Below are 55,270 nucleotides of genomic sequence, written 5' to 3'. Positions count from 1 at the left end.
ACCGGGTTGCCGATGCTAACAAACGTGATCCAGCCGGACAGCGACCCGCTGCTTTACAATGACAACGCCGATGTGAACGCGGCCATCATGGCCGGACAGATCGACGCCGCGCTGTATGACCTGCCAACCGCGCTGTACCTGTCTGCCGTTATCGTGGAAAACGGTGCGCTTTTGGGGCAGTTCCCGGCTGAGCTGTCCGAGACACCGGACCAGTTCGGCCTGTTGATGGAAGAGGGCAGCGCGTTGAAGGAATGCGTGGATGCGGCCATCACCGCGCTGACTGACAGCGGCGCGCTTGCAGCGATCGAGGCGCAGTGGCTGGCCGAGGCAACGGGTGTGCCGGTCGTCCAGTAGATGAGCGACATGTCGACACAGGATCGCCCGGCGGCATCCCCTGCCGCCGGGCCAACGCGCCGCGAGGTCTACGAGGCCGGGGTGCGACGCCGGGCAAACCGGATCGCGCTGGCCTCGACCATCGCGGTGGTTCTGGCGCTGGTGATCCTCATCCCTCTTGCGCCGGGGTGGGAGGACGTGAAACGCGCCTTCTTCAACGGTCGTGTTTTCGCAGCCACTTTTCCGGGTCTGGTCGAAGCCTTTGTGCTGAACGTGATGATTTTTGCGTGGTCTGCACCGCTGATCGCGTTGACGGGGTTGGGCATTGCGCTGTGTCGCGACACGCGGTCGCCCGCCTTGTTTCCGCTGCGGCTGTTTGGTGTTGCCTATACCGACATATTTCGCGGTCTTCCCGTGGTTCTGGTGATCTATATCATCGGTTTCGGCGTGCCGGGGCTGGGCCTGCCGCGCCCGTGGAACAGCCCGTATATCTGGGGTACGTTGGCGCTGGTGCTGGTTTATTCGGCCTATGTGGCCGAGGTTCTGCGATCGGGCATCGACTCGATCCACCAATCGCAGCGTGCTGCCGCGGCCTCGCTTGGGCTGAGTGAACGGGACACGATGCGCTACGTGGTGTTGCCGCAGGCCATTCGCAACGTGGTGCCGGCCAATATGAACCTGTTCATCGCCCTGCAAAAGGATGTGGCGCTGCTGTCGTTTATTGGTCCGGTCGAGATCTTTCGCCAAGCAGGCGTATACAAGTCGCTTTATGCAAATTTCACTCCTTACGTTGGCGCGGCGCTGATCTTTCTGGCGTTGACGATCCCGGCAACGCGATACGCGGATTACCTGATGAACAAGCAAAACCGGGAACGGTCATGACCGCAAAACTGTCCCTGCGCGGGGTGCGCAAGCGGTTCGGCGAGGTTGAGGTGTGCAAGGGCATCGACCTGGACGTCGACGAAGGCGAGATGGTTTGCCTGATCGGCGCTTCGGGCTCGGGCAAATCCACCCTGCTGCGGTGCATGAACCTGCTGGAGCCGGTGGATGACGGCGTGATCCTGTTGGACGGCCAGGACATCTCGGAACCCGGTTTGGACCCACAGCCCGTGCGGCAGAAAATCGGGATCGTCTTTCAAAGCTATAACCTGTTTCCGCATATGAGCGCGGCCGAGAACGTCATGCTGGCCCCGCGCCGCGTTTACGGGCAAAGCCGCGAAGAACTGCGCCCCAAACTGGCCGAGATGTTCGGACGCTTCGGTCTGGGCGACCGGATGGATCACTATCCGGATCAGCTGTCAGGTGGTCAGCAGCAGCGTGTGGCCATCATTCGCGCCTTGGCGATGGCCCCGCAGATCATGTTGTTTGACGAGATCACAAGCGCGCTGGACCCCGAACTGGTGGGGGAGGTGCTGGACGTGCTGCGCGACCTGCGCGGGCAGGGGATGACCATGGTGCTGGCCACGCACGAGATGGGTTTTGCACGCGAACTGGCCGACAAGGTCTGCTTTCTGGATGCGGGACGCATTCTGGAACAAGGCCCCCCGGACGCCTTGTTCAACGCCCCGCGCGAGGACCGTACAAAGGCGTTTTTAGCGCGCGTTTTGTGACCCGCAAGACGCGCTGCCCGGCATCGCCGCGGCGCTGAAACGGGTTTTCGATTGCCAGAAAGGCAGTCCTCTATTGACCTCATTTTGGCGGTGACATAGTAAGCAAAAACTCTGAGCGGGTATGGTGAAATGGTATCATAAGAGCCTTCCAAGCTTAAGGTGCGGGTTCGATTCCCGCTACCCGCTCCAACTTCTCTGACAAAGTGAACTTGCCCCCCGTGGCGCGGCCCATTAGACAGACCGCGATCCAAAGGAGGCCGCCATGGCAGATACCTCGGTACGTGCCGACGAACCACGCGCAAAATCAAAGCGTATTGGTGCCCTGTCCGGGCTGTGGCCCTTTATTCGGCCTTACCGCGCCTTGCTGGCGTTGGCTGGTCTGGCGCTGGTGCTGACGGCGGGCGTGTCGCTGGTGCTGCCGCTTGCGGTGCGCCGTGTTGTCGACGGGTTTGGCGCCGCGCCTGAGCTTTTGGACAGCTATTTCGGCTCGGCCATCGGCATTGCGGCGCTTTTGGCAGTGGGTACCGGGGCGCGCTACTATCTGGTGACCCGGCTGGGCGAGCGCATCGTGGCCGATATCCGCAAGGCGGTGTTTGACCGTGTGATCGGCATGAGCCCCGCGTTTTACGAGAACATCCTGACCGGTGAGGTGCTGAGCCGGATCACAACGGATACCACGTTGATTCTGTCGGTGATCGGCTCGTCGGTATCGGTGGCGTTGCGCAACGTTCTGATCTTTATCGGCGGGCTGGTGCTGATGCTGCTGACCTCGGTCAAGCTGGCGCTGCTGGTGCTGCTATTGGTGCCGGTGGTGGTGGTGCCCATCGTGGTGCTGGGCCGCCGGCTGCGGGCGCTGGGCCGCGAGAACCAGGATTGGATCGCGGCCTCGTCCGGCTCGGCCTCGGAATCGCTGGGCGCGGTGCAGACCGTGCAGGCCTTCACGCATGAGGCCCCCAGCCGCCGCAAGTTTGGCGACGTCACCGAGCTCGCGTTTGGATCGGCCAGGAAACGCATCGGTACACGCGCGGTGATGACCGTGATCGTCATCTTTCTGGTCTTTTCGGGCGTGGTCGGCATCCTGTGGATCGGCGCGCGCGACATGCAAGCCGGCGCGATGAGCGTGGGCGAGCTCCTGCAATTCGTGATCTACGCGATCATGGTGGCGGGCTCGGTCGGGGCGCTTTCGGAAATCTGGGGTGAATTGCAACGCGCGGCGGGCGCGACCGAGCGGCTGGTGGAATTGCTGCAAGCCGAGGATGACATCTACGACCCTGCGTCACCGGTGGCCTTGCCAAACCCGGTCAGGGGGGCAATTCGGTTCGAGGATGTCTCGTTCCACTACCCGTCGCGGCCCAATCAGGCCGCGCTGAACGGCATTTCTCTGAACATCGCGCCGGGCGAGACGGTGGCCTTGGTCGGCCCGTCGGGGGCGGGCAAATCGACCATCCTGCAACTGCTGATGCGGTTCTATGACCCGCAATCGGGTCACGTAACGCTGGATGGTGTGTCGTTAACCGATCTGAACCGCGTGGCGTTTCGCGGTGCCATGGCGCTGGTGCCGCAAGACCCGGTGATCTTTGCTGACACTGCGCGTGAAAACATACGGTTTGGTCGCCCAGAGGCAAGCGATGCCGAGGTCGAGGCCGCTGCCAAGGCCGCCGCGGCCCACGATTTTCTGACCAAACTGCCCGACGGCTATGACAGCCAGGTCGGCGAACGCGGCGTGATGCTGTCGGGTGGCCAGAAACAGCGTATCGCCATCGCGCGCGCCATCCTGCGCGACGCACCGGTGTTGTTGCTGGACGAGGCAACCTCGGCGCTGGATGCCGAAAGCGAACGCGCGGTGCAGGGCGCGGTGGACCAGCTTTCGGCTGATCGTACCACTTTGGTTGTCGCGCATCGCCTTGCCACGGTAAAGCGCGCGGACCGTATCGTGGTATTTGACGAAGGCAGGATTGTCGCCCAGGGCAGCCATGACGAATTGGTTGCCCAGGGGGGGCTTTACGCCCGTCTGGCGCGGCTGCAATTCACCGAGGGTGTCGCAGCGGAATGATCCGTTTGGCCGTAGCGTCATTCTTGCGCTAGGCTTCTTAAGGTTACACGTTTACGCAAACGTGAAGCGGGCGCAGACCCGCGTTCACTTTAGGAGGGGAGATTAGAGTTGGGCGAATTCACTTGCCGCGATGACGTTCTGAAGATCGAACAGGAAATGACGTGGGAGCAACGGGGGCTGCCCAGTTCGGTGTATCGCCAGCTGCAGCAGACCGCCGCGACCTACGGCGCCAACAAGGCGGTTACCTATCAGATCACGTCGAAACCGGGCGACAAGGCTGAAACGCTGAACTGGTCCGAAATGCTGGCGCAGACCACGCAAGCCGCCAACATGTTCCGTGCGCTGGGCGTGGGGGATCAGGACGTCGTGGCCTATATCCTGCCCAACGCCTTGGAAACGGTTGTCACTTTGATTGGCGGTATGACGGCAGGCATTGTGTGCCCGATCAACCCGCTGCTTGAGCCTGAACAGATCGGCGCCATCCTGCGCGAGGTCGGGGCCAAGGTGGTGGTGACACTGCGGGCCTTCCCCAAAACCGACGTGGCCCAGAAAGTGGCCGAGGCGGTGGTGCTGGCGCCTAATGTGGGCACCGTGCTGGAAGTGGACCTGCTGCATTACCTGAACCCACCCAAAAGCTGGATCGTGCCGTTGATCCGCCCCAAGGCGCCCAACTACGGCGCCACCGATGTGCGCAGCTTTACCGCCGAACTGGCCAAACACCCGTCCGACGCGCTGACCTTTGCCGAACCCGACGAAGACCGCGTCGGCGCTTATTTCCACACCGGCGGCACCACCGGCATGCCCAAGGTTGCGCAGCACAAGCATTCGGGCATGATCTATAACGGCTGGATCGGCGACACGCTGCTGTTTGAACCCGATCACAACATCATCTGCCCGCTGCCGCTGTTCCATGTTTTTGCCTGCCATGTGGTGTTCATGGCAATGATCGCCTCGGGCGCGCATGTGGTGTTCCCCACCCCGCAGGGGTATCGCGGCGACGGGGTGTTCGACAATTTCTGGAAGCTGCTGGAGCATTACAAGATCACCTTCGTGATCACCGTGCCCACCGCCATTGCGGCGCTGATGCAGCGTCCGGTCAATGCCGATGTCTCAACTTTGCAGGTGGCGTTCTCGGGCTCTGCCCCGCTGCCGCTTGAGCTTTACAAGCGTTTCGAAGAGGCCACCGACGTGACCATCGTCGAAGGTTACGGCCTGACCGAGGCAACCTGTCTGGTGTCGTGCAACCCGACCGAAGGGCAAAAGAAAATTGGTTCGGTTGGGGTGCCGTTCCCCTATACCGACGTGCGCATTCTGCATTGCGACGGGCAGGGCAATATTGACCGGGAATGCGGCGTGGACGAGGTGGGCGAGATCTGTATCTCAAGCCCCGGCGTTTTTGATGGGTCCACCTATACCGAAGACGCCAAGAACCTGGGCCTGTTTGCCGAGGGCCGGTATCTGCGCACCGGCGATCTGGGGCGGCTGGACGACGAGGGGTACCTGTATATCACCGGCCGCGCCAAGGATCTGATCATCCGCGGCGGCCACAATATCGACCCCGCCGAGATCGAAGAGGCGTTGGCCGGCCACCCCGCCGTGGCCTTTGTTGGGGCAATCGGGCAGCCGGACAGTTTCGCCGGCGAACTGCCTTGCGCGTATGTCGAACTTGTCGAAGGGGCCGAGGTGACCATCGACGCGCTGATGGCGCACGCCAAAGAGCATATCCACGAACGCGCCGCCATCCCGAAGCATATCGAGGTGATGGACGAACTGCCCAAAACCGCCGTGGGCAAAGTGTTCAAACCCGACCTGCGCAAAAGCGCGATCACGCGTATCTACAACGCCGCCATCGAAAAGGCGGGCCTGTCTGCGCGCGTGGTGGAGGTTGTCGAGGACAAGAAACGTGGTCTGGTTGCGAAGATCGCCCGCGAGGGCGAGACCGATGACGACAAGCTGGGCCATGTGCTGGGCGAGTTCACGCGGCCCTGGGACTGGGCCGACGAAAGCTGACTTCGCCGCGGCCGAAAACCAAAAGCCCGCCGATTATGGCGGGCTTTTTTGTGGGCCTAGTCCTTTTCCTGCGGTTCGCCCTCGGGGGCTGGTGCGGGCGCACCGGGGCGTCGGGCACATTCCTCGAAGATGCGCCGCGTGCAAACCGCGCAAGCGCTTTCGGGGGTTTTGCTGACGGCGTGGGCAATTGCATCGCGTTTGGAGTGGAATAGGTTGAACTCTCCCAGCTCCTCCAGTGTTCCGAAGCGGCTGAGCGCCGCGATCAGACCGGGGTAGATACCCACGATATAGAAATCGCCGCCGCGCCGCCGCGCGCGCCTGATCTGCTGTGTCAGGAAATCGGCACCGGCAAGGTCGACGGTATCAACACCCTGCAAGATCAGGATGATCAGAGTCTGTTCGGGCTCGCGCTTGCTGATCAGGTCAAAGTTCCGCTCCAGCTCTTCGATGGAGCCAAAGAAGATCTGGCCCTGCAGGCGGCGGATCGAAATCTTTGGACATTGTGGCAGACCGCTGCGATAGGCATTTCGCAGGCGGCTGACACCATCCACCATCATCGGTGCCCCAACGCCCACAAAGGGGCGCGAGCTGGTGTAAAGGTAGAACACCAGCGACAGCATGACGCCGACAACAATGGCGTATTCCAGCTCGATAAAGATACCGGCAAGAAACGTTGCAATCAGGATCGTGGTCTCGCGGCCTGAATGGCGAATGTGCCGGATCTCGGCGAAATTGATCAGCCGCCAGGCAACGAACAGGATGATCCCGGCCATCGCGGGCACAGGGATGTAAATCACAAAGGGCGCCAGCAAAAGCAGAAGGATGAACAGCCAACCCGCGGCGAAAATGGCCGACAGGGGGGATCGCGCGCCGCTTTCTGCGTTCAGGCCAGATCGGGTAAACGAGCCGGACCCGGCATAGCAGCTGAAGAACCCGCCCACCACGTTTGACAGGCCCTGTCCGACGATTTCCTGGTTCGAGTCATAGGTCTCTTCCCGGCGGGTGGCGAAGGTGCGCCCGATGGAGATCGCCTCGAGAAGGCCCACCACCGCGATGGCAAATGCCCCCGGGATCAGTTCGGAAATCTGGGACAGCGTTGGCGTCGGAATTGAAACCGCTGGCCAAACCGAGGGCAAGGCCGAGAAAAAGGCGATGCCGGCGTCTTTTGCGTTCAGCAATTGACCCGACAACGCCCCGACGGCCAGAGCCACAAGATAGGCCGGGATGCGGCGCGAGATGCGCTGGCTGATGACGATGCTGGCCAAGGTCGCGGCGGCAATGATCAGGGCGGTGAGGTTAATGTCACCGATATGCTCGAGCACGCGCAGCACGCGCTCTACCACGCCGCCGCCGCGCTCGGTCGTGATGCCCAACGCCGGGCCCAGCTGAGACGCGGCAATCAGCAGCGCCGCAGCCGCGGTAAAGCCCACGATGACCGAATGCGAAATAAACGAGATCAACCCGCCCAGTCGCGCCATGCCTGCCGCGATTTGCAAGACGCCGATCATAATTGTCAGCGTCAGGGCCAACATGACATAGGCGTGGCTTTCGGGTTCGGCGAAGGGGGCCAGGGTGGCAAACAGAACGGCCGAAATCGCCGTTGTCGGCCCCGACACCATGATCATGGACGATCCCCAGAACCCGGCAATCGCCGCCGTGATCATCGCGGTGTAAAGGCCGTATTCCGGCGGCAGACCCGCAATGATGGCAAAGGCAACGCCCTGTGGCATCACGATGGCGGCGTTTGTCAGCGCCGCCATCAGGTCCGCCTGGATCGAGCCGCGCGTCACATTCTTCATCCACGGTCGCACCGGTGAAAACAGATATGCCTGTCGCTTGGCAAAATCTTTGAGTTTCAGGGTGTTTTGGCCGTTGCGAAAGATGCTCAAATTCGTGGACTCATTGGTGGTGGGGCGATTGGGATGCCTTCGACAACCACATTCCGCGCGGGAATGCAATAATTGTGTGGGATCAATTGTGTAACAATTGGCGTCTATGGCACAGCTTTGCGTGGGTAAAGCGGCGTTTTGGGCAGCCCGTGAAAACGGGCGGCAATTGCGTTACGCTGTGTGCTGTGGCACCACGGATCAAAGCCGATGTTCTGGGGAGGACAAGGATGGAAGGAACACCAGCAGTAGAACCGCCGGTATTGGTGGAAACCGATGCAGGCATCGCCACGGTGACGCTGAACCGGGCGCGTTCGATCAATGCCTTGTCTGAAGAGATGCTGGCCGGATTGCAGGCGGTTTGGGATGAGATTTCGCAACGGCGCGATGTGAAGGTCGTGATCTTGCGGGGGGCAGGGGATCATTTTTGTGCCGGCCATAACCTGAAAGAAATGACGGCGCGGCGCGCAGATGCCGATGGCGGGCATCAATATTTCAACGATCTCTTTGCCACCTGCTCGAAAATGATGATGTCGATCGTGAATTTGCCGCAGCCGGTGATCGCCGAGGTGACGGGCATTGCCACTGCCGCCGGGTGCCAATTGGTGGCGACCTGTGATCTGGCCGTGGCGGCCGAGGATGCGCGGTTTGCAACCTCGGGCGTGAATATCGGCCTTTTCTGCTCTACCCCGATGGTGGCGCTCAGCCGCGCTGTGCCGCGCAAGGCGGCGATGGAGATGTTACTGACCGGTGACTTTATCCCGGCCGACAGGGCGGTGCAGCTGGGTCTGATCAACAAGGCTGTGCCGCGCGACCAGGTGGCCGATGCCACACGGCAGATCGCCGACAAGATCGTGGCCAAGTCGCCCGTCGCCGTGAAGATCGGCAAGGGTGCCTTTTACAGCCAGGCCGAGATGGACCTGGCCCAGGCTTATGAATTTGCTGGCCGCACCATGGCCGAGAACATGATGGCCCGCGATGCCGAAGCAGGGATTGGCGCCTTTGTGACCAAGCAACCCATGCCCGAATGGACCGGAGAATAAATGTCGATCTTTGAGGGGCCGGAACTGGCCAAGACTCCGGCCAATCATGTGGCACTGTCGCCGGTTTCGGCGCTGACCCGCACGGCGCGGGTGCATCCCGAACGGCTGGCCATGATCTATGGCGATCTGCGTCGGACGTGGGGCGAGGTTGATGCGCGGTGTCGTCGATTGGCCTCGGCGCTCGCTGGCCGGGGGGTGGTCAAGGGCGACACGGTGGCCCTGCTTGCCCCAAACATTCCCGAGGCGCTGGAATGTGCGCTGGCGGTACCGATGATCGGCGCCGTATTGAACGCGAACAACACTCGGCTGGATGCAAGCACAATCGGGTACATTCTGGACCATGGGGCGGCCAGGGTTCTGCTGGTCGATACCGAACTTTCGGAAATCGCGGCCGAGGCTGTGGCGGGTTTGAAGAACCCGCCGTTGATCATCGATATCTGCGATCCAGCCGCGCCCGGTACGCCCATCGGCGCACTGGATTACGAGACGCTTCTGGCCGAAGGTGACCCGGATTTCCAGTATACCCTGCCGGCGGACGAGTGGGACGCGCTGTCGCTGAACTATACTTCCGGCACAACGGGCCGGCCCAAAGGCGTGGTCTATTCGCACCGTGGGGCCTATCTGAACGCGGTCAACAACACGATCACCTGGGCGATGCCGCATTTCCCGGTCTATCTGTGGACGCTGCCGATGTTTCACTGCAATGGCTGGTGTTTCCCGTGGACGATCACCTTGCTGGCGGGCACGCATGTGTTCATGCGCGCACCCCGTGCGGGTCCAATCTTTGACGCCATCGCCGATCACGGGGTTACTCATCTGTGCGGCGCGCCGATCATCATGTCGCTGATCGCCGATGCCCCGGCAGGCGAGGCACGCAGTTTCCCGCAGACGGTCGAAATGATGACCGCCGCCGCTCCGCCACCGGCAAGCGTGATCGCGGGGATCGAGGCAAGGGGGTTTCATGTCACCCATGTCTATGGTCTGACCGAGGTTTACGGCCCCGCTGTTGTCTGCGCATGGAAACCGGCCTGGGACGATCTGCCCGCCGACGAACGCGCCCGGCTGAAAGCGCGACAGGGCGTGGCCTATGAGCTGGAAGAAGAAGTTCGTGTCGTGGATCCCGAAACCGGCGCTCCGGTGCCGTGGGATGGCAAGACGCAGGGCGAGATCGTCTTTCGCGGCAATATCTGCATGAAGGGTTACCTCAAGTCGCCCGAACAAACCGAAAAGGCCTTTAAGGACGGCTGGTTCTGGTCCGGCGATCTGGCTGTGCAACACCCTGATGGCTATGTGGAAATTCGCGATAGAGCGAAAGATATCATCATTTCCGGCGGCGAAAATATCAGCTCGATCGAGGTGGAAAACGCCATTGTCGACCACCCCGCAGTGGCTTTCGCCGCCGTGGTGGCGCGGCCCGATGACAAATGGGGCGAGGTGCCATGTGCCTTTGTAGAACCCAAACCCGGGGCCGATCTGACCGCGGACGAGGTCATCACCCATGCCCGCGGCAAGCTTGCCGGCTATATGCGCCCGAAACGGGTTGTGTTCGGTGAACTTCCCAAGACCTCGACGGGCAAGATCCTGAAACACGTGCTGCGCGATATCGCCAAGTCGGACGACCCAGCACTTTAACCCCGTTTTCTAAGGGGCCGCGGGCTTGTCACGCAACAGCATGCTGATGCCAACCGCGATGAACCATGCAATGGCGCCAAGCCCAAACACGGCCCCGGCAGCGTCGCCGATGGACGGGATCAGCGTGGCAATGCCCCCTAGGCCTGTCACAAGACCAAGGAACACCGCGATTTTGCCTAGGCTGCGGCCCGTGTTAGCCGCAAGGCTGACCGCACCAATCCAGACCGCCCCGGCGATTTCGTTGCCGCCACCCAGGCCCAGTTCAACCGCGTGCAGAACTTGCCACAGGCGAACTGCGGCCTCGGGATCTGACGCGCCGAGTTGCGCAGCGCGCTCGACCCCGACATTGGCGATCATTCCGGCCCCCAGCACCAGTGTCGACCACATAATGCCGATGGCCCGCGTCACCGCAGCCCAACCGGGTGTCGTTGGCTTAAGGTGGTCGGCCAGGGCCACAACCAAAAGCGCCAGAACCAAGGCATTGGCGATGTAGATGACGCTGTTCCAGAGTATGAGCAAACCAGACTGTGCCACCGCGAAATCCACGACGGCGCGGGCGTCAACCTGTGACCCGCCGAAGCCCAGCGGTGCCAGTACCGTTAAAAGAAATACAAATCCGAACAGGTAAGTCGCGGCACATCCGAGGCTGGCGAACGCGCCAACACGTTGAAGGGTCATGGGAAAAATCCGGTATTAAAAAACTATTCTTGTTCGAAAGCGACTTGAGCAAAGATTGGTTCGCCCAAAACGGTGAGATCGGAATGATCATTGGCGTTCAGGCTGACCGTGACGACATTATGGCCTTTGGGAACGTTGGACAAGTGGAATGCAGGCCCGTAAAGACGCGCAACCTTGGCACCGTTCAGGTAGAGATGTGCGTGCCCTTCATTTGCGATATTGGCTTGGTTCACATTCTGCGGTGCAAAGGTAAAATTCTGCGCGTCCACGTAAACGTTCCAGCCTGACAGAGCGTCGGCCTCAACCCGCAAAGCCACCTTGGGTGGGTTGTCTGGGTCAGCTTCAACCTTGCCATGCAACGTGGCGTGATGCGCCTGCATGTCGGGTTGCGTGCCGCCAAAGGGTTGGTTCACAACCGGGGCCGCAACCACGCCGATCATTGCGGAAAACAATGCCACGTACAGGATGGTACTTGGTCTTACGGATACAGGATTGCGAAAGCTCATTGGTTTGCTCCTTCACGCGTTGGTCAGACCCGTCACGGCACGCTGCGCGCGCGACGAAAAGACCGTCGTAACCTTCAACCGTTGGCCATATCCCAGCAAAAGCAGGATAAGCGCCGTAGCGATGATCGGTAGGTGTCCAATGAACTCCATCAGCGCGGCGTCTTTGTTTTGCTGAAGGATGAAAACAAGGTTCGAACACAGCATAAGCCCGGCCACGGCCAGAATGTTCAGTCGCGTGACAACGCCAAGAACAAGGATCAGGCCAAACACGATTTCCATGACCCCAGCAGACAGAACAAACAGGCGGTCGTCGAACCAGTCAAACCCGACCAGCGGCATGAAATTCCAGGAAAAATCCGCGATAAAGACCTGCCCCAAAGCAGCCGGGTGCAGCTTCTCAAAATAGCCCAGGATCATCAGAGACAGACCCGTGAAAATCCGCAGCACATCAACCGAATATGGTTTCAGCCGGGTGCGCAGGTCTTCGTTCGGAAAGTAGTTGAACAGCGTGAACAGCGCGATGCCGACGAAATTGATGTATTCGATCGTGCGCACCACGCCGAATTGGGTCAAAAGGCCAACATACATCAGCAACATCAGCAGGGCTGCGTGATGCAGGAAGTGATTGCTGAGCAACAGGATGCCGATACCGGCCTGCAGGAACAGCAGTGATCCCCCCAGGTATCCCGTTGCCTGCAAGTGCGGAGCGATCAACCCACCGTCATAGGCCGTCAGCAACAGGGACATGCCGGTAAGGATGCGCATCAATTCCATGACGTCATGCCGGATCTTGGTTGGCGCGATTGGGGGCGTCGGCAGTTTGAGATCAAGCACTATGGCAATGGCCACAAGAACCGCCGCAATTGCGATCCAGATCAGGACAGCGGGCTCGAACAGGCGAAAGGGTTCGATCACATGTTGCTGCAGCGCATCGTTTGCCACAAACCAACGGACATGGGCGTGGGAAGGGGATGCCAAAATGACACCCAGCATGGCGGTCAATCCTACCCATGCCACGCAACGTGTGTTCCGCGGCAAACCTGTTTGGTTGGACGAAAAATCAAGCATTGAAGCCACCGGTTTTCTGGCAAGTGAAACGGACATCATCTGGTTGGCACCTTTTGAATATGGCCCTCGCAGGCCTGAAGGCTGTGCAACAGATCCTGTGGAAACCGCGCACGAAGTGATTGTGGCGCCATGCTCTGGGCCTTGGGCGCAAATGCTCTTTGCGCAACGCGTTCGCCGGTTTCGCAAAGGACACCCGTCAGAAGTTCGTGCAAGGCAACGAAGCGGCAGGCTCTATTGTTTATTAGATCGTGCATTATGTCCTCCGGTTCAATAAAGGGGCGGCAGCGCGCCGCAGGGCGGTTTATGGTGTGGCTTGCTGGGGCTGTAAGTCATTGCATTCAAAGTCGTTTCCCCGCGTTTTGGCAAAGAGCTATCGCGCTCGAAAAGCTGTCTCAGGCGTTGGGCTGAAAAAAATGTTTGGTCAAATGTTGGGTTGCAGTTCTAGGCGGGGCCGTCGCGAATGTTGTCGGCTTCGACCAACGTTTTTTGGAAACGCTCGCGATACTCTGACGCCGAAACACCCACATGGCGTTGAAAGGCCCGTCGCATTCGTTCGGCATTCTGAAAACCGGCTTGCAGGGCAATCTGTTCAATGCCGTCAGAGGTCGTTTCCAAGTGAACACGCGCCGCCTGAACACGCGAGGTTTCGACATAGGCGGCGGGTGTCAGGCCGGTTTCTTCCTTAAATCGGCGGGCAAAGGTGCGTTCAGACAACCCCGCGCGGGCCGCCAGAGCGGTGACAGTCAACGGGTCCGACGGTGTTTTCAGGATGTACTGCATCACGTCGTGGATTGCGGGATCTTCGGCTTTCTCGGCAACCAGATGCGCACTGAACTGCGACTGCCCACCGGGGCGGATCATGTACATGACATTCAGGCGGGCTACGTTCAGGGCGATATCGTGCCCCCAATCCTCTTCCACCAGGGCAAGGGCAAGATCCATCCCTGCCGTAATACCGGCCGAGGTCCAGATATTTCCGTCCTGGACGTAGATGGCGTCGCTTTCGATTTTCACCTGAGGATATCGTTTCTCAAGGATCGGGCTCCAGAACCAGTGGGTGCTGGCGCGTTTGCCCTCCAATAGCCCGACCTCGGCCAGGATAAGTGCGCCGGTACAAATCGATACAATCCGCCGGGAACGCGCCGCGGCCTTTTGAACAAAGGCCAAAAGCTCGTTGTCTTTGAGGGCTGCCATCGTGCCCACGCCACCACTGACGATCAACGTGTCGATCGGCTCGGGATCGGCCAGTGCGTCGGCATAGGACTGATCCGCGATCAGGGCCAGGGAGGACGTGGTTTTCACGCTGCCGGCTTTGGCTGCGACAACGGAAACGGAATAGGGCTTGGTTTCGTCTGGCAGGAAGAATGCCGCGCCGTTCATCACTTCCAGCGGGCCGACAACGTCAAGAACATGGGCGTCATCGTAGACAACCATCAGAACGCGGCGGCCTTTTTGGTTTGGCTGATATGTGGGTACTTTGATCATAGTCAGAAATTAGCGGCAATCAGCGCTGACCGTTAGGACAAATACCCCTCGGATTCCGCCAATTTCCGGCAGCCCCATAAAACGCCGCGTATCCTACACGGTTGTGCGGCGCGAAAATGCGTGCAGCAGATGGGGGGACGGCTGCGATCCCGCTGTCCTTCGTCCTCTTTACGAGCATAAGCCGCGCCAACCATCGGCAACCTTCGCCATTGCCTCCGCGACGCGGCGCGGTATGTTTGGGCCATGGAGTTTCGGCAGCTAAAGTATTTCGTGGCAGTGGCCGAGGAGGGCAATATCGGCCGCGCGGCGATACGCCTGAATGTCTCGCAACCTCCGGTCAGTCGGCAGATACAGGCACTGGAGCAGGAGCTTGGCACCAAGCTGTTTCGCCGGACGCCTTTCGGCGTGACCCTGACGGATGCGGGCGAAGTGTTCCTGCGTGACGCGCAAACCGTGTTGGCCAATACTCGCAACGCAGTTGATCGCGTTCAGGCCGCTGACCGCGGCGAAATTGGGCGGTTGGACATCGGGTATTTTGGTGCGACCATCTATCAAATTGTACCATGGGCGCTGCAACGCCTGAAGGCAATGAACCCACAGATTTCCTTGTCACTGACCCAGATGAACAAGGCCGAACAGGCCAACGCCATTCGTGAGGGGCGCATCCATATCGGGTTCGGGCGCTACTTTGCCGAAACGCCGGGGATCACGATTCAGCACCTGACCGGTGAACGGCTTGTGGCCGCGGTGCCTGTCAACAACCCGATCGCGGATCAGGCCACCGTTCGGCTGGCCGACCTGGCGAATAACGCCATCGTGGCCTACCCGTCGGGCGACCGGCCCAATCTGACCGACGAGATCATGTCGATCTTCCGCTCTGCCGGGTACGAGATCGATGTGGCCGATTTTGTGGGCGACTCGATTGCGGCCCTTTGCATGGTGTCCAGCGGCGGTTTTTGTACCTTGGTGCCCAACTCGATCACCAACGTGAACTATCCCGGCCTGCGCTATATTCCCATTGAAGACGACGATACGGTCATTGGGACCAGTTGCATTTACTCGGCGGGCTACGTGGCCCCGGTGTTGCGTGTGTTTCTGGACGCTCTGGCACCGGACTAACCGGATTGCTGGATGTCGTTCCATGGCCTGCGCCTCTATGCCAAACCGGTATGAAGGGCGGGGTTATAAAGTATTGGAAGGTATTTTGCACCCTGCGCTAGCTTTCCGCCTGACGCGCTAGCTAGGAGAGGAGAGCCCATGTCAGCAAGAGTTCAGCAGGTGGTCCCGGATCTGGTCGAGGCCATCCGTGACGTCATGAAGAAACACGATGTGACGTTTCAGGACTATGGCGCAGCAATGCAATTCCTGATCAACGTTCAGGAAACCGGCGAGCTGCCGGTATTGGTCGACGCCTTCTTTAATGCCACCGTGGTGGACATCGAAAACGCCACCCGCAAGGGCACAAAGGCCGATATCCAGGGACCGTATTACCTGGGTGCAGATGCGTACAACGTGGTCACAGACAAATTGCCCCATCGTCCCGAAGATGCCGGCGCACCCGATATGATCATTCGCGGACGCATTACCGATCTGGATGGCAATCCAATTGCCGGTGCAACGCTGGACATGTGGCATTCCACGCCTGATGGCTTGTATTCGGGCATTCACGATAACATCGATCCCAAGTTCTATCGCGGGCGCGTCATCACTGGCGCCGACGGGTCCTACAGTGTTTCGTCAAAATTGCCGGTGCCTTACCAAATTCCGAACAGCGGCCCGACCGGCCTGTTGCTTGAGAAATACCTGGAACGCCATTCCTGGCGCCCGGCGCATATCCATTTCTGGGCGCGCGCCGACGGTCAGCGTGACGTTGTAAACCAGGCCTATTTCGAAGGCGGTGACTGGGTGGGTGACGATTGCTGCGATACCGACCACCTGGATCTTGTCGTCCCCGAGCTGATCGAGAACGGCGTTCGGGTGATGGAGGTCAACTTCGCCCTTGAACCCGCAGTGGCCATGGCCGCCGAGTAAGGCCATTTCAGCACGAAAAAAAAGAGCCGCCGCGAACCGTTCGCGGCGGCTTTTGTTATGCCGAATGTCTGGTTCAGGGCCGGTCGCCGCGTGGGGGATAGTTGCGCGCCTTTGCAGCGTCCAACCCTTCCAGCCAATCGGGCCAATGTGATCTGGCGAACGGCGTTGTGCCCAGCGAGGCCGCAAACAACACCCCGTCGGGCCGAACAAAGAAGGTTCCCGGTTCTGCGAAGGGGCGGGGTTCATTGGGCGTGATCGGATTGGACATGAACAATCCCCACCGCCGCGCCTGGTCTTCGGTCAGGCCGAAACCAAGGTTCAACTGTCCCAACCCCCATTTTTCATGTGCCGCCCGGGCACGGTCTTCGGGGTCGGTGGAAACGGCAACAACCTCGATCCCGCGATCGGCGAAACGGGGCAAAAGGCCGGCCAAAGCCAGCAGGTGCCGGTGACAACGAGGGCAGTGCAGGCCGCGGTACACCTCAATCAGCGTCAGGTAACCGGCGTTCGACTTCGACAGGTCAAACCCGTTTCCATCCAACGTGGAAAAGACAAGATCGGGAACCGGTTGGCCGGGGACAAGCGTCTGTGGCACGGTATTATCCTTCTGATGGTGGTGTTCAAGTGAGGTCGACGCCCAGGGCATCGATTGTGGATTGCATCGCGGCAAAGCTGGCCGGAAAGCCACCATACGGTGCGGTCTGAATCACGATCTCGGCGACTTCTGAGCCTTCGAACCCGTGATCGCGCGCTGTTTTGCAGAATTTTTGTAGCGAGGCAGAGGCCGACGGCAGACAAGACAGCGACGCAACCGCGCAAACCAGCCGATCACGCAGGGAAAGCCCCGGGCGGGGCCAGATCACGCCGTAACCAAAGGACGACGCGATCTGGTACAGTTCATTCATGTGTTCGAGGGCGGGATCAGAATAGCCCTCGTTGCGTCGCTGTCCGTGCAGCGTTTGCCGCATCTGTTCAGATCGTTGGGTGATGTCGGTGCTGCGGTCAGTGTCTTCCAGATGCACATTGGCCACCCCGGCTGCTGCCAAGGCCGCCTGCGCCTTGGCAAACCCCGCGTAAAGGCTGCATTGCAAGAACACCTCGGCGATTTCTTGGACGTTCAGGTTGCCGTCTTTTGCACCCTCGGCCAACCACGCAACCCGGTCTGTCGCGCCATGGACACAGGCCGCGGCCAGCCAGATGATAAACCGCTGACGCGGTGGCAACACATCGCGTGACATCACCAACCCGATTTCAAACTCCGACACCATCGTATGTGCGCCGTCCGGCGCGCTGTCGCTGTCGCCGCGGCTCAGGCCAAGTGTTTTCAACGTAGCGTTGGCGCGCGCTTGCAGATCACGACGGCACAACGTGCCGGTTGCGCGGGGGCGCGCGTTTGGGGCCTTAACGGTGTCGGGCATGGGTTGTGGTCCTTGATGGCACAATGGGTGCAGGCATTGCCGGTTTTCGGAAGCGTGTTGGAATGCCAAAAGAAAACAGAGTTCTACACCGTTTTGGTTTGATGGTTTCGCACGGTCACTTCACTGGTTGGAACCGGTATCCGGACCCCTTGGGCAGCGCCAATCCGGCGCTTTCACCGGGAAAGTGGTTGCAGAACATCAAAGTTTCGTCTGCGGCGTATTGTGCCAGCTTGGCGCGGCGCGTTGCGATTGCCGCATCCGTATCAAAGCAGAAAACCGTTGCGCATTGCGGCGCGGCCATCTGGATCGGGTGGTGCATCAGGTCGGCGACAAAACTGGCCAGAACGCGCGTTCCGTCACGGAGTTCCAACCCCATCATTCCCGGCGAATGGCCGGCCAGATCCGTCACAAACAACCCCGGTGCCAGCTCGGTTTCAGGGTCAACGGTTTTAACCAAACCGCCATCGATCACCGGCATCACACTGTCGGGCAGCGATGTGGACATAAAGCCGAACTCGGCATGGCGGTTGGGCCAATAGTCCAGTTCGGCCGCGTGTGTCAGGTGTTGCGCATTGGGAAAGGTTGGGACCCAACCATCGGCGGTTTTGCGCGTCAGCCAACCGGTGTGGTCCACGTGCAGATGCGTGAGGAACACGATGTCGATGTCCTCGGGTGCAAGACCTGCCTGCCCCAGATGGTTCAGCCAATTGGATTTGCCCAGATGCCAGTCCGACCGCGTGGGATAGTTGCCATCCTCGCCCACTGCGCAATCCACCAGGATGGTCATTTCGCCCAAGATGATCAGATACGAGGTATAGGCCATCACCATCAGCCCGGTGTCCGGTGTTACATAGTCAGGCACCAACCAATCGCGGTTGGCTTGCACCGTGTCTGGGGGCAAATCCTTTAACAGGTCGCCCGGGCGTCGCGTTGGCCCCACGGAATCCAACAAGGCATATACACGCATGTCGGCAATGGTTTTGGGCGTCATGCGGGGCAACAGGCCGAGTGTCACGTGAGTCCTCCTATCGAATGCTCTCCCGACAGGTCTGACGTGCTCACGCCATACTTTCCAATACTGTTTTACCATGAAATTGATACCGTTTAGGCATCTTGCCGGGCTGCACGCCCTCGGGCTTGATACCGTAGTGGTATCAAGGCGGCGAGGCATCGATATTGGACAGTAATGCTTCGTGCCGGGATAACGTCTGGAGAGCGACGAAAATCCGTGAGGACTCATGCACCCATTCACTTATACCGGTTTGCCTGCGCGTGTGGTTTTTGGCCAAGGCACCATCTCACAATTACCAGATGAGGTTGCGGCACTGGGGATCTCCCGGGCGCTGGTGCTGACAACACCGGGACAGGCCAAGCAGGGCCATCAGGTTTCAGACCTTTTGGCCGGGGTTTCGGCCGGTGTTTTTTCCGAGGCGGCCATGCACACCCCATCCGACGTGACCGACGCCGCCATGGCCGCGTTTGCGGACAGGAATGCGGACGGGATCGTTTCCATCGGCGGTGGGTCAACCATCGGGTTGGGCAAGGCCATCGCCCTGCGCAACGATGCGCCGCAGGTGGTGGTTCCGACAAGCTATGCCGGGTCAGAAATGACACCAATCCTCGGGCAAACCGAAAACGGTAAGAAAACGACGCAGCGCACGCTGCGCGTTTTGCCCGAAACCGTGATCTACGATGTCGACTTCACTTTGACGCTGCCTGCGCAAATGACCTTCACCAGCGGTATGAACGCCATCGCCCACGCGGTTGAGGCGCTTTATGCCGAGCAGACGAACCCGGTTCTGTCGATGATGGCCGAAGACGGCATTGCCAAGATGGTGGACGCGCTGAACCGCGTTCAGGCTGCGCCGCAGGATATCGGCGTGCGGTCTGATGCGCTTTACGGGGCGTGGCTGTGTGCGGTTTGTCTGGGTTCGGGTGGAATCGCGCTGCATCACAAGCTTTGCCATGTTCTGGGTGGGTCTTTCGGGCTGCCCCATGCCGAAACCCACACGATCGTGTTGCCGCATGCGCTGGCCTACAACGCCCCAGTCATTCCACAGGCAATGGACGCATTGAAGCGGGCAACGGGCACGGCCACGCCGGCGGGCGCGCTGTACGACATTGCCAGAAATGGGGGCGTTCCCACCGCATTACGCGACATCGGCATGCCACAAGACGGTATTGACCGGGCAATCGCCTTTACGTTGGAAAACCCCTATTTCAACCCGCGCGCGCTGGAACGGAACGCGTTGACCGAACTGTTAACCAACGCGTGGCACGGAACCCGGCCAGAGGGATGACCCGAAAACGGGGGAGGGGCTGCGAGCCCGCGCTTCGCTTACCCTCAAGTATCTGTCATTTCAAAAACTATGCTCTGCTCGGTTGTCTCGAGCAGGGCACGGCATGGCATTCATTGAGCCACTCAAATTCCCTCTGAAAACCGGATCGCAACCCATCGAAGCTGCGCTTCCATCTAGGACTTGGGCAGTCTTGCAGAGCCTGGGTTGAGAAATGGTGCGCTAGAAAAAGGAGATGGTTTGAACTCCCAGTTCGATTCCGTAATCGGCACGTCTGACGCGCTGCAAGCAAATGCCTTTCTAGGCCATTGCCTTAAGCCACTATAGGCGAAGGAGGCCAGCAACGCCCCCCCGCGGGCATTGACGAGCAAGCTGTCATGCACTCATTTAGCTAGCAAGGCAGAGAAACGGCGGGCAAATCGTTGATATAAACGTTTCCAGATGATTGGGCGTTTCCTACATTTGTGCGGAATGGTTGAAAACCTGCATACCCACCCACTCGGTTTCTGCCGTTAACTTCACCACACACCACATATCCGCCACCCGGCCCAGAGAACGAAAACCCTCGTATATTCCGAAACTGTGCACTGTCAGGATCGTTCAGTGAGTACTTAACCTGCTGGCGCGCTGTTTCAGAGATGTGGGAGGGCAAACTTACAGGGGTAAAGTCATCGGAGGTGGCTGAATAACAGGCTGAAAGCGTCAATATGGCCATAGCCCCGGGTAATAGCTTAGAGGATTTCATGTGAATCTCCTTTTCAATTCATAGGGTGATTCTTGGCACTTGAAAGAAATTAGACCCAGGAAGGCAAGGCGGATCTGATTCCGACAATGATAATTTCGATGATCTCTACCAAAACCACTTTCGAGGCGTCATTTGCACCGGTCTTTGATCTTCAATCAACCGTTCGGCCCAATGCAGGCTTTTGCGTACATCGTAAACTGTGTCGTGTTCGAGCTGTTTCCGGAGCATCTTGGCCTGTCGGGGCCTGATGCGGTGCAGATCGCGTTGACGAATGGGCTGACAAGAAAGCAGGTGTTGTCAGAATTGGGCGCCGGACTGCCGACGTTGAACAAGTGGGTCACAACGCATCCCGACACCGAGGTGGTGGCCGGAAAAACAAGTCGATCCCACACGCGCGCCTAAAAGACGGTTTCGAGGATCTCCGAAAAGCCCTTAGCCGCCCACTCCGTTGGTCGACATGATTGTTTGCGATGTTTAAGATTGCCTGGAATGGTCGATTGGATATGGCCAAAGCAGATCGAGAAAGCTGGGCTCAAAAAGCCAAAGCTGTTGATGAGAATACCTTGGAACTCTTAGTCCGACTGGTTGAGACCCCAAACCCCACTACCCTTCAAAGGGTTAGGGGGAATTCCCACCAAAGAAATTTGAAATGGTGCTGCTGGAGAGAATTGAACTCTCGACCTCTCCCTTACCAAGGGAGTGCTCTACCTCTGAGCTACAGCAGCGTACCGTGGGCGGCTGATTAGACCCAATTGGCAATCAGCGCAACCCGGTTTGATCGGTTTTTTCGGCAAAATTTTCACCCGCCCTGTGCGATGGCGGTGGTGGCCAAAGGAAGGGTTTGACCGGCCTCGCCGCGCAGTGTGTCGGCCAAGCCACGTGACCGCACGGCCAGAAAATCAGACAGCACCCGAAGCCTTGCGTTGTTGCGCGTGTCGGGGTGGCGCAACAGCCACAGGGACTGGAATGCTGGGAAATCGGGTTCGGTCAGGCGGCGCAGCCCCGGTGCATTGTCGCCAAGGAAACAGGGCAACGAGGCCAGCCCCGCCCCCATGCGGCACGCCTGCAGCTGTGCCGGCATATGGGACATGTAACAAACGTCACGGGCATTCGGGAATGGGGTGGAGCGTTTCCAAAGGGCAGGGGTCCCGCGCGGTGTAAAGCAGATCCAGCCGGGGACGGCGCCGTTTTCTAGCCGGGTGGCGTAATCTGCCGCACAATATACCGCGCGGGCGGTTTCTGTCAGGCGGCGGCCGATCAGGTGTGGGCGTTGTTTTTCCCCAAACCGAAGGGCCAGGTCGGCTTGTCCGCGATCCAGGTCTGACAGGTTGTTTCCAACGCGGATGTCCAGGGTAATCAGCGGGTGGGCCTCGGCGAATTCCACCAGCGCCTGCATGAACGGGCTGACGGCCAGCGCGTCCAGCAGGCTGATCGACACCGGACCTTCCAGCGCGCGTTCCTGTCCAAAGGTGCGGCGTTGCAGGGCCAGCACCTGTTCCTCGATCTCTTCAGCGGTCGAAAGGACGTCTTCGCCTGCTTGCGTCAGGTGGTACCGGGATCGCGATCTTTGAAACAGGGCAACGCCCGCTGCACCTTCCAACGCGTCAACCCGGCGACCGACGGTCGAGTAACTGACCCCCGCGATATCCGCTGCTTCGCGCAAGGTCCCGGCACGTACCAAGGCCAGAAAAAGTTTCAGATCGTCCCAGTCCATTTGTTTCATTTTTGCAATCCGCGTCCGCAATTGTGTTCATTGATGTACAAAATGGGGTGCGTACATTGCCGTTGCAAGCCGACAAACGGCGAAGCGCGTTGAATGGAGACAAAAATGAAATTCACCAAATTCCTGGCCAATCTTGCCGGAGCAGCCACTTTGGCCATCACTGCAGCCACCGGTGCCCTTGCAGGCGACACAGACAGCAAGGCCTTTATGGTGCTGGACATCCTGCCGCTGAAAGAAGGTGCAACACTGGAACAGGCCTATGCCTATTTCAAAGGGGTCGAGCCGATCTTTGCCAAATACGACTTTCAGCGCAGCGACAGCGCGTTGGAAGTGGGTGCCGTAGTGCGCGGTGACGTGACGGCCAACGTTGTGAACCTGTGGGTTACTGACAACCCCGACGCGGCCTTCAAGGGTATCTTTTCGGACGAGACCTATCTGGCAGAATGGGTGCCCGATCGCGACGCAATTTTCGATCTGGAAAAGGCTACGATCATCGTGACCCAGCGTGGCCAGACGATCACCACCCCGAACGGAAAGATCAATCACCCATGAGCACGTTTCTGATTCTGGATATCCTGAAGCTGAAACCGGGCAAAACCCCGGCCGAGGCCGTTGCATATTTCGACTCGGTCAAGCCCGTGTTTGACCGTCACGGGCTGGTGCGCAGCGATGTACCGCTGACCGCGATGAAAGCCTTGCGTGGTACGGTCGAAGCGGATGTCGTGAACTTCTGGGAGACCGAGAACCCCGAAGTGTCGATGAAAGGCATGGCTGGCGATCCTGAGTATCAGGCCCAGGTTCCTGTGCGCGACACCATTTTTGACCTCGATGCATCGACGATCCTGCTGACCAAGCGGGGCTGATGACGCATCTGGCTTTCGGCTGGCCCTCTGCTGGCCGGAAGCCGTCTGATGGCTGGACCATGCCCAAAGCCTGCGTTATGAAACCGCATGGCAGAAAAACCCGAAAAAACCAAAGCGCCAAAGGCCAAAGACGGCCGCGAGGACCGTTTGAAAGCGGCCCTGAAGGCCAACCTTGCGCGACGCAAGGCACAGGCCAAGGCGCGGGCAAACTCGGATAACGAATAAAAGGCGGGCAGATGGATTCGATTCTGGTGCGGGGCAATGGCCCTCTGAACGGTGAAATTCCGATTGCGGGGGCCAAGAACGCGTGTCTGGCGTTGATGCCAGCAACGTTGTTGAGCGAAGAACCGCTGACCCTGACCAACGCGCCACGCCTGTCCGATATCCGCACCATGACGCAGTTGCTGCAATCGCTGGGGGCCGAGGCCACAGAGATGCAAGAGGGCAAGGTGCTGGCCTTGTCTTCGCACGGGGCGGACAATCACATCGCCGATTACGAAATCGTGCGCAAAATGCGCGCCTCGAACCTGGTGTTGGGACCGTTGTTGGCGCGGCACGGGCACGCGGTTGTGTCTCTGCCCGGCGGCTGCGCCATTGGTGCGCGCCCGATGGACCTGCATATTTCGGCGCTGGAGGCCATGGGGGCCGAGATCGAGCTGAAAGACGGATATCTGCACGCGGTGGCCAAAGGCGGGCTGAAAGGTGCGGTGCACGAGCTGCGCTTTGCCTCGGTCGGCGCGACCGAGAACACGGTAATGGCCGCAACGCTTGCCAAGGGCACCACGGTTCTGAAAAATGCGGCGCGCGAGCCCGAGATTGTCGATCTGGTCAAATGTCTGCGGGCCATGGGTGCGCAGATCGACGGTGAAGGAACGTCGACGATCACCATTGAGGGCGTCGACCGCCTGCATGGGGCTACGCACCAGGTGGTCGCCGACCGGATCGAGCTGGGCACCTATATGCTGGCCCCGGCGATCGCAGGCGGCGCGGTCGAATGCATCGGCGGCCGTTTGGATCTGGTGGGTGCATTTGTCGAGAAACTGGACGCTGCCGGCGTTGCCGTTGAAGAGACTGCGCGCGGCCTGAAGGTCAGCCGCAAAAACGGCCGGGTGAACGCCGTGGACGTTGTGACCGAACCTTTCCCCGGCTTTCCCACCGACCTGCAGGCGCAGATGATGGCGCTGATGTGCACCGCCGAGGGTACCAGCGTTCTGGAAGAAAAGATATTTGAAAACCGTTTCATGCACGCGCCCGAACTGACGCGCATGGGCGCACGGATCGACGTGCAGGGTGGCACGGCAACGGTACATGGTGTGGAACGCCTGAAAGGTGCGCCCGTGATGGCAACGGACCTGCGTGCCTCGGTCTCGCTGATCCTTGCGGCCATGGCCGCCGAAGGAGAAACCATCGTCAGCCGCGTTTATCATCTTGATCGCGGCTATGAACGTGTGGAAGAAAAGCTGGGCGCGATTGGTGCGCATATCGAACGGATCAAGGACTGACATGGTCGAAGACGCGCGGTTTGAAGATGGGGGCGAGGCCCCGTTGGCATTACGAGCGGTGGCAGCCGACGATCTGGAGGTTATTTCGACCCTTTGCCAGGACGCGGTTTTCCCGATTTCCGAGATGACCTATCAGCGTGACACACGGCAGTTTGCGCTGTTGCTCAACCGGTTCCGCTGGGAAGATCAGAACGCCGCCGAGCGCCGCAATCGCCCTTATGAGCGGGTGCAATCGCTTTTGGTATTTCACGATGTTCTAACCGCTCAAACTGCAGGTTTGGACCTGTCCGAAAAGGAAATGGTCCTGTCACTGTTGTCGATCAATTTCGACGAACAGAATGATTGCGGTGGCCGGGTTGAGCTGGTGTTGTCGGGCGATGGCGGCGTTGCGTTGCAGGTGGATTGCCTGGAGGTCACCCTGAAGGACGTGACGCGCCCCTATTTGGCCCCGTCGCGCAAATTGCCCAACCATCCGGGCTGAGCGTCGATCCGTCACGCGCCGCGCGGCTTTTCCTTCGGCGTGCAAGCCGCTATGCAGCGGTAACAAGTACTGCCGAGGCCCGATATGCCCCAATTCCTGAACACAGCCGATTCTGATTTCGAGGCGCGTTTTACCGACCTGCTTGGCGCCAAGCGCGAAGACAGCCCCGAAGTGGACGACGTGGTTGCGGGGATCATTGCTGATGTGCGGGCTCGTGGCGATGCGGCCGTGTTAGAGTTGACGGCGAAGTTCGACCGGCTGCAGCTGACAGCCGAGACCCTGGCCTTTTCACCCGAACAAATCGCCGCTGAATGCGCCAAGGTTTCATCCGCAGATCGCGCCGCTCTGGAACTGGCCGCCGACCGCATTCGCGCCTATCACACCCGCCAATTGCCCACCGACGAAAGCTGGACAGACGATACCGGCGCCACTCTGGGCTGGCGTTGGACACCGGTCTCGGCGGCGGGGCTCTATGTGCCTGGCGGGCTGGCCTCGTACCCGTCCTCGGTCCTGATGAACGCGATCCCGGCCAAGGTGGCGGGGGTCGCGCGGCTGGCGATTGCCGTGCCTACACCCGACGGCGTGGCGAACCCGCTTGTTCTGCTGGCCGCGCAGCTGTCGGGGGTCGACACGATCTATCGTATCGGCGGCGCGCAGGCGATTGCCGCGCTGGCCTATGGCACCGAAACCGTCGCGCCCGTGGACAAGATCACCGGCCCCGGCAACGCCTTTGTCGCCGCCGCCAAGCGCCGCGTGTTCGGCAAGGTGGGCATCGACATGATCGCCGGCCCGTCCGAGATCCTGGTGATTGCCGATGCCGACAACGACCCTGAGTTTCTGGCGCTGGACCTGCTCAGCCAGGCCGAGCATGACGAAAGCGCGCAGTCGCTGCTGATCACCACCGATGCCGCGTTCGGCAAAGCCGTGGCCGCAGAGGTCGACGCACAATTGCAAGTGTTGGAGCGGCGCGCCATCGCCGGGGCCAGCTGGCGCGACAATGGCGCGGTGATCACCGTGCGCGACCTGGACGAGGCCGCCGCCCTGTCCAACCGCATCGCACCTGAGCATCTGGAGCTTTGCGTGGCCGACCCCGACGCGCTGGCTGCGAAATGCACCCATGCGGGCGCGATCTTCCTGGGCCAATACACGCCCGAAGCCGTGGGCGATTATGTCGGCGGCCCCAACCACGTGCTGCCCACCGCGCGCTCGGCCCGGTTCAGCTCGGGCCTGTCGGTGCTGGACTTCATGAAGCGCACCACGATGGCCCGCATGACCCCCGGCGCGCTCAAGGCTATCGGCCCGGCGGTGGAAACGCTGGCTGCATCCGAAAGCCTGCAGGCGCACGGGCTGTCTGTCACCGCGCGCCTGCGCAAACTGAACGCGGAGTAGGCTATGTCCAAACTGATCGATGTCCAGATTGACGACAGCGCGCTGCCCGCCCCAACGCCCGAGATCGAACAGGAGCGGCGGGTGGCGATCTTTGATCTGCTGGAAGAAAACAGCTTTGCCCTGCCAGACCGCACCGATGCGGCGGTGCCGCCCGGCCCTTACCGGTTGTTGCTGGCGATCCGAGAAAAGCGGCTGGTCTTCGTGATCCGGCAAGAAGACGAGGATCTGGTGGGCGAGTTTCACCTGTCGCTGGGCCCGTTTCGGCAGGTGGTGAAGGATTATTTCCAGATCTGCGAAAGCTATTTCGAGGCGGTCAAAAAGCTGCCACCCTCCAAGATCGAAGCGATCGACATGGCGCGGCGCGGCATTCACAACGAAGGCGCGCGGGTGTTGCAGGAACGGCTGGAGGGTAAGGCCGAGGTGGATTACGACACCGCGCGGCGCCTCTTCACCCTGATCTGCGTGCTGCATTTCGGGGGCTAGGGCAGTGGGCGCGGATCAGCCATCCTCGGTTCTGTTCTGCTGCGATCACAATTCTGTTCGCTCGCCCATGGCCGAGGGGATGGCCAAGAAATTCTATGGCACCCGCTTTTATGTTCAATCGGTCGGTGTGCATAACGATCTGGAAATAAATGGCTTTTCCATTTCTGTTTGCGATGAGATTGGCGTGGCGCTGGAACGTCACCGCACCCGGTCCTTCGAAGAAATGCAGGAATGGGGCGACGATCTTTCGGGTTTTGATCTGGTCATTGCCTTGTCCCCGGCCAGCCAGCGCCATGCGCTGGAATTGACGCGCCTGTTTCACCTTGAGGTCGAATACTGGCCTGTTCTGGATCCCACGGGACTGGGCGAAAGCCGCGAGGCACGGTTGGACGCGTTTCGACAGACCCGGGACCAAATTGCCGAACGCCTGCTGGCCCGTTTCGGACCACCTGACGAAGAGTGATCACCCCAACCGCCATTTTGCCCTTGAAAATCGGCGCTGTGCGGCGCATTTAAGGCCACGCCCCAAAAAGGGGCATGCTGACTTAGGAGAGACCATGGCCAAGGAAGAACTGCTCGAATTTCCCGGTGTCGTAAAGGAACTCCTGCCGAACGCGACATTCAGGGTCGAGCTGGAAAACGGCCATGAGATCATCGCACATACGGCAGGCAAGATGCGCAAGAACCGCATCCGTGTTCTGGCTGGCGACAAGGTGCAAGTTGAAATGTCGCCCTATGATCTGAGCAAAGGCCGGATCAACTATCGCTTCAAGTAAACCCGCCATGCGGCTGGTCCTTGGTTCCGCCAGCCCGCGCCGTCGCGACCTGTTGGCGCAAATCGGCGTGGTGCCGGATGATGTGCGCCCTGCGGATATCGACGAAACCCCGATGAAGGGGGAACTGCCACGCCCCTATTGCCGTCGGATGGCGGTTGAAAAGGTGCGCGCGGTGCAAGCGACGGCGGATGAACTTGTGCTGTGCGGGGATACCACCGTTGCCGTCGGGCGGCGCATCCTTGGCAAACCCGAAGACGCAGCCGAGGCGGCCGCTTTTCTGCGGCTTATGAGCGGTCGACGTCACAATGTGATCACTGCCATTGCCACCCGTCAAGGCGACACGATCCGCGAGCGTGACGTTGTCACATCGGTGCGCATGAAGCGCCTGTCCGAAGATGACATTGCCGCCTACATCGCCTCGGACGAGTGGAAGGGCAAAGCGGGCGCCTATGGAATCCAAGGTCTTGCGGGTGCGTTTATTCCGTGGATCAGCGGCTCTTTCTCCGCTGTGGTTGGCCTGCCACTTGCAGAATGCGCCCAACTGCTGACAGGTGCGGGTTATCCCGTCTTGCGAAAGGTAGCGGCATGAAAGGGCGTCAGGTTGTACTTGACCACATAGATGGACGCCCGGCGGCAGCTTTACGCGTAGATGGTCGTCTCGAAGACCTGTTGATTGACCCCGAGGGCCACGAAGCCGGACCCGGTGCGATCTTCCGGGCACGCGCCGATCGTCCAATGAAAGGGCAGGGAGGGATGTTTGTGACCCTGCCAGACGGGCAGGGGTTTCTGCGCGCTCCCAAAGGTGTTTCGCAAGGGCAAACGCTGTTGGTTCAGGTTACGGGCCATGCGGAACCCGGTAAGGCGCCCCCCCTGACCACGAAGGTCCTGTTCAAAAGCCGCCACGTGATCCTTACGCCCGGTGCACCGGGCCTGAATGTCTCCCGGTCCATCCGCGATGACGATCTGCGCGACGCGTTGCTGGCCCTCTTGCATGACGGCATGCAGGGCGCTGATCCAAGCTTTGGCGCGATCCTGCGGTCCGCCAGCGCCCAGGCCGATCCAGACGAAATTGCCGACGATATCGCCGAAACCCGCGCGTTGGCCGAGGCCGTCACCGCCGACACTGAAGGCGGTCCAGAACTGCTGGTTGAAGCAGCTGACGCCCACCTGGTCGCATGGCGCGAATGGGCACAGCCTGCGCCGGATCAGATCCTGGATGCAGACGGAGCGTTTGAGGACAGCGGCGTTGCCGACGATATCGAAGATTTGCAGGGGCCGGTTGCATCGCTTCCCGGCGGCGGATCGATCATCGTCGAGCCCACCCGTGCCATGATCGCAGTAGATGTGAATACAGGCGCCGACACGTCGCTTGCCGCAGGTCTCAAAGCCAATATCGCCGCCGCGCGTGAACTGCCCCGGCAACTGCGCCTTCGGGGTCTCGGCGGCCAGATCACCGTCGATTTCGCCCCGATGCCGAAGAAAGAGCGCCGGCAGTTGGAGCAAGTCCTGCGCGCCGCGTTCCGTGCCGATTCCGTGGATACAACCCTGGCCGGATGGACCCCCCTTGGCAATTTTGAGCTGCAGCGAAAACGCGAACGCCTGCCGCTGTTTGCGGGCCGCAAATGACCTGTCCGATTTGTCAGAAACCCACTGACCCCGCCTTTCGCCCATTCTGTTCCGCACGCTGTGCCGACATTGATCTGGGGCGCTGGTTCAACGAAGACTACGCCATCCCAGCGCGCGAGGAAGACCCCGACGAAACCCCGGATTTGCCAACTTCAGAAAATCCGCGAAAGGGGTGAAAATTTTGCCCGCGGCCTCTGGACACCGCCCCGAACCGCGTCTAGAACACCGCAACCCGAAGGAAGCCTCCTTCACCCGTGCCCGGGTAGCTCAGGGGTAGAGCAGTGGATTGAAAATCCTCGTGTCGGTGGTTCGATTCCGCCCCCGGGCACCATTTAACTCTCTAATATAATTGAGTTTATCACTCATATTTCATCCTCACTTTGGTCAGGTTTGACGCTTTCCGGTGAAGGTTTGACAATCTTCGCGCGCCTTTCGTTTTCTTTTTCCAGTGTCGCCATGGTCTCGCGGTTCTTTTCGGCAAGGTTTGCAGACCGGGAATAGTGCCGCGCCATGGACGGTGTTTTCTGCCCCAGAAGGTCCGCGATGCGGCGTTCATCCAGCCCCGCCTCGCGCAAAGTCGTGGCGACCGTGTGCCGCAGACCCTTGAGGGTCAGGCCTTTTTCGATAAGGCCTTCATTCTCAAGGGCGGATTTGAAACGGTGCCAAACAGTTGAGAAGCCGTTGTAGGTCCAAGCTTCGCCGCGCGAATTGGAAAGCACAGTCTCGGCGTTATGGTCCGGCATGCGGTCAAGGGCGGCTAGCAGCGTCGGGCTGACCGGAATCGCAACCTCTTCGCCTGTCTTGCCGCGTACGCCCCAGATGGTGCCGCCATCGACCTGATCCTTCCGCAAGCGAAGCGCGTCGGACGGATCGAGGCCAGTGTTCATCATCAAAGCAAGCGCAACACGCACATGAGGCTTGGCTTTGCCCAAGGCAATATCCCGTTCTTCTATTGTCCAGGGGCGGTTAGCATAGGCGCGGTCGCGCGGGCGGCGTTTCGGAATGACGTCCTTCGCGAAGTTGGCGGAGATCAGACCCTTCGGGATGTTGTAGCGAAACACCTCGCTCAGTAGCGTCCTGACCATGTTCGCCCGCCGCCAGCCGATCTTCTTCGCGGCCTTGTCGTGGACGCCTGCAATCAACGGGGTGTCTATCACATGAATCGGTGTGCCTTTGATCGGCTCAAGGAAGTCAGCGCATTTGCGGTAGTCGCGCCGGGTGGCTTCGGCGAGGTTCTGGAAGTGCTCGGTCGCAAAGTAGGAATGGATCAGCCCGCCAAGGGTTCCGGCCTTTGGGGCTTTCGCCTTTTGAGCCTCGGCTATTGAACGAATTGTCTCGCATTCCGCAAAAAACTCGGCGGAGCCGATGGGCGACTGGGCTAGATCAATCTTATGCCCTGTTTCGCGGTGGTAGCATCTGGGTTTTCCATGCCGATCCTTGAAAATCTTGAACCCTTTGACACGAATTTGGGTCATCCTAGTCGATCCAGGATGGTTTCGCGGGTATCTGTGACCAACCCGGATTTCACATCATCAATCCAAAGATCGATATCGCGGCGATCCCAAAGAAGCGTCCCTTGCTTAAGTTCAACGGGTCGCACAGGGCATGCAGTCTTGAAGTGCTTTATTGGCAGGCCCGTATAGCTGGCCGCTTCTGATTGTTTGAGCATCCGCTTGTCGATCACGCTGATGTTGAGATTGGTCGTACCCATGTCACTTCCTTTCCCCGCACCCATGATTCGACATCAAGTCATCAGTCGATTTGACCTTTGTGGCCTTCTTCCGAAACCTTTCCCATCCGCTCATAGTAAGCATTTTGGTTTTTGCCGAGATTTCAACGAACTCCAACCTGCCATCATTCATCAGAGCGCGAATTTGCGCCGCGCTCAACCCGACCATGCTTCCAAGTTGCTTTGGAGAGAGTAGACGTTCTTGGTTCAATTTCAGCCTCGTACACTAAATATGAATGGAATCGCTTGTTCCGCACCTTCTGACGTGTTCAGATAGCATTATCTAACTTTTACTGTCATTTTGTGCAGTTTCGCTCAAATTGACAGTCGGGTCAATGGGAACCTTGCATGGTGCGGGATTTAAAGGCTGTCTTCTCGGCAATGGGTGCTCGACTTGCGATCGCGCGCAACGAAGTCGGCTTGACACAAACCGCCATGGCGGACGCGATCGGCGTCTCACACCGCGCCTATCACAGCTACGAAAAGGGCCAACGCGGAATGCCTGTAGAAGCCTTGGTCGCGATTGCCGATAAATTCGATGTAGACGCAGCATGGATACTATTGGGCACAAAATCTGTCAGAGCAGCTCATGACTTTGACGCGCTAAAGAGGATCGAGATTTCGCTCGATCAACACCTCACAGACGAAAACATCAAAATTAAGAGCGAGAAACGCGGAGCAATCGTAGCTCGCTGGTATCAGTCACACGTCGAAGGCCGTGAAGTCAGTGACGATGACGTGCACACATGGATCGAGTTGGTAAGGGAGTAATCTGGTGAACAAGGCAAGCAAACGCTGGAACATGTTGCGGCATTCGGTCTTGGAGCGCACTCGCCGCGAGGTGATTGAACCCTTTGGGCTGCTTTACCTGATCTTCCTGGGAACCAGCGTGTTCTACTTGATTGGTTTGGGCCAACTATCGTTGGCACAACAGTCTGCCGAATACTCGGTTTTTGCTGCCATCCTGATTTTTGCGATCGCCGCAGCTGGCTTGGCGCTTCCATTTTTGACAGGTGCGGTACTGACCCTACGCGCGGCCGATCGAAAACTGGAACGTCTTCAACGCGGGTGATCCGATGGCCTTCGGTATCTTCATCCATCGCAGCGACTCGATCTACGAAGACATTCCCTCGGAGCGGTATCAGTTTCCAAAGCAATACCTCTCGCGTGCCCAACAGTGCGAAGGGGACTGGATCGTCTACCTGGAGCCAAGCAAGGTCAAAGAGACCAAAGGGTACTTTGCTGTCGCTAAGGTCCAGGAGATCATTCCGGATCCAAGGAGGCCAGACATGTTCTTGGCGGTGATAGAGCCAGGAACGTATCTTGATTTCGGGGACCCAGTTTCATTCCGAGACGAGAATTCAATCATCGAAAGAGGATTGCTGAACGATCAAGGCAAGATATCCGGACGCGCGCAAGCCGCAGTAAGAACTTTATCCGCTGAAGACTTTACCCGAATAGTCGAGCGTGGCCTTGGACGGGATGAGGACATCCTGCCACGCGTTGGTGACTCGATGCAGCTGCCAGGTTTTCAGGACGCGCAAACATCTTTCCAACACATGCCCGCACGGGAACGCGTCAACCAACTGACCAACCGCGCGGTTCGCGACCGTAATTTCAGGAAAAATGTCCTGCGTACCTACGGTGAACGATGCGCCATCACTGGCTTACGTCTGATCAATGGCGGTGGCCGCGCTGAAGTGGAAGCCGCCCATATCAGACCGGTGGAGCATGACGGCCCGGACATCGTCAGCAACGGGCTCGCCCTGTCCGGAACCGCGCACTGGATGTTTGATCGCGGCCTCGTTGGGTTGGCTGACGACCTGACAATTCTGGTTTCCCGTCAGAGCAACGACATCGAAGCCGTGACGTCGATGTTTAACTCGTCCGGCAAGATCTTGGTGCCGGACCGCCTCGCCAACCGGCCAAGGACCGAGTTTGTCACCTGGCACAGAGAGAATTGTTTTAAGCATTAACGATACTGAGTACGGACATTGGCGGAAAACGCAGCTAACGGCCGGAAAGAGCCCGACTCAGTCATTGTGATTTTGTGCTGCGTGCGCTCGCAGCGCAATGAATGCTGCATATGCGAGAGCTTTGGTCTTGCCGAGCAGCGAGAAAACCAGTCCTTCACACAAGAGGTAGCATGTTTCGTAGGCTGTAATTTGGAGTTTATGCGGTGGTGCTTCACAATTGCGCGGACTGTTTGGATTCAGCAGGTTTTGGACCAGTTCAGCCGGCCCGTGAAGGTGAGTATTTTAGTAGAAAGAATCTTGCCTTCAATCAAAGCATTGGCACATTTTTTCTCGCTTTCTGGTTCATCGTTTTTGGGTCGACCGGGTTTGGACGAACCGGAAAGCGAGTGTTGTGCGGTTCCGTTAAGCCGCGTCTGGTAAGCTACGATCCGGGAGGATTAGATCGCAGCCAACTCCTGCTCCAGATCGCCCATTTCAGCGCCACCGGACATTAGGCGGCGCATCTCTTCGTCCCCGATTTCGGCATTTGTGCCTGCACCAATCGTTTGGCCAAGCGCTAGGAATGTAAAGCGATCCCCCACAAGCCGAGAGTGGATTTCGTTGTGGGTGATAAAGATGATCGCGATGTCACCGCGTGCGCGGACTTTCTTGATTGTCTTCAAGACACCCATTTGCTGCTTTTGACCCAAGGCTGAAGTCGGCTCGTCAAGGATCAGAACCTTAGCCCCAAAGTAGATGGCACGTGCAATCGCCAGGGTTTGGCGTTGACCACCAGACATCGTTCCTACGGCCTGTGTTGGGTCCGAGAAGTCGATTCCGATCTTGAGCATTTCATCATGGGCGATCTTGTTCATTTCGTCCATGCGCAAGGTCCCCAGGGGGCCCTTAAGCTCGCGCCCCATAAAGAAGTTGCGGGTCACGCTGAGGAGCTGGTTGATGGCCAAATCCTGATACACTGTGCCAATCCCGGCATCAGAGGCATCACGTGGCGAACGGAACTCGACCGATTTGCCTTCGATGTAGATCTTGCCCTCGGTCGGTTCATGAACGCCGGCAAGGGTTTTGATCAGGGTGGATTTGCCAGCGCCGTTATCACCAAGCAGGCAGTGGACTTCGCCAGGAAAAACCTCGAGATCTACCCCACCAAGTGCAGTGAACGGACCGAACCGTTTGACCAGTCCTTCGACGCGCAGATACGGATCAGCCATATCAGATACCTCCTGTTATACGTTTCCGGATGCGTTCGTTCGCAAACACAGCCGCCAAAAGAATTCCACCAAGGAAGACACGGAACCATGCACCATCGATTGCCGGGATAAAGAACACCGCGTTCGCGACGAGGCCAACTGTGATCGCGCCAAAGACAACGCCGATGACCGACCCAAAACCGCCGGTCATTAACGTCCCGCCGACAACCGCAATGGCAATCGCGAAAAGCTCCATCAGATTGCCTTTGGCGGCGTCCGATGTGTTGGTGTCAAACACCTGGCAGGCTGCAAACATGGTCGCGCAGAAGGCTGTGAACATGAAGAGGCCAATCTTAACGCGATTGACGGGAACACCGTTTGCACGGGCGGCTTCTTTGTTGTCGCCGGTAGCGTAAATCCAGTTGCCGATCTGCGTGCGGCTCAAGACAAAATACGCGACGCCAGCAATGACAAGCCACCAAAGGAAACGTGCATCAAACCCCTCGACCCATTGTTCGCCACGGCGATTCAGGTTCCCACCAAGCATAAACCACAAGTCATAAAACCAACCGAAGACATCGCCGCCCAGCAGATTGGCGAACCAGCTTTCTTCTTTGTAGTCCGGCAAGCCCGAGATTTGCGTTGACTTGTTGATCAGACGAAAGCTCACCTCCGTAACACCGCGTAGAAAAAACAGGAACGCCAACGTCACGATAAAGCTCGAAAGGCCAGAGCGCACAACAACCGTGCCGATCAGCCAGCCAAGTGCCAGCGTCATGGCCAAAGTGACTATGAAGGCGGTAATGGGTGTCGCATCGCCCATGCCAAACGGTAAGCCCCATTTGAGCATCATCGACATTGCCATTCCCGCAAAGCCGATCATGGATCCAATCGAGAGGTCAAATTCACCTGCGATCATGAGCACGGCAGCACCAGTCGCGATGATCCCATATTGCGCAATAATCGCGATATTGTTCTTCAAGCCCAAAGCATTGAAGGATTTGCCATCGGATGCGATTGCAAGTGCAACGATGATCACCAGCATCACAACAAAGGACCCGATCTCGGGCCGGCGAAGTAGTTTTTCAACTGCAGTTTCTTGCTTTAGCCTTCCGGCTTCGTTTGTATCGGCCATTTTGTGTTCCCTTCAACGTGCCACCGCTTGGTAAGAGGAACAGGCGGGATTTTCCCGCCTGTTCCAGAGTCATTGCGTGCGAACCTAGCGGTCGATCCCAGCCAGCGCGGCTACTTCAGCTGCGTTGGATGCATCCACGAAACCTGGGCCAGATGGGATGTTCGCACCAGGCAACAGACCAGCATGGTTGTTGTAGAGGTGCAGAACGATCACAGGCATGTAGCCCTGCAGGCGCTGCTGCTGATCGATCGTGAACGCAGCACGACCGTCCTGGATCATGTCCATCACGCCGGGGCTCAGGTCAAAGCAAGCCAGGTGCACGTCGGCACCAACAGCTTCGATAGCTTTAGTTGCTGCTTCACAGACGTGTGGGCCAACTGCCAGAATGCCGTCGATGCTTTCGTCAGCCTGAAGTGCGGCGGCTGTACGGGTTTCGATCTGTGTCGGGTCGTTGGACACGTCGATCATGTTCAGATCACCACCAACGCCATCAAAGTAACCTGTGCAACGGTCAACCAGTGCGGTGTTGAACGATTCCTGATTGAGGCAAAGACCGTTGGTCACGCCTTCGGCTGCGGCCCGCTCGCCCGCCTTTTCACCAGCCAGACGCTCAGGCTGACCGACGTGCATTAGCGCACCCAACTCAGCAGAGGCTTCAAGACCCGAGTTGATCGTCACAACAGGGACACCATCGTCGACAGCTGCACGAATTGCCGGCCCAAGCGCCGCCGCGTCAGGCAACGAAACGATGATGCCATCAGGCTGCGTTGCTGCCGCAGCTTCGATCAACTTGGCCATCGCAGCCATGTCGCCGGAAACGTCGAAGTTATATTCAAGTGTCGCACCGACGTCTTCAGCAGCGTCGCGGCCGCCCTTTTCAACGACAGGCCAGAACGGATCTGTGCCTTGCGTGTGTGTGATCATGACATAGCGCTCTTCGGCAAATGCCGCACCCGCTACGATAGAGGCCGTCATGGCCGCCATAAGTACTTTTTTCATAGTTTCCTCCCATAGGATGGTGTCCGGCGCACCTTTGAAGTCCGGAAGCCTTTTGATAGGCTCATTTCCTCTTCATTGAGGAATTACGTGAACAACAGGCCATGCCTGTTGCGCTGTGCTTTCGCGATCATGGTGTCAACTTCTCAGCCGGTGACGGGGCCTGTGCATCGTAGCCTCCCCAAACGGATTGATCGAAATGGATGACTGACCCGGTCAACATGCCGCTGTCGTCAGACGCCATCCACAACACGGCCTTCGCCACCTCTTCTGGGTCGAGCAATCGTCCAAACGGCAATAATGCCGCCTGCTTGTCGATAAAGTCGGGGTCGCCGGATTCCGCCTCTTGAATCTTGCGTTCGTGTTCCGAATTCATCCAGCCGATATCAAGCTGGTTGACGTGGATACGGTTGCGCATCAACGCAAATCCCGCATGGCGGGTCAGCGTCGAAAGCGCGCCTTTGGACGTGGCATAGGGCGCAAGAAACGGCTGACCAACTTCACCAGAGGCAGACCCGATATTCACAATCCGCCCCTCGATCCCTTCACGGTCCATAATCAAGGCGGCATCTTGGATCAAAAAGAACGGTGCGCGTGTGTTCACGGCGATCATCTCATCGAACAGGTTCGGCGTTGTGTTCAGAAGGTTGCCGCGATCCGTAAAACCTGCGGCGTTGACCAGAATATCAACGCGCCCAAACAATTGGTCGGTTTGCACCATGATGTTGCGAACATCATCCATGTCAGCTAGATTGGCGGCGACCATATGCACTGCGACGCCTGTGGCGTTTGTGATTTCTTCCGCCTTGGCCCGCCCTTTTGCAGCACCGCGACCGACGATCACGATGCCAGCGGCACCGGCCTCGGCAAATAGCCTTGCCACAGCCGCACCGAGCCCTTGTGTACCGCCAGTGACGACTGCAACCTTGCCGTCAATACGGTTCATTTGGCCACCTCATAGCCTGCGGCGTCCATCACGCGTTTTAGTTCGGCCCGCCCCTTGATCGCCATGTCCAGTGGTGGATTTGCGATGGGATCTTGTTCGGCTTCGATAACAAACCAACCCTCATATTCTTTCGCGGCAAGGGTTTTTACGATCACCTCAAAATCAAGCGATCCGTCGCCCGGCACCGTGAATGCGCCTTTGATAATAGCATCAAGGAAACTTTCTCGGGTCCGGTCCAGCGCGTCGATCACCGGCATCCGCACGTCTTTGGTATGCACGTGACTGATCCGCGCATGGTGGTTTTCGATCACCCGCAGGTTGTCACCTCCGGCAAAGGCCATGTGGCCCGCATCAAACAACAGCGGCACAGAAGAATGTTTCATGAACAGATCAAGCTCGGCCTCTGTTTCCACCGCCGCCGCCATGTGGTGATGATAGCTCAGCGGCATGCCTTCGGCGGCACACCAATCGGCAAAGTCCGATACCTTGCGCCCATAGGCTACCATCTCGGCCTCGGTCAGAATTGGCTTTTGCGCCAAAGGGGTGTTTCGCTCGCCTTGAACTGAACGCGCAGTTTCGCCGTAGACGATACAGGGCGCACCAGCGGCTTTGAAGAAGGCATGTTGTTCGGCGATGCGGTCTTTCTCGACCTCGATATCGCCGTCAAGCAGCAGACCCGAAAACCAGCCACCACAGACCGAGATGCCGTGGCGATCCAGAATGGGTCCAAGCTCGTCCATGTTCATCGGAAAGCGGCGGCCCGTTTCCATACCCGTTAGTCCAGCCTCGGCCGCTTGACGCAAACATTCATCAAGACTGACGTCATCAGACAGTTCCGCCAGATCGTCGTTCCACCACGCAATTGGCGCGATCCCCAGTTGAGCTTTTAGCATTCTCAGACCCCCCGACGTTGTTTGGAGCGGAAAGCTTCCTGCCCCTTGCGGGCTTCGCGGATGCTTTCGCGTTCGTTAATTTCAGGAACGCCCACGTACCAATCGGCCCCGCCGGGGGTCCAAGTATAGGCGTCAGAATTGATGCTGATGACCGTGGTGCGATCCGTGGTCTGGGCCCATTCCATCGCTGCTTCAAGATCGGCTAGGCTGTCACAGTGACGCGACAAGGCGCCCATGGATTCCGCATGTTTGGCAAAGTCTACGTGCAGCGGGTTGTTCTTGTTCAAAACCCGGCTGTCTTTCAACAAATTGTTAAAGCCCGGCACGCCCATGCCCGTTTGCAGGCGATTGATGACACCAAATCCGCCGTTGTCGCAAACGACAACGATCAACTTGTGGCCTGATAGAACCGAAGAATAGATGTCCGAATTCATGAGCATGTAGGAACCGTCACCGACCATAACGATTGGAACGCCATCGCCATCCTTGGCCATGGCATGACCCCAAGCTCCGGCAATTTCATAACCCATGCAGGAAAATCCGAACTCGCAGTCAAAAGTATTGGGCGCTTTCACGCGCCAGTTCTTGACTGTCTCACCCGGAAGGCCACCGGCCGCCGTGACCATCGTGTCTTTTTCCGTCGCGACCCTGTTCACCACGGCAATGACTTGAGCATAGCTTGGAACGGGCGCGTCTGTGGGCGATTGGCCCGCATCCAGCATGGTGTTCCAATTCGCGTAAAGCGTCTGGGCCTCGGTCATCCGTGCGCGATCACAGGTCCAATCGCCCATGGCCACATCAAGGTCTGACAGGCATTCCAACGCGTCACCGACCACTGGCAATGACCGATGTTTGCGCGCGTCAAAACGGGCAGCATTGATGTTGATAAACTGAGTGTCGCGATTGAATGTGGTCCATGAACCGGTGGTGAAGTCCTGTAACCGTGTGCCAACGGCAATCACGACATCCGCGCCTTCGGCCAGTTCCTTGGCCGCATCCGTGCCTTCTATGCCAAGGGGTCCGACATAGGCGGGATGATTGTGTAGCACAGCCCCTTTTCCCGCGATCGTTTCTGCCATCGGGATGCCACGCGCCAATGCGAAATCCGCCAGCGCATCAGCAGCGCCTGAATAGCGCACTCCGCCTCCTGAAATGATCAGCGGCTTCTTTGCGGTTTTCAAAAGAGCTGCCGCAGTTGCAACCTGATCACGATCCGGCCGCGGCCGCGGAATAGTCCAGAGCGTTTCCTCAAAGAATTCAACCGGGTAATCATAGGCGATTTCCTGGATATCCTGTGGCAGACCAATAAACGCCGGGCCGCAATCGGCAGGGTCCAGCATCGTTGCGACTGCCTGTGGCAAAGATGAAATAATCTGCGCCGGATCGGTGATCCGGTCCCAGAAACGTGACACCGCGCGGAAACTGTCGTTGACCGTAGTCGACGGCGCACCAAAATGCTCGACTTGTTGCAGAACCGGATCTGGCAGGCGGTTGTTATACGTGTCACCGGACAAGAGCAGCACTGGCAGACGGTTGGCATGGGCGACGCCCGCTGCGGTCACCATGTTGGTCGCGCCCGGCCCAACTGACGTGGTTGCGACCATAATCTGGCGTCGCAATTTTGCCTTGCCATAGCCGATCGCAGCCAGAGCCATGGATTGCTCATTCTGCCCACGCCATGTCGGCAGTACATCCTGAACCTGCTCTAGCGCTTCAGACAGGCACGTCACGTTACCATGGCCGAAAATGCCAAATACGCCCGCGAATAGAGGAACGCGTTGGCCATCAATTTCTGTGTGTTGGCTAATAAGATAGCGCACCAGCGCCTGACCAACCGTCAACCTGACCGACTTAGCAACCATTGTCTCCCTCCCAAAGGTAAGCTTCTTTTCTGCTTTTGGAATGATTATTGACTTCTGGATTATTTTGCAACAACTATTGCATAATGTTTTGGAGAGGGGGACAACATGCTCAGAATCGCCGTGCTCGGATGTGGCCGGATCGGGCGGATGCATATCGCGAATATCGCTGCGCACCCAAGATCAAAGCTTGCCGTTGTCTATGATACTCACACGCCAACAGCGCAGGCCGTCGCCGAAGAGTTTGCAACCACAGCCGCCCGATCTGCTGATGAGATTTTTGCCGATAGTGGTGTAGATGCAGTACTGATCGCAACTGCAACCGACACGCACGCGGACCTCATTGAGGCCGCGGTTGCAGCAGGCAAGCCCGTGCTTTGCGAAAAACCAATCGATTTGTCACTAGCACGGGTGAACGCCTGCGCAAAGAAAATCGCGGGAACGAATGTACCCATCCAAATCGGTTTCAATCGTCGCTTTGATCCCGGCCACAAGGCGGCGCGCGATGCGGTTGTCGCAGGTGAAATCGGCAAACTGCATCAGGTTATGATTACGTCACGCGACCCAGGTATGCCCGATCGCAATTATATCGAGGCCGCTGGCGGTATATTCCGAGATATGGTTATCCACGACTTTGACCTTGCCCGCTTTATGCTTGGTGAAGAGCCGGTCGAAGTTTTTGCCATAGGCGGGCGTTTGATCGACCCTGATCTGATGGACGAGCTGAACGATCACGATACAACAATGATCATCATGCGCACGGCGTCGGGCCGACAATGCCAGATCAATACATCACGCGCGTCCAACTATGGGTACGACCAACGGATCGAACTGCTGGGCAGTGCCGGGATGATTCAAAGCCAGAATCGAAAACCAAACGCGGTCCGGAAATTTGGAGCGCAAACTGTTGAAAGCGCCACACCTTATCTTGAGTTCTTCATCGAGCGGTATCGCGAGGCCTTTGACGCGGAAATCGACGCCTTCATTGATACCGTAGAAAACAATCAACCCGTTCAGTCAAGCTTCGAAGATGGGCACCGTGCGCTCATCCTGGCCGAAGCCGCGATAAAATCTGTCGCGGAAGGCCGGTTCATCAACATCAAAGAGGTAAACTAATGTATCAGAATTTTGGCCTTTTCATAGCTGGCAAGTGGCAGCATGGCGACCAAACGGTGCCCGTCAGAAGCCCCGCGACCGAGATGCCACTAGGTGAGGTTGCGGCCGCATCCACGTCAGATACGCAACGCGCCATTGAGGCGGCAGCCCTTGCCCTGCCGCAACTGCGCGAGATGGGTGGCTTTGCCCGCGCTGACGCATTGCACCGGATCGCAGATGAAATGAACGCGCGCGCGGATGAAGCGGCGCGCATGATCTCAACCGAGACCGGCAAACCGCTGGCGCAGTCAGGTCGCGAATGGGTGCTCTCGGTTGATCAGTTCCGTTGGTATGCTGAAGAAGCACGCCGGATCTACGGTCGCGTAGTCGAAAGCCGCGTGCCCGGTGGCCGGTTTGAAATTACGAAAGAAGCTGTTGGGATTGTTGGCGCGTTTACGGCGTGGAACTTTCCGGCGTCCCTTCCTGCACGCAAGATCGCTCCCGCTCTTGCTGCGGGCTGCCCGGTTGTTCTGCGCCCTTCCTCGCAGACACCGGGTGTTGCTGTGGTCATGGTCGATTGCATCCGCGCAGGCTGGTTGCCCGATGGTGCGGTGAACCTTGTCGTTGGATCAACCGCCGATACCTATGGCCCCATCATGGCCGACCCCCGCGTGCGCAAGGTGTCACTGACCGGTTCCACCCGCGTGGGCCAGCAGATGATCCGCGATGCAGCCGATACAGTGAAGAAGGTGTCGATGGAACTGGGCGGCAACGCGCCCTGCATCATTTTTGACGACGCCGATCTAGGAGCCGCGCTAGATGTTTGCGTGCCTTCGAAGTTCGGCAACGCCGGCCAGGTTTGCGTGACACCTGACCGCTTTTTTGTGCACGACAGCCTGCATGATGAATTTGTCACTGAATTTACCAAACGTGCCGCTGCCCTGACCTTGGGCGATGGGCTGGAAGACGCGACCGAAATGGGACCTTTAATCAACGCAGGCCGGATGACCGAGGTCGATGCAATCGTGCAAGATGCCATTGCGGCAGGTGCCAAACTGGAAACGGGTGGCAAGCGCGCAGCTGGTTTCAATGCGGGCCACTTCTATGAGCCGACGGTGCTGAGCAATGTCACCGACGACATGCGCGTCTTTGCTGAAGAAAATTTCGGTCCTATTGCCGCGATCAGCCGATTCTCGGACGACGATGAGGCGCTGACACGTGCGAATGCCTCCACCATGGGCCTGTCGGCGTATGCATTCACCCAAAGCCCCGAGCGGGCGCGTCGGGCTGTGGCCACGTTGAAATCAGGTATGGTCGGGATCAACTCCTTTGCGTTGGCCGCGTCCGAAGCCCCTTTTGGCGGCACCAACTATTCCGGCCTTGGCCGCGAAGGCGGCACCGAGGGGATCGAGGATTATCTCGACACCAAGCTGTCCCAGATCGTCTTTTGAGGGGCATATGATGCAAAAGAATAAGCTTAAACAGCTGTGGGCCACAGGCAAACCCGCATTGAATGGCTGGTGTTCCGTCGGCAATCCCTTCACCGCCGAGATCATGGCCGCACAGGGCTATGACAGCGTGACAATCGACATTCAGCATGGCGCGCTTGATTACGGCGACGTCCTGCCGATGTTACAGGCGATGAAGGCGTCGGGTGCGACGCTGATGGCGCGGGTGCCGTGGCGCGATCCGGGCTATATCATGAAGGCGCTGGATGCGGGGGCGATGGGAATCATCTGCCCGATGGTCAACACCCGCGCCGAGGCCGAAGAATTCGTGTCCTACATGCGCTATCCACCCCATGGGCAACGCAGCTTTGGCCCGACACGCGCCGCTGTTGCGATGCCCGGCTACGGCGTGGCAGCGAATGACGAGGTGCTGGCGCTCGCGATGATCGAAACCGCCGACGGTGTGGCCAATCTGGAAGAGATCGCCGCGACGCCAGGGCTCGATGGCATTTATGTCGGACCCGCCGACCTGACGTTGGGGACGCAGGAAGGGCGGCTTCCCCCCGGCTTTGATCGGCAGGAACCCGAGATGATCGCGCTTATCAAACGCATCGCGGATGTCTGCAAGGCCAATGGCATCAAGGCATGCCTGCATTGCGGCACACCCGAATACGCGGCGCAGGCCATTGGCTGGGGCTATGACCTGACCACAGTCGGCGGCGATTCCCGCCTGCTCGCGGGGGCCGCAGGTGCCTCTGTTGCGGCATGGCGCAAGTTGAACAACCGTGACGGCGGGACAGGCGGCGATGGGGGGATGTATTGATGACACATCTTCTTGTTGCCGGGAAATTGCATCCCACGGGCGTTGCCCGGCTGGAGGCGCTGAAATCCGACGGTATCAAAGTCACCTATCTCGAAGAAATTAATGAGCCGAGCGTCGCCAAACACATCGCCACGGCGGATGCGCTGGTGATCCGAACCCAACCGCTGACTGCGGCCACGATCGCCCTTGCCGAGCGCCTGAAAGTCGTGTCGCGTCATGGGGTCGGCTATGATGCAGTTGATGTGGCGGCATTGAACGCGCGTGGCATACCGCTGGCGATTGTCAGCGATGTGAACTCGGTCTCGGTCGCGGAACAGGCGATGATGCAACTGTTGGCGGGTGCGAAACAGGCGATCCGCGCCGACCGCGCCGTGCGCGATCTATCGAAATGGGGATGGCGCAACCAATTGGAACAGCGCGAAATTTCGGGCCGGAACTTGCTGATCATCGGCTATGGCCGTGCAGGGCAAAAACTGGCGCGGATGGCGACCGGCTTTGACATGACGGTTCGAGCCTACGACCCTTATCTGCAATCTCAGGGTTGGCCTGACGGCCCCGTAGACCCGGTTGAAACGCTGTCAGAGGGGCTGGCTTGGGCGGATTGCCTGTCACTGCATGTGCCACGGGGGGAAAAGCCACTACTGGACGCCGCCGCGTTCGACCAGATGAAGCCCGGCATGATCATCGCCAATACGGCGCGTGGCGGAGTGCTGTGTGAAACCGCGCTTGCGGCGGCCCTGTCCGATGGCCGGGTCCACGCCGCAGGGCTAGACGTGTTTGATATCGAACCGCCAACCGGAGACATGGCGCTGGCCAACCACGACAACGCGATCCTGTCGCCGCACATCGCAGGCTTGACGGAAGAAGCCAGCGAGCGCATGGCCCTCTCTTGTGTTGATAACGCAATGGACGCTTTGAACGGCACCCTTGATCCCACCTTGATCGTTAACAAAGATGCATTGAAATGACTGAAAAACCAAAACTCTCTATCGGGCTGATCGGCTCTGGATTTATGGGTAAGGCCCATGTTTTTGGCTTTGCCACGGCAGAAAAGGTTTTTGACCTGCCAATGCAGATTGATCTGCACACGGTAGCCGATATCAATGATGAAGCTGCCACCCGCGCTGCGCACGAATTTGGGTTTCGCCATGCGACATCGGACTGGCGTACGATGTTAGCCAATCCCGAGATTGACGTGATCGACATCACAGCCCCCAATGCATTGCATAAAGAGATGGCGCTTGAAGCGATTGCCGCTGGCAAACATGTCTATTGCGAAAAGCCGCTTGCCCCGCTTGCCAAAGACGCTGCTGAAATGGCGGATGCAGCAGAGGCCGCAGGGATCAAGACGCAGGTCGGTTTCAACTATATTTGCAACCCGATGCTCACCCTCGCGCGCGAGATGATTGCAGGCGGGGAGCTTGGCGACATCCGTGGCTATCGCGGGTTACATGCCGAAGATTACATGGCAAATGCCGATGATCCATACACCTTCCGGCATGATCCGGCCGGCGGCGGCGCGCTGGCCGATCTGGGCAGTCATTCGCTGGCGACTGCTGAGTATCTACTTGGCCCAATTGCACGCGTCATGGGCGATTGCGTGACTACGATTTCCGAGCGACCTGATGGCAAAGGTGGACGTCGAGCTATCGAGGTTGACGACATCGGACGCGCATTCCTACGTTTCGAAAACGGGGCCAGCGGATCAATTGAAGGCAACTGGATCGCCACTGGACGCAAGATGCAGCACGACTTTGAGGTCTATGGATCAAAAGGCGCGCTGTGCTTCAGTCAGGAAAGGTTCAACGAACTGCACTTTTATGCGGCAGACGATGCGCACGGCCGCCGCGGTTTCCGCCGGATCGAAGCCGCGCCGGATCATGCGCCCTACGGCAATTTCTGTGTGGCTCCGGGCCATCAACTTGGCTTTAACGACCTGAAAGCCATCGAAGTCGCTGGATATGTTCGCGCGATTGCCGGACAAGGGCCAGAGCCGTTCTCATTCCGAAAGGGGCTGCGGATTCAACACCTCGTTGAAAGCATTCAAAGGTCTTCGGTTTCTTCAAGCTGGATCAACGTTTGATCGCCGAAACATGACAATCGGGACTATCCAAAATGACCCAAGCGCCGCCACCTGAGGATTATGAAAGCCTGATCCGTCTGATCCATGATCGTCATGACAGCATGAGCAAGACATATCAGCAGATTGCGGTATATCTCACGCAAAACCCCAATGACGTGGCGGTCCGTTCGGTCAATGCAATCGCCCAAAGTTGTGACATTCATGCATCCAGCTTTGTGCGGTTTGCGCAATCGCTTGGGTATGATGGTTTCAAAAGTCTGCAAGTGTTGTTTCAGCAGCGCCTCGCAACAGCAGCCCCAGGGTTTGAGGCGCGGGTCCATGCGCTCAAGCAAGAACTGAAGTCACGCGATGACCTCTCCGAGGCTGAGTTGTTACGGGATATGGTCGTCAGCGATGCCGCCTCTGTGCAAAGCCTGCTTGATGAGATCGACGCCAATGATCTGGCCCAAGCCGCCGAGATTTTGAGCGATGCGGAAACGGTGTTTCTATTAGGTCAATTGCGATCTGCGCCAGTGGTCGAATTGATCCGCTACCTTTTAACGATGGTAGGGAAAAAATGTATAATGCTTGATCCTAGCGGCGGACTTGCCACCCATGTGTCGCGTACGATGGGCACCAAAGATGTGCTGCTGGCGGTCTCGTTTCGGTTCTATGCAAACGAAGTTGTTTCGATTGTCGAAGAGGTCGCAGCGCAGGGGCGGACAATCATCGCGTTAACGGATAGCTCACTGTCCCCATTGGCCAAATCCGCGCAAGTCCTTTTCGCAGCGCACGAGCATGCCGGGCCTTTGTCACGGTCCGTGACCGCACCAATTTGCCTGGCGCAGACCATCGCTCTGGCTGTTGCGTCCCGTATCCAGAACAACCCAAACGTCCCCGAGATTCCTTCAGTAACGTGTCCAAGACAGTGAGACACTCCATCACGAACCCAGTCGTTCCTAGCCAGCCAATCAATTGACGCACCGTTTCCCAATTAGAGAGATTGCCCTTCAAGCTGGGTTAGGATTGGCCACGGTCGATCGGGTCCTAAACAATCGTAATCATGTGAGCCCTCAGACAAAATTACGAGTGAGGGCAGCGATTGAGGAGCTTGCTGCACGAGAAGCAAAAACCGCCGCTCGTGGCAGACGCTTGTTCTTTGATTTCATCGTGATGGGACCGGATTACTTCAACCACGAGATCAAGACAGCAGCAGAATCAGTCCAACACCAAATCGACGCGGCAGTGTGTCGGCCCCGCTTTGTACAACATGGCATTTTGGACGAGGAGGGGATTGTACACGCCCTGATGCGCATATTGAAGCGGGGCAGCAATGGTGTGTGCCTAACTGCGAGGGACACTCCGAAGATCAGAAAAACTGTGAACACGCTTTCTGCCGCCAAAATTCCTGTGGTGACACTTTTGACGGATATTTCTGGCAGTGATCGGATTTCCTACGTGGGTCTAGACAACATCGGCGCGGGTCGTACTGCCGCTTACCTAGTCTCCAAGTTCGTTGGGGACGATTCAGGGACTGTGTTGGTTATCCGGAATCTTGAGCGGGTTCTGGGTGAAGAGGAACGCGAGACGGCATTTGTTGAGGCATTGGCAGATCGATGCCCCCAACTTCGAATACTCCAAGTGCCCAACATTTGCGGATCGAGCTCTGAAACATCCAAAACCCTATCGAATGTTCTGGCAACAGTCCCCAATCTGTGCGCCCTGTATTCGTTAGGTGTTGGCAATCGATCGATCCTCGACATACTAGAACACAACGGGCTTAGGCCAAGGTTATTTATGGCTCATGATCTCAATCAAGAAAATCATAATTTGCTTTTTGATCAGAGGCTGGACTTCATTCTGCACCACGATTTGCGATCAGATGTGAGAAACGTATTTGACGCCTTTCTTGCATATCATCAGCTCTCAACCGGACCAGTAAGTGATTTAGTTTCGTCTGTTCAGGTACTGACCCAAGAAAATATTCCCTCGCAAGTATCATCGCGCAAAGTTCGCAAGGCTATTTCAGACGGCATAAAACTGTGAATGGAAATAATTTTCCCTTCCTTGCTGGGCTTGTCACAACGTTACGAAATTGAACCCTTGTTTTCGGATCCTATGACGGAGATCAATGGCCGCTTCGGCGATCTGAGCCGCAACGCAGCGACAGACATGCTGCAGATACGAGGGCTTTCTGCGGCAGCAATAGCCGCAAATGCACAAGTCCGGTTTGTCCTACAGAGCAGTCATCTATCGCGGGTGCCCGAATGACTGATTTCTCCGCATGCGCACCCTTCGTGGAAATCGCGGACATGTTGCGGATTGCCGCAGGACGAATTTCTGATCCTCCCTACAAACCTTCTGACCACTCCAACATTTGCAGTTAGCTCCCAGGGTACGTCTTCGGCTTTGAGTTGCTTAGGTGGAAACACCCGAAATTGGGTCCGGATGTTTGTTTCCGATCCACGTATATTCGATCAAATGGGGTTCTCGAGCACTGCTTTAATCGGCAAAAACAGCCGCTTCGGGTCTTCCGATGGATTCAACGGGCGAAATCCCAGCTTTGTATAAAACGCCATACGTTGTTCAAAGCGTTCGTCTTCAAACACATCCAGTATCACTGCCGCCGCGCCGATGATTTCTGACACCTCCAGCGCTTTTGCCAAAGCATCGGCCATGAGCGCCCCGCCTAGCCCTTGTCCCTGCACGGTCAAGTCTGTCGCCAGCGCCGCCAGGTAGATAGCCGGGATCGGATGGCGCTCTCGACGTCTGGAAAGGGCCGGAGATGCCTCCGCCTCCACCGAATGGGCTGACAGGCCATAAAAGCCAGCCACGCGCCTCTCGGCGTCCACAGCGCACCAGACCCGCAGGCGGTTGGCTTTGATTTGATCGGTAATGCTTTCCTTGAACCAGCGATCCATTCCGGCCACGCCACAAGAAAAAGCCCCGCGATCATGCGAGGCCTTGTCGAACCGCTCAACTCGAAATTTAGGGTTAGTCATCTGCGATCAGCTCACGTCGTTTAGCGAACAGATCGGCCAGTGCGGCATTTGGCTGGGTGGGTTGGTCAATCGCGTCAGCAAAGGCATCGAATGCCTTAGTGGGCAAAACACTCCTGTGCTGGGCAGCTTCGATGTCCTGCGCGGCACGATAAGCGACCGATGTGATAAAGGTGCTGGCATCCATCCCAACAGCCAGTGAGGCGCGTTCAATTGCATCCAAAACGGATGGCTTGAGGCGCAAATCCTTTCGATGTGACTTCGGCTCACGTAGGGCCGATGTGGTGTCTTGAACCTGAATCATGGTGATCTCCTTACTGCGTCAAGGTAACGTACAATGTACGTACAAGTCAAGGTTGGTGCGCGCGGAGAGTTAAGGGGGGCTTTACAGTAACTGAAGGCGGTGATTTTCGCGCATTTTGGGGTGAAAATCCATGTGAAGTAATCATCCCTATTTCTTGCCATCTTCCTCCGCCATTTTTTCCCTTATTTTTATGGCTCTGCGGGATGAGACGAAATTGCCTCCTATCTTCACCCATTTTGCACCCTGGCAGTGCAGACTGAAATCGGTACAAACGCTGTTCCTGAGACCGTATCGAGAGCAGCATTTTCCCTCCGATCGTGCGCAGAACGGACTAGCCTTTCCAAAGCATTCTTCTGCACCTCCCATGTTGCGCTCCCCAGTGGCGCGGGTGTTCGGGCAGGCAACCAAAAGCCCAAGTGCTGGCCGTGGCGCACGGACGGCAAAAGACGTTCCAGAGGAGGCATGCCTTCGCGGGAAAGCCTGTCATCCCAATCTCGAACGAAACAGATACCCCTTGGAACGAATGTCAGTTGGTGTCGATCGTGGGGAACGCCGGATTGCCCTTCATCAGGCAAATCCGGCGCGGACCCGAGCCCATGTTCTTTTCTAAGTTCTTGTTTTCTATTCGGGGGGCGATCCTGTCCCCCTTTGCTGGACAAACCTGTCCGGCTTTGCGGACAAGAATGCCCCCCTTTGGCGCGTGACAACGGGACAATCTTGTCCCCCTCACGACGACGAATTGTAGCGCGTTTAAGAGCGGTCTCTGCCGGGCGATAGCGAGATGATTTACCCTTATTCGTGCCGCGCTCAATGGTCATGTAGCCAGCCGCTTCAACTTTGTTTAGCGCACGCTTTATCGATTTAGCGTGTTTGCCGATGGCTGCACCAATGGTTTCGAAGGAAGGGTGACTTTCGCCTGTTTCATGATCTGCATGGGCCAAAGTAAGATAGAGAGCCACACGCAACGCGTTGTCATCAAGGTCATGATCCGTGACCATTTCCAGCAGATACTGGAGTTTGATTTTGCAGAAGGGCAAGGTCTCAGACATAGCTTCCTCCTACGAATTTTCCAGCATCCGTCAGACCACGGTTAAGGTTTGACAAAATTGGAATAAGTGCTTGATTTTCCGTCATGGGTTTGACGCGAAAGTCACCGATAAAGGTTTGATTTCCATACAAAAGCTTCGGTTTGAAAATCCTCGTGTCGGTGGTTCGATTCCGCCCCCGGGCACCACCTCATGTTCCAACCCTTTGTTCTTTCTCAGTTTCTTTGGGAAACTGCGCGGGCGCAGGACATGGCGTATGACAATTCGGTGCCTTTCTCGTTCACCAAAACGGCATCTTCTACTTCGAGAGACGCGTTCCAGCGGTCCTCTTGAAGCCCTACGACACACGGAAATCCTCATACTCGTTGCGAACTCGGTCGGTCACGGTCGACGCGACTCGGGCAAGACGGGCGGCGGACCAGCTTGACGAGTATTGGCATCACTTGCGGTCCAAGGATGCGGAGTTGTCGGGAAAGTATCGGGTGAGGATGGTGGCTTCCACTGCAGCCATTCCAGGAATGCCGTTGAGCGTCTCTATGACGCTCTCTGAAGCCGTGTCCGTTTACCTGAAGCAGAAGGGGCATGGTCGTCCTGTCACCTTTCACCGGGCTGCTGGACGGTCCTGCGGCTTTGTCATCGTCGTCGCCGGAGGCAAGGGTCTTCGGGCCTATTTCAAGAAGGATGCCAACACCTTTCTGGATGTGCTGATCAAGCGTGGCCTGTCCGGAAGCAGCATGACCCGCATCATCGGAACCGTTCGGTCAGCCACCAACTTCGCTGCAAGTGGGATGGGTGTTTCCTTCACCTACCCTTTAAGCGGCGTCTACTTCGATAGGCAATCAGGGGTGCAAGAGCGCGAAACTCTGCCTGTTCAAGTCATCGGCAAGTTGCAAGCGGAGTGCTTGCGTGTAGATGACGAATTACCTTAGGGTCAGGACCCATTGATTTCCGTCCAGCGGCGTGATTCACGGCTCAAAAACGAGCGGTGAACATGTCTGCTCTTTTCTGGCTGACAGATGCCCAGATGGCGCGTCGTGAACCTTTCTTTCCTAATTCCCAACGTAAGCCTCGCGTTGACGATCGGCGCGTTCTGAGCGGGATAATACTTGTCACTCGCAATGGCTTACGCTGGCGCGGTGCCCCTTCGGCCTATGGCCCACACAGTTGAAGGGGACCGTGGCCCCGGTAGGGCCGAGTAAGCCCCGGAAACGCTTTATAGCCGGGGGAAGCGTTGGAGTGAGGAAGCGATCTTGCTCGGATGATGGCCTGCTTGGTAGCCGAACATGGCGAGGAAAAGACAGTAATTATCAATACGAACTGTCTGAAAGCACATCGTACCGCGACCAGCTTGGCCGCAAAAAGAGGGGGCGTGGCCGCCTGATTGGGCGAACTAAGTTCGGCATGAATACCAAACTTCATGCTATCTGTGACCGCCAAGGGCGACCGATCAGCCTTTTTGTCACCGCTGGCCAAGTCATTGACAACGTCGGTGCGCGAGCGCTACTGAGCAGTGTGCCAAATGTCGACTGGCTCCGCGAGAACCGCGGCTATGACGCCGATTGGTTCCGGGAAGCGTTGAAAGACAATGGGATACGCTCCTGCATCCCTGGCCGTAAGCAACGCAAGACAGTCATCCAATACGACAAGCGCCGCTACAAACGCCGCAACCGGATCGAGATCATGTTTGGCAGGCCAAAAGATTGGCGACGTGTCGCAACACGATACGACAGATGCCCGAAGGTTTTCCTGTCAGCCATCGCACTCGCAGCAACCGTCATTCATTGGCTATGAATCCTGACCCTACGCAGGGCTTGGTCAAGTTGATATATTTGAAAAATTATTGTGCCCAGAAAGCTTAAACGGGACAACCTGCGAAGGTTGAGTGTGAGAAACATGAAGGTGTTTTATATAACTTTATTCGCGATCACTGTGTCAGTTGGTTGCGTCGCATACGTATCGCGCAATTATATCAGTGATACGCTCATTTCTTCCTCCGTACCTCATGAACCAGGCGCGGCACATCTTGGGTGCGACTTCAGCTTAGAGCCCGAACATGTTTCGGCTTGTTTGCAGCAATACTATGGAGAAATACTTCTGCGCGATTTCGAAGCGGTCGCAAGCAGGTATGGAGAATTGAGTATTTTCGAAAAACGATACTCAAAGTCGTTAAATGATTTCATTTCACAGCGATGCGATGGGCAGGGGTATTATCTAGAGATTCTCTCTGGTAAAGGAATTGTTGTGGCAAAGACAACGGGCGTCGTTTGCTTGGATAGCTTTGAGAGGATTTCCGGTTTCTTTGGTTGGAGGCGTTATTTTGTTGGACCTTAGGGTCAGGACCCATTGATTTCCGGTTGGCAGTATGATTCACGGCTCGAAAAACGAGCGGTAAACATGTCTGATCTTTTCTGGCTAACGGATGCCCAGTTGGCGCACCGTGAGCTCTTTATCCAAAGTTACACTGCAAACCACGGGTCGATGATCGATGTGTGTTGAGTGGACATATCTTCATCAATCGCAATGGCTTGCGATGGCGTGACGCACCCGCAGCTTATGGCCCTCACAGTTGAAGGGGACCGTGGCCCCGGTGGAGCCGCGTAAGCACCAGAAACGCTCTACAACCGTTGGAAGCGGTGGAGCGACAAGGGCATCTTTGCCCAGATGATGGTGGGTCTGGCGGCTGGACACGGCGAAGAGAAGACCGTGATGATCCCCTCTCATTAATTGCTTTGCAATCAACTGCCGGGCAGTGGACGCCACTTACCTGAAAGCTCACCGCACCGCGACCAGCATGGGCGTGAAAAAGGGGGGCGTGGCCGTCTGATTGGCCGAACCAAAGGCGGCATGAACACCAAGTTGCACGCCATCTGCGACAGCCAGGGGCGCCCCCTCAACCTGTTCGCCACAGCCGGACAAGTCAGTGACTACATCGGCGCACGGGTTTTGCTGAGCAGTCTGCCGGATGTCGACTGGCTGCTCGGGGATCGCGGCCATGACGCCGATTGGTTCCGGGAAGCGTTGAAAGACAAAGGGATACGACCACGCATCCCCAGCCGAAAGCAACGCAAGAAACCGGTGAAAAACGACAAGCGCCGCCACAAACGCCGCAACCGGATCGAGATCATGTTTGGCAGGCCGAAAGATTGGCGACGTGTCGCAACACGATACGACAGATGCCCGAAGGTTTTCCTGTCAGCCATCGCACCCGCCGCTTTCGTCGTCTATTAGCTATGAAGCCTGACCCTGGATATTTTGTTCGGTTCCTGCCTCATAGCGTGTGAGCGCGCTGCAAAATCCGCTTCGCTTTCTTGACAACCGGGGCATCGATAATGCGCCCATCCAAGAGCACGGCAGCGCCTTTGCTTTTGCGATCTGCAGCACAAATCAATTCTGCCCAAACGATATCGGCTTCGGATGGATGAAGTGCATCATCAATTATTCGAACCTGCTTGGGATGGATGGCGAGTTTTCCAGAAAACCCAAGCTGCGCGGCATATTTTGTGTCAGACCGGATGATATCCTCGTTGTCGACGGAGACAGTGATGCCATCAAGCGGTGGAGGCAGATCAAATGCCCGTGAATGGTTCACCAGTGAAAGTCGCGCCAGCAAAAGGGCATCTCTTGTTTCGACACATCCGATGTCCAGGGCATAGTCAATGGAACCAAAAGCCAGTTGTCGCAAGTTAGGTGAGCAACAAATCGAAGGGAGGGACGCAACACCACGTGCCGTCTCGATCAGACCTATGACTGGAATGTCCTCTCCGACCTTCGAAACGTCTTCTGGAGATTGCGTTTTCGGGAGCATGATCCCATCAACCTGTACGTCGCGCACAAGCGCCAAATCCTCATCGAACCAGGGCGTATCCACAGCATTCACACGAACAATAACAGGGACAGTATGGCCCGCGAGTTCGGTTCGAATGGCCAATCTGGCAGAGGATTTTTCTGCACCAGGTACGGCATCCTCGAGGTCTACAATTATGGCGTCCGCACCGCTCCGGGCCGCTTTGGCTATAAGGTCGGGGCGTGTTGCGGGTACAAATAATGGAACCACCGGTGGATAGTACTTTCTCACGGATTGCCCCCAGTCTTTGCGCTGGTTCGCCACATTCGCTTGCCCTTTTCGTGTATTGAGTTCCCGTTGCAATCGATCGCCATCATCACAGGCATATCTTTGATTTCGAACCTATGGATGGCCTCCATCCCCAGATCTTCAAACGCAACAATTTCGGCTTTCTTTATCGATTTGGAGATCAGGTAGGCGGCGCCGCCAACGGCGATGAAATAAGGGGCCGTATAGCGTGCGATGAGCTCTGCAACTGCTGCGCTACGCTCGGCCTTTCCGATCATTCCCAGAATACCAACGTCTTTCAGCATGAGCTTGGTAAATCTATCCATCCGAGCCGAGGTGGTCGGCCCAGCCGGGCCAACGACCTCACCATCGACCGCTTTGACGGGCCCGACATAGTATAAGAACTTGCCCTTTAGGTTCACCGGTAACGCGCGACCGGCTTCAAGGTATTCGGCGATGCGTCTATGTGCGGCATCCCGTGCTGAATAGATGGTGCCCGAAAGCAAAACCTGTTCACCCACGGGAATTTCAAGCAAGTCTTCTCTGGTTGCAGTATCGATATTTAGTTGCCGACTACCCAGCCCAAGGCCGCCGTCAACTTGTGGCCATTCTGTTAAATCAGGCTGAGGAAGTACCGCCGCACCGCGACCATCCAGCGAAAAGCTGATATGCCGGTTTGCCGCGCATTGAGGGATCACGGCAACGGGCTTAGAGGCGGCGTGACAGGGATAGGATGATAGTTTTACATCGACGACGGTTGTAAGACCGCCGAGCCCCTGCGCTCCAACGCCAAGGGCGTTCAGTCTTTCGTAGAGCTCAACGCGAAGCTCTTCTGTTCTGTTTTGGGGGCCTGCAAGCAACAACTCGGACATGTTGATTGGCTCATTCAACGCCTCTTTGGCGATGAGCATGGCCTTTTCAGCCGTACCGCCAACACCAATCGACACGATGCCAGGAGGGCACCAACCGCTCCCCATTCGGTCAACTTCATCAACAACCCAGTCGACCAGGTTCTCAGCAGGATTCAGGTTGGTGTATCTTGCTTTGTTTTCTGATCCGCAG

58 protein-coding genes, 3 tRNA genes and 2 pseudogenes (1 of these 63 cut by a window edge) are annotated in these 55,270 nt (G+C 57.8%); 40 read left to right on the top strand and 23 right to left on the bottom strand.

Translation table 11 applies throughout. The features are described from left to right. The 6 genes from ACMU_RS06795 to ACMU_RS06770 all read left to right on the top strand — a co-directional run. Positions 1–354: the 3' end of an ABC transporter substrate-binding protein gene (locus ACMU_RS06795; RefSeq protein ID WP_035257774.1), read on the top strand. 471 nt of this gene lie to the left of the window's left edge; only the last 354 of its 825 coding nucleotides appear in the window; its start codon lies beyond the left edge, outside the window; it ends in the stop codon at positions 352–354. Continuing rightward, positions 355–1,215, top strand: a complete 861-nt coding sequence (locus ACMU_RS06790; protein ID WP_051588103.1) for an amino acid ABC transporter permease — start codon at positions 355–357, stop codon at positions 1,213–1,215. Beyond that, positions 1,212–1,943 (top strand): amino acid ABC transporter ATP-binding protein, encoded by a 732-nt coding sequence (locus ACMU_RS06785; protein WP_035257773.1) that lies wholly within the window; start codon positions 1,212–1,214, stop codon positions 1,941–1,943. Before ACMU_RS06790 ends, ACMU_RS06785 begins: the two co-directional genes overlap by 4 nt. A gap of 115 nt (positions 1,944–2,058) precedes the next feature. After that, positions 2,059–2,132, top strand: a tRNA-Gly gene (locus tag ACMU_RS06780). Between the two features lie 73 nt (positions 2,133–2,205). Continuing rightward, positions 2,206–3,996, top strand: a complete 1,791-nt coding sequence (locus ACMU_RS06775) for an ABC transporter transmembrane domain-containing protein (protein ID WP_035257771.1) — start codon at positions 2,206–2,208, stop codon at positions 3,994–3,996. Positions 3,997–4,104: 108 nt separating this feature from the next. Then, positions 4,105–6,006, top strand: a complete 1,902-nt coding sequence (locus ACMU_RS06770; RefSeq protein WP_035257768.1) for an acyl-CoA synthetase — start codon at positions 4,105–4,107, stop codon at positions 6,004–6,006. Positions 6,007–6,062: 56 nt separating this feature from the next. On the opposite strand, the gene ACMU_RS06765 is transcribed toward ACMU_RS06770, so the two are convergent. Further along, a complete protein-coding gene (locus tag ACMU_RS06765; RefSeq protein WP_051588207.1) occupies positions 6,063–7,805 on the bottom strand; it encodes a SulP family inorganic anion transporter in 1,743 nt (580 codons plus the stop codon). Between the two features lie 317 nt (positions 7,806–8,122). Between ACMU_RS06765 and ACMU_RS06760 the strand changes: the two genes are divergently transcribed. Next, complete coding sequence (locus tag ACMU_RS06760) at positions 8,123–8,935, top strand: enoyl-CoA hydratase (protein ID WP_035257766.1); 813 nt, start codon at positions 8,123–8,125, stop codon at positions 8,933–8,935. After that, positions 8,936–10,567 (top strand): acyl-CoA synthetase, encoded by a 1,632-nt coding sequence (locus ACMU_RS06755; protein WP_035257765.1) that lies wholly within the window; start codon positions 8,936–8,938, stop codon positions 10,565–10,567. A 9-nt stretch (positions 10,568–10,576) separates the two neighbouring features. On the opposite strand, the gene ACMU_RS06750 is transcribed toward ACMU_RS06755, so the two are convergent. From ACMU_RS06750 to ACMU_RS06740, 3 genes are read right to left on the bottom strand one after another with little or no spacing between them, the layout of a single operon-like run. Beyond that, on the bottom strand, positions 10,577–11,245 hold the full coding sequence (locus tag ACMU_RS06750) for a hypothetical protein (RefSeq protein ID WP_035257762.1): 669 nt from the start codon (positions 11,243–11,245) through the stop codon (positions 10,577–10,579). 23 nt (positions 11,246–11,268) lie between these two features. Next, complete coding sequence (locus ACMU_RS06745; protein ID WP_152544545.1) at positions 11,269–11,751, bottom strand: hypothetical protein; 483 nt, start codon at positions 11,749–11,751, stop codon at positions 11,269–11,271. A 12-nt stretch (positions 11,752–11,763) separates the two neighbouring features. Next, positions 11,764–12,693 (bottom strand): DoxX family membrane protein, encoded by a 930-nt coding sequence (locus ACMU_RS06740; RefSeq protein WP_152544544.1) that lies wholly within the window; start codon positions 12,691–12,693, stop codon positions 11,764–11,766. Positions 12,694–12,730: 37 nt separating this feature from the next. Here ACMU_RS06740 and ACMU_RS19245 point away from each other — a divergent pair, with 37 nt between their 5' ends. Next, on the top strand, positions 12,731–13,093 hold the full coding sequence (locus tag ACMU_RS19245; protein WP_152544543.1) for a hypothetical protein: 363 nt from the start codon (positions 12,731–12,733) through the stop codon (positions 13,091–13,093). Between the two features lie 167 nt (positions 13,094–13,260). Here the strand turns inward: ACMU_RS19245 and ACMU_RS06735 are convergent, their stop codons facing one another. Continuing rightward, positions 13,261–14,304, bottom strand: a complete 1,044-nt coding sequence (locus ACMU_RS06735) for a GlxA family transcriptional regulator (protein WP_236626215.1) — start codon at positions 14,302–14,304, stop codon at positions 13,261–13,263. Between the two features lie 243 nt (positions 14,305–14,547). Between ACMU_RS06735 and ACMU_RS06730 the strand changes: the two genes are divergently transcribed. After that, positions 14,548–15,423: a LysR family transcriptional regulator gene (locus tag ACMU_RS06730; RefSeq protein WP_035257756.1), complete on the top strand. Its 876-nt coding sequence runs from the start codon at positions 14,548–14,550 to the stop codon at positions 15,421–15,423. A gap of 138 nt (positions 15,424–15,561) precedes the next feature. Next, complete coding sequence (locus ACMU_RS06725; RefSeq protein WP_035257753.1) at positions 15,562–16,335, top strand: dioxygenase family protein; 774 nt, start codon at positions 15,562–15,564, stop codon at positions 16,333–16,335. 73 nt (positions 16,336–16,408) lie between these two features. Here the strand turns inward: ACMU_RS06725 and ACMU_RS06720 are convergent, their stop codons facing one another. From ACMU_RS06720 to ACMU_RS06710, 3 genes are all read right to left on the bottom strand, one after another. Beyond that, positions 16,409–16,930, bottom strand: coding sequence for a redoxin domain-containing protein (locus ACMU_RS06720; protein ID WP_035258654.1), 522 nt, complete (start codon positions 16,928–16,930; stop codon positions 16,409–16,411). A gap of 25 nt (positions 16,931–16,955) precedes the next feature. Next, a complete protein-coding gene (locus ACMU_RS18675; RefSeq protein WP_051588097.1) occupies positions 16,956–17,753 on the bottom strand; it encodes a carboxymuconolactone decarboxylase family protein in 798 nt (265 codons plus the stop codon). Between the two features lie 115 nt (positions 17,754–17,868). Continuing rightward, positions 17,869–18,768, bottom strand: a complete 900-nt coding sequence (locus tag ACMU_RS06710; protein ID WP_161635630.1) for an MBL fold metallo-hydrolase — start codon at positions 18,766–18,768, stop codon at positions 17,869–17,871. A gap of 223 nt (positions 18,769–18,991) precedes the next feature. Here ACMU_RS06710 and ACMU_RS06705 point away from each other — a divergent pair, with 223 nt between their 5' ends. Both ACMU_RS06705 and ACMU_RS06695 read left to right on the top strand, forming a co-directional pair. Continuing rightward, positions 18,992–20,053 (top strand): maleylacetate reductase, encoded by a 1,062-nt coding sequence (locus ACMU_RS06705; protein WP_035257751.1) that lies wholly within the window; start codon positions 18,992–18,994, stop codon positions 20,051–20,053. Between the two features lie 913 nt (positions 20,054–20,966). After that, positions 20,967–21,197: a hypothetical protein gene (locus ACMU_RS06695; protein ID WP_152544542.1), complete on the top strand. Its 231-nt coding sequence runs from the start codon at positions 20,967–20,969 to the stop codon at positions 21,195–21,197. Between the two features lie 248 nt (positions 21,198–21,445). Here the strand turns inward: ACMU_RS06695 and ACMU_RS06690 are convergent. Together ACMU_RS06690 and ACMU_RS06685 are read right to left on the bottom strand one after the other, a co-directional pair. Beyond that, positions 21,446–21,520: transfer RNA gene (locus ACMU_RS06690), tRNA-Thr, on the bottom strand. 74 nt (positions 21,521–21,594) lie between these two features. After that, positions 21,595–22,509, bottom strand: a complete 915-nt coding sequence (locus ACMU_RS06685; RefSeq protein WP_161635629.1) for a LysR family transcriptional regulator — start codon at positions 22,507–22,509, stop codon at positions 21,595–21,597. A gap of 114 nt (positions 22,510–22,623) precedes the next feature. On the opposite strand from ACMU_RS06685, the gene ACMU_RS06680 reads away from it, so the two are divergent. The 13 genes from ACMU_RS06680 (at position 22,624) to ACMU_RS06625 (ending at position 29,969) form a co-directional block, all read left to right on the top strand. Continuing rightward, positions 22,624–23,070: a hypothetical protein gene (locus tag ACMU_RS06680; protein WP_152544541.1), complete on the top strand. Its 447-nt coding sequence runs from the start codon at positions 22,624–22,626 to the stop codon at positions 23,068–23,070. Further along, positions 23,067–23,381, top strand: a complete 315-nt coding sequence (locus tag ACMU_RS06675; RefSeq protein WP_035257745.1) for a hypothetical protein — start codon at positions 23,067–23,069, stop codon at positions 23,379–23,381. The genes ACMU_RS06680 and ACMU_RS06675 overlap by 4 nt, the downstream gene beginning before the upstream one ends. Before the next feature lie 87 nt (positions 23,382–23,468). Next, positions 23,469–23,606, top strand: a complete 138-nt coding sequence (locus ACMU_RS19570; RefSeq protein ID WP_169737931.1) for a hypothetical protein — start codon at positions 23,469–23,471, stop codon at positions 23,604–23,606. A gap of 11 nt (positions 23,607–23,617) precedes the next feature. After that, on the top strand, positions 23,618–24,883 hold the full coding sequence (gene murA, locus ACMU_RS06670) for a UDP-N-acetylglucosamine 1-carboxyvinyltransferase (protein ID WP_035257742.1): 1,266 nt from the start codon (positions 23,618–23,620) through the stop codon (positions 24,881–24,883). Between the two features lies 1 nt (position 24,884). Further along, the gene (locus ACMU_RS06665; RefSeq protein ID WP_035257739.1) at positions 24,885–25,364 is read left to right on the top strand and encodes a DUF2948 family protein; all 480 of its coding nucleotides are present in this window, start codon (positions 24,885–24,887) and stop codon (positions 25,362–25,364) included. 84 nt (positions 25,365–25,448) lie between these two features. Continuing rightward, entirely contained in the window at positions 25,449–26,753 is a 1,305-nt protein-coding gene (gene hisD, locus ACMU_RS06660) for a histidinol dehydrogenase (protein ID WP_035257735.1), read from the top strand. Between the two features lie 3 nt (positions 26,754–26,756). Continuing rightward, positions 26,757–27,236, top strand: a complete 480-nt coding sequence (locus ACMU_RS06655; RefSeq protein ID WP_035257733.1) for a UPF0262 family protein — start codon at positions 26,757–26,759, stop codon at positions 27,234–27,236. 4 nt (positions 27,237–27,240) lie between these two features. Further along, a complete protein-coding gene (locus tag ACMU_RS06650; RefSeq protein ID WP_035257731.1) occupies positions 27,241–27,699 on the top strand; it encodes an arsenate-mycothiol transferase ArsC in 459 nt (152 codons plus the stop codon). 94 nt (positions 27,700–27,793) lie between these two features. Further along, entirely contained in the window at positions 27,794–28,012 is a 219-nt protein-coding gene (infA, locus tag ACMU_RS06645) for a translation initiation factor IF-1 (RefSeq protein WP_035257729.1), read from the top strand. Positions 28,013–28,019: 7 nt separating this feature from the next. Beyond that, positions 28,020–28,601 carry a Maf family protein gene (locus tag ACMU_RS06640; protein WP_035257727.1) on the top strand — a complete coding sequence of 194 codons (582 nt, stop codon included), beginning with the start codon at positions 28,020–28,022 and terminating at the stop codon, positions 28,599–28,601. After that, a complete protein-coding gene (locus ACMU_RS06635) occupies positions 28,598–29,638 on the top strand; it encodes a ribonuclease E/G (RefSeq protein WP_035257719.1) in 1,041 nt (346 codons plus the stop codon). Before ACMU_RS06640 ends, ACMU_RS06635 begins: the two co-directional genes overlap by 4 nt. Next, positions 29,635–29,814, top strand: a complete 180-nt coding sequence (locus ACMU_RS06630) for a DNA gyrase inhibitor YacG (RefSeq protein ID WP_035257717.1) — start codon at positions 29,635–29,637, stop codon at positions 29,812–29,814. The genes ACMU_RS06635 and ACMU_RS06630 overlap by 4 nt, the downstream gene beginning before the upstream one ends. A gap of 80 nt (positions 29,815–29,894) precedes the next feature. Then, a tRNA-Phe gene (locus tag ACMU_RS06625) sits at positions 29,895–29,969 on the top strand. 31 nt (positions 29,970–30,000) lie between these two features. Here the strand turns inward: ACMU_RS06625 and ACMU_RS06620 are convergent. Together ACMU_RS06620 and ACMU_RS06615 are read right to left on the bottom strand one after the other, a co-directional pair. Then, the gene (locus tag ACMU_RS06620) at positions 30,001–31,113 is read right to left on the bottom strand and encodes a tyrosine-type recombinase/integrase (protein WP_051588086.1); all 1,113 of its coding nucleotides are present in this window, start codon (positions 31,111–31,113) and stop codon (positions 30,001–30,003) included. Next, positions 31,110–31,349: a hypothetical protein gene (locus tag ACMU_RS06615; protein WP_035257715.1), complete on the bottom strand. Its 240-nt coding sequence runs from the start codon at positions 31,347–31,349 to the stop codon at positions 31,110–31,112. The genes ACMU_RS06620 and ACMU_RS06615 overlap by 4 nt, the downstream gene beginning before the upstream one ends. A 366-nt stretch (positions 31,350–31,715) precedes the next feature. On the opposite strand from ACMU_RS06615, the gene ACMU_RS06605 reads away from it, so the two are divergent. Genes ACMU_RS06605 through ACMU_RS06595 form a run of 3 tightly spaced genes read left to right on the top strand, consistent with a single transcriptional unit; the run spans position 31,716 to position 33,343 of the window. Continuing rightward, the gene (locus ACMU_RS06605) at positions 31,716–32,138 is read left to right on the top strand and encodes a helix-turn-helix domain-containing protein (protein WP_051588083.1); all 423 of its coding nucleotides are present in this window, start codon (positions 31,716–31,718) and stop codon (positions 32,136–32,138) included. A gap of 4 nt (positions 32,139–32,142) precedes the next feature. Beyond that, positions 32,143–32,439 carry a hypothetical protein gene (locus ACMU_RS06600; protein ID WP_035257710.1) on the top strand — a complete coding sequence of 99 codons (297 nt, stop codon included), beginning with the start codon at positions 32,143–32,145 and terminating at the stop codon, positions 32,437–32,439. Between the two features lie 4 nt (positions 32,440–32,443). Then, positions 32,444–33,343: an HNH endonuclease gene (locus ACMU_RS06595; RefSeq protein ID WP_035257708.1), complete on the top strand. Its 900-nt coding sequence runs from the start codon at positions 32,444–32,446 to the stop codon at positions 33,341–33,343. A gap of 437 nt (positions 33,344–33,780) precedes the next feature. Here the strand turns inward: ACMU_RS06595 and ACMU_RS06590 are convergent, their stop codons facing one another. From ACMU_RS06590 to iolD, 6 genes are all read right to left on the bottom strand, one after another. Further along, positions 33,781–34,551 (bottom strand): ATP-binding cassette domain-containing protein, encoded by a 771-nt coding sequence (locus ACMU_RS06590; RefSeq protein WP_035257706.1) that lies wholly within the window; start codon positions 34,549–34,551, stop codon positions 33,781–33,783. Position 34,552: 1 nt separating this feature from the next. After that, entirely contained in the window at positions 34,553–35,665 is a 1,113-nt protein-coding gene (locus ACMU_RS06585) for an ABC transporter permease (RefSeq protein ID WP_035257705.1), read from the bottom strand. 84 nt (positions 35,666–35,749) lie between these two features. Beyond that, positions 35,750–36,664 (bottom strand): sugar ABC transporter substrate-binding protein, encoded by a 915-nt coding sequence (locus ACMU_RS06580; RefSeq protein ID WP_035257703.1) that lies wholly within the window; start codon positions 36,662–36,664, stop codon positions 35,750–35,752. Between the two features lie 127 nt (positions 36,665–36,791). Further along, on the bottom strand, positions 36,792–37,607 hold the full coding sequence (locus ACMU_RS06575) for an SDR family oxidoreductase (RefSeq protein ID WP_035257700.1): 816 nt from the start codon (positions 37,605–37,607) through the stop codon (positions 36,792–36,794). After that, positions 37,604–38,500 carry a myo-inosose-2 dehydratase gene (gene iolE, locus ACMU_RS06570; protein ID WP_035257697.1) on the bottom strand — a complete coding sequence of 299 codons (897 nt, stop codon included), beginning with the start codon at positions 38,498–38,500 and terminating at the stop codon, positions 37,604–37,606. Before iolE ends, ACMU_RS06575 begins: the two co-directional genes overlap by 4 nt. 2 nt (positions 38,501–38,502) lie before the next feature. Beyond that, entirely contained in the window at positions 38,503–40,362 is a 1,860-nt protein-coding gene (iolD, locus tag ACMU_RS06565) for a 3D-(3,5/4)-trihydroxycyclohexane-1,2-dione acylhydrolase (decyclizing) (protein WP_035257695.1), read from the bottom strand. Positions 40,363–40,467: 105 nt separating this feature from the next. Here iolD and iolG point away from each other — a divergent pair, with 105 nt between their 5' ends. The 7 genes from iolG to ACMU_RS06530 are packed head-to-tail and all read left to right on the top strand — an operon-like array spanning position 40,468 to position 47,833. Beyond that, entirely contained in the window at positions 40,468–41,475 is a 1,008-nt protein-coding gene (gene iolG / locus ACMU_RS06560; RefSeq protein ID WP_035257692.1) for an inositol 2-dehydrogenase, read from the top strand. After that, on the top strand, positions 41,475–42,905 hold the full coding sequence (locus ACMU_RS06555; RefSeq protein WP_035257691.1) for an NAD-dependent succinate-semialdehyde dehydrogenase: 1,431 nt from the start codon (positions 41,475–41,477) through the stop codon (positions 42,903–42,905). Before iolG ends, ACMU_RS06555 begins: the two co-directional genes overlap by 1 nt. Positions 42,906–42,915: 10 nt before the next feature. Next, a complete protein-coding gene (locus ACMU_RS06550; RefSeq protein ID WP_035258638.1) occupies positions 42,916–43,725 on the top strand; it encodes an HpcH/HpaI aldolase family protein in 810 nt (269 codons plus the stop codon). After that, positions 43,725–44,693: a hydroxyacid dehydrogenase gene (locus ACMU_RS06545; RefSeq protein WP_035257690.1), complete on the top strand. Its 969-nt coding sequence runs from the start codon at positions 43,725–43,727 to the stop codon at positions 44,691–44,693. Before ACMU_RS06550 ends, ACMU_RS06545 begins: the two co-directional genes overlap by 1 nt. Beyond that, a complete protein-coding gene (locus ACMU_RS06540; protein WP_035257688.1) occupies positions 44,690–45,808 on the top strand; it encodes a Gfo/Idh/MocA family protein in 1,119 nt (372 codons plus the stop codon). The genes ACMU_RS06545 and ACMU_RS06540 overlap by 4 nt, the downstream gene beginning before the upstream one ends. 32 nt (positions 45,809–45,840) lie before the next feature. Continuing rightward, entirely contained in the window at positions 45,841–46,719 is an 879-nt protein-coding gene (locus ACMU_RS06535; protein ID WP_035257686.1) for a MurR/RpiR family transcriptional regulator, read from the top strand. A 43-nt stretch (positions 46,720–46,762) separates the two neighbouring features. Next, entirely contained in the window at positions 46,763–47,833 is a 1,071-nt protein-coding gene (locus ACMU_RS06530) for a LacI family DNA-binding transcriptional regulator (RefSeq protein ID WP_035257684.1), read from the top strand. 431 nt (positions 47,834–48,264) lie between these two features. On the opposite strand, the gene ACMU_RS06520 is transcribed toward ACMU_RS06530, so the two are convergent. From ACMU_RS06520 to ACMU_RS19240, 3 genes are all read right to left on the bottom strand, one after another. After that, positions 48,265–48,708 carry a GNAT family N-acetyltransferase gene (locus tag ACMU_RS06520; RefSeq protein WP_051588080.1) on the bottom strand — a complete coding sequence of 148 codons (444 nt, stop codon included), beginning with the start codon at positions 48,706–48,708 and terminating at the stop codon, positions 48,265–48,267. 73 nt (positions 48,709–48,781) lie between these two features. After that, positions 48,782–49,090, bottom strand: coding sequence for a type II toxin-antitoxin system TacA family antitoxin (locus ACMU_RS06515; protein WP_081805426.1), 309 nt, complete (start codon positions 49,088–49,090; stop codon positions 48,782–48,784). Between the two features lie 227 nt (positions 49,091–49,317). Further along, positions 49,318–50,139, bottom strand: coding sequence for a helix-turn-helix domain-containing protein (locus tag ACMU_RS19240; protein WP_152544540.1), 822 nt, complete (start codon positions 50,137–50,139; stop codon positions 49,318–49,320). A gap of 284 nt (positions 50,140–50,423) precedes the next feature. Between ACMU_RS19240 and ACMU_RS19970 the strand changes: the two are divergent. From ACMU_RS19970 to ACMU_RS19860, 4 genes and pseudogenes are all read left to right on the top strand, one after another. Next, positions 50,424–50,573, top strand: a pseudogene (locus ACMU_RS19970) (DUF6538 domain-containing protein); the annotation flags it as partial. Between the two features lie 99 nt (positions 50,574–50,672). Next, entirely contained in the window at positions 50,673–51,065 is a 393-nt protein-coding gene (locus tag ACMU_RS18670; protein WP_152544539.1) for a hypothetical protein, read from the top strand. Positions 51,066–51,127: 62 nt separating this feature from the next. Beyond that, positions 51,128–51,927, top strand: a pseudogene (locus tag ACMU_RS18995) (IS5 family transposase). 933 nt (positions 51,928–52,860) lie between these two features. Then, the gene (locus tag ACMU_RS19860) at positions 52,861–53,364 is read left to right on the top strand and encodes an IS5 family transposase (RefSeq protein ID WP_268870857.1); all 504 of its coding nucleotides are present in this window, start codon (positions 52,861–52,863) and stop codon (positions 53,362–53,364) included. Positions 53,365–53,404: 40 nt separating this feature from the next. Here ACMU_RS19860 and ACMU_RS18985 read toward each other — a convergent pair whose 3' ends face one another. Further along, positions 53,405–54,211, bottom strand: coding sequence for an HpcH/HpaI aldolase/citrate lyase family protein (locus tag ACMU_RS18985; protein ID WP_081805425.1), 807 nt, complete (start codon positions 54,209–54,211; stop codon positions 53,405–53,407). Continuing rightward, positions 54,208–55,270 (bottom strand): fumarate hydratase (locus ACMU_RS06485; protein WP_035257658.1); only part of this gene is annotated, 1,063 nt, incomplete at its 5' end. The genes ACMU_RS06485 and ACMU_RS18985, both read right to left, overlap by 4 nt.

It is taken from the genome of Actibacterium mucosum KCTC 23349 (assembly GCF_000647975.1).
GTDB classification, from domain to species: domain Bacteria; phylum Pseudomonadota; class Alphaproteobacteria; order Rhodobacterales; family Rhodobacteraceae; genus Actibacterium; species Actibacterium mucosum.
This window is presented reverse-complemented; position numbering and strand designations above follow the sequence as displayed.

What these genes read in the sequence shown, in the direction of transcription:
- ACMU_RS06790 (WP_051588103.1), top strand. Translation starts at nt 355, where the DNA reads ATGAGCGACATGTCGACACAGGATCGCCCGGCGGCATCCCCTGCCGCC.
- ACMU_RS06785 (WP_035257773.1), top strand. Translation starts at nt 1,212, where the DNA reads ATGACCGCAAAACTGTCCCTGCGCGGGGTGCGCAAGCGGTTCGGCGAG.
- ACMU_RS06775 (WP_035257771.1), top strand. Translation starts at nt 2,206, where the DNA reads ATGGCAGATACCTCGGTACGTGCCGACGAACCACGCGCAAAATCAAAG.
- ACMU_RS06765 (WP_051588207.1), bottom strand. Translation starts at nt 7,805, where the DNA reads ATGAAGAATGTGACGCGCGGCTCGATCCAGGCGGACCTGATGGCGGCG.
- ACMU_RS06760 (WP_035257766.1), top strand. Translation starts at nt 8,123, where the DNA reads ATGGAAGGAACACCAGCAGTAGAACCGCCGGTATTGGTGGAAACCGAT.
- ACMU_RS06755 (WP_035257765.1), top strand. Translation starts at nt 8,936, where the DNA reads ATGTCGATCTTTGAGGGGCCGGAACTGGCCAAGACTCCGGCCAATCAT.
- ACMU_RS06750 (WP_035257762.1), bottom strand. Translation starts at nt 11,245, where the DNA reads ATGACCCTTCAACGTGTTGGCGCGTTCGCCAGCCTCGGATGTGCCGCG.
- ACMU_RS06745 (WP_152544545.1), bottom strand. Translation starts at nt 11,751, where the DNA reads ATGAGCTTTCGCAATCCTGTATCCGTAAGACCAAGTACCATCCTGTAC.
- ACMU_RS19245 (WP_152544543.1), top strand. Translation starts at nt 12,731, where the DNA reads ATGACACCCAGCATGGCGGTCAATCCTACCCATGCCACGCAACGTGTG.
- ACMU_RS06735 (WP_236626215.1), bottom strand. Translation starts at nt 14,304, where the DNA reads ATGATCAAAGTACCCACATATCAGCCAAACCAAAAAGGCCGCCGCGTT.
- ACMU_RS06730 (WP_035257756.1), top strand. Translation starts at nt 14,548, where the DNA reads ATGGAGTTTCGGCAGCTAAAGTATTTCGTGGCAGTGGCCGAGGAGGGC.
- ACMU_RS06725 (WP_035257753.1), top strand. Translation starts at nt 15,562, where the DNA reads ATGTCAGCAAGAGTTCAGCAGGTGGTCCCGGATCTGGTCGAGGCCATC.
- ACMU_RS18675 (WP_051588097.1), bottom strand. Translation starts at nt 17,753, where the DNA reads ATGCCCGACACCGTTAAGGCCCCAAACGCGCGCCCCCGCGCAACCGGC.
- ACMU_RS06705 (WP_035257751.1), top strand. Translation starts at nt 18,992, where the DNA reads ATGCACCCATTCACTTATACCGGTTTGCCTGCGCGTGTGGTTTTTGGC.
- ACMU_RS06695 (WP_152544542.1), top strand. Translation starts at nt 20,967, where the DNA reads ATGCAGGCTTTTGCGTACATCGTAAACTGTGTCGTGTTCGAGCTGTTT.
- ACMU_RS06685 (WP_161635629.1), bottom strand. Translation starts at nt 22,509, where the DNA reads ATGGACTGGGACGATCTGAAACTTTTTCTGGCCTTGGTACGTGCCGGG.
- ACMU_RS06680 (WP_152544541.1), top strand. Translation starts at nt 22,624, where the DNA reads ATGAAATTCACCAAATTCCTGGCCAATCTTGCCGGAGCAGCCACTTTG.
- ACMU_RS06675 (WP_035257745.1), top strand. Translation starts at nt 23,067, where the DNA reads ATGAGCACGTTTCTGATTCTGGATATCCTGAAGCTGAAACCGGGCAAA.
- ACMU_RS19570 (WP_169737931.1), top strand. Translation starts at nt 23,469, where the DNA reads ATGGCAGAAAAACCCGAAAAAACCAAAGCGCCAAAGGCCAAAGACGGC.
- murA (WP_035257742.1), top strand. Translation starts at nt 23,618, where the DNA reads ATGGATTCGATTCTGGTGCGGGGCAATGGCCCTCTGAACGGTGAAATT.
- ACMU_RS06665 (WP_035257739.1), top strand. Translation starts at nt 24,885, where the DNA reads ATGGTCGAAGACGCGCGGTTTGAAGATGGGGGCGAGGCCCCGTTGGCA.
- hisD (WP_035257735.1), top strand. Translation starts at nt 25,449, where the DNA reads ATGCCCCAATTCCTGAACACAGCCGATTCTGATTTCGAGGCGCGTTTT.
- ACMU_RS06655 (WP_035257733.1), top strand. Translation starts at nt 26,757, where the DNA reads ATGTCCAAACTGATCGATGTCCAGATTGACGACAGCGCGCTGCCCGCC.
- infA (WP_035257729.1), top strand. Translation starts at nt 27,794, where the DNA reads ATGGCCAAGGAAGAACTGCTCGAATTTCCCGGTGTCGTAAAGGAACTC.
- ACMU_RS06640 (WP_035257727.1), top strand. Translation starts at nt 28,020, where the DNA reads ATGCGGCTGGTCCTTGGTTCCGCCAGCCCGCGCCGTCGCGACCTGTTG.
- ACMU_RS06635 (WP_035257719.1), top strand. Translation starts at nt 28,598, where the DNA reads ATGAAAGGGCGTCAGGTTGTACTTGACCACATAGATGGACGCCCGGCG.
- ACMU_RS06630 (WP_035257717.1), top strand. Translation starts at nt 29,635, where the DNA reads ATGACCTGTCCGATTTGTCAGAAACCCACTGACCCCGCCTTTCGCCCA.
- ACMU_RS06620 (WP_051588086.1), bottom strand. Translation starts at nt 31,113, where the DNA reads ATGACCCAAATTCGTGTCAAAGGGTTCAAGATTTTCAAGGATCGGCAT.
- ACMU_RS06615 (WP_035257715.1), bottom strand. Translation starts at nt 31,349, where the DNA reads ATGGGTACGACCAATCTCAACATCAGCGTGATCGACAAGCGGATGCTC.
- ACMU_RS06605 (WP_051588083.1), top strand. Translation starts at nt 31,716, where the DNA reads ATGGTGCGGGATTTAAAGGCTGTCTTCTCGGCAATGGGTGCTCGACTT.
- ACMU_RS06595 (WP_035257708.1), top strand. Translation starts at nt 32,444, where the DNA reads ATGGCCTTCGGTATCTTCATCCATCGCAGCGACTCGATCTACGAAGAC.
- ACMU_RS06590 (WP_035257706.1), bottom strand. Translation starts at nt 34,551, where the DNA reads ATGGCTGATCCGTATCTGCGCGTCGAAGGACTGGTCAAACGGTTCGGT.
- ACMU_RS06585 (WP_035257705.1), bottom strand. Translation starts at nt 35,665, where the DNA reads ATGGCCGATACAAACGAAGCCGGAAGGCTAAAGCAAGAAACTGCAGTT.
- ACMU_RS06580 (WP_035257703.1), bottom strand. Translation starts at nt 36,664, where the DNA reads ATGAAAAAAGTACTTATGGCGGCCATGACGGCCTCTATCGTAGCGGGT.
- ACMU_RS06575 (WP_035257700.1), bottom strand. Translation starts at nt 37,607, where the DNA reads ATGAACCGTATTGACGGCAAGGTTGCAGTCGTCACTGGCGGTACACAA.
- iolE (WP_035257697.1), bottom strand. Translation starts at nt 38,500, where the DNA reads ATGCTAAAAGCTCAACTGGGGATCGCGCCAATTGCGTGGTGGAACGAC.
- iolD (WP_035257695.1), bottom strand. Translation starts at nt 40,362, where the DNA reads ATGGTTGCTAAGTCGGTCAGGTTGACGGTTGGTCAGGCGCTGGTGCGC.
- iolG (WP_035257692.1), top strand. Translation starts at nt 40,468, where the DNA reads ATGCTCAGAATCGCCGTGCTCGGATGTGGCCGGATCGGGCGGATGCAT.
- ACMU_RS06555 (WP_035257691.1), top strand. Translation starts at nt 41,475, where the DNA reads ATGTATCAGAATTTTGGCCTTTTCATAGCTGGCAAGTGGCAGCATGGC.
- ACMU_RS06550 (WP_035258638.1), top strand. Translation starts at nt 42,916, where the DNA reads ATGCAAAAGAATAAGCTTAAACAGCTGTGGGCCACAGGCAAACCCGCA.
- ACMU_RS06545 (WP_035257690.1), top strand. Translation starts at nt 43,725, where the DNA reads ATGACACATCTTCTTGTTGCCGGGAAATTGCATCCCACGGGCGTTGCC.
- ACMU_RS06540 (WP_035257688.1), top strand. Translation starts at nt 44,690, where the DNA reads ATGACTGAAAAACCAAAACTCTCTATCGGGCTGATCGGCTCTGGATTT.
- ACMU_RS06535 (WP_035257686.1), top strand. Translation starts at nt 45,841, where the DNA reads ATGACCCAAGCGCCGCCACCTGAGGATTATGAAAGCCTGATCCGTCTG.
- ACMU_RS06520 (WP_051588080.1), bottom strand. Translation starts at nt 48,708, where the DNA reads ATGGATCGCTGGTTCAAGGAAAGCATTACCGATCAAATCAAAGCCAAC.
- ACMU_RS06515 (WP_081805426.1), bottom strand. Translation starts at nt 49,090, where the DNA reads ATGATTCAGGTTCAAGACACCACATCGGCCCTACGTGAGCCGAAGTCA.
- ACMU_RS19240 (WP_152544540.1), bottom strand. Translation starts at nt 50,139, where the DNA reads ATGTCTGAGACCTTGCCCTTCTGCAAAATCAAACTCCAGTATCTGCTG.
- ACMU_RS18670 (WP_152544539.1), top strand. Translation starts at nt 50,673, where the DNA reads ATGACGCTCTCTGAAGCCGTGTCCGTTTACCTGAAGCAGAAGGGGCAT.